The organism is Xanthomonas sp. F1, from assembly GCF_014199855.1.
Genome location: NZ_JACHOK010000003.1, coordinates 341,849 through 397,024, shown reverse-complemented (window position 1 = coordinate 397,024; position 55,176 = coordinate 341,849). Strand labels below are relative to the sequence as shown.

Sequence of the window (55,176 nt, the reverse complement as noted above, 5' to 3'; positions counted from 1 at the left end):
GCTGGGCCGGCTCCGGCAGCGCCGGCACCGTCTCGCCGGCAGGCGGCTCCGGCGTTTCGACGCTGGTCACGGGCGCCGCGGCCTGCAGCGGCCGCGCATGCGCCAGATCGTCCAGCGCCGTATGCAGGGACTGCCAGGCAGCCTCGGCCGCCGCCGCGTCCAGGCCGACACTGGTCCACAGCCGGGTCAGCTCGGCGTGTTGCGGCCGCAACCAGCCTTCTGCCGGCGCCGCGCCGGTCTGGGCCTGGCGGCACTGCGCCAGCACCGCGTCACCCAGCGCCAGCGCCGCGGCGAGCGCACTGCCCTGGCCATCGTCGCGCAGGGCCGACTGCTGCACGTACTGGCACCAGGACTGGCGCAGGAAGGCCTCGATCGGCGGCGGCAGGGTCAAGTCGTCGCCGGCCTGCTGCAGCAGTTCGTGCACGGCCTGCGCGGCGCGCTGGCGGGCGACCTCGCGGCGCTCTTCGGCCCGCTGCAATTCGGCCGCGCGGCGTTCGGCGATCTCCACCCGGCGCCGGTACTGCTCGTAGGCGCTGCCGAATTCGGCTTCCAGCGCCAGGAACACGGCCAGGTGCTCGTCGAAATCGCGCACCACCCGCTCCACCACCGCCTGTGCCTGCGCCAGCAGCGCCTGCTCCGGGCCGGTGCTGCCGGCATTGCCGTCGCAGGCGTCGGCCAGCAGGTTGAGCAGGCGCCGCGCCGGATGTCCGTCGCGCACGAACAGGCGCCCGTCGATCAGGGCCACCTTGGCCATCGGCACCAGCATCTGGCCCAGCAGTTCGCGCTGCGCCGGCTGCAGCACGCACTCCTCGAGCATCACATCGAACAGCAGGCCGACCAGGTCCAGCGTGTCCGCATCGGCCGGGTCCAGGCAGGTGCTCGCCGGGTCCAGACCGAGCGAGGCGCCGACGCCGGCGATCTGTCGGCGCAGACCCTGCGCCGATGGGCCGCCGTGCTCGCAGACGGCGGCGAATCCGGCCAGCGGCATGGTCTGCAGCAGCGACAGCACCGACAGCAGCTCGCGTGGCGACAGGCAGCGCCGGCCATCGCCGGGCGCCGGGTCCGGCTGCGCCTCGTGCAGCAGCGCGCGCAACGCCGGCGGCAGCACCTCCTGCTCGTTGCGCGCATGCGCGTCCAGTGCGCGCGCGGCACGGCGTTGCGCCGCCGACAGCGGTGCGGCGGTTTCCCAGTTCTCGAAGAAGCGGCTGATCCAGTCCGGCGCCGCCTCGTCCTCGCTCGCGCCCAGGCGCGGGATGGCCCGGCGGCGCGGGCGTCCGCTCGGCAGCGCGCGGGCGCGCGCGACCTCGTTCAGGCGCTGCTCCAGTTGCGCATACAGTTCGCCGACGCGCTCCTGCAGTTCCTGCTCGCAGATCTTGACGATCGCCAGCTGCACCTGCGGCGCCAGCACCAGCCCGTGCAGCGCCGCGTACACCGCCGCACCCACGTGCTCGGGGCCGAACGGATTGTTGTCGGCATCGATGCGCTGGCCGCCGGCGATGAAGCCGAGGAAACGGTTCAGCCGCATCAGCTCGGGCCGCCAGCGGTGCTGGATCGCCCCGGCCAGGTTGCGCACCGCCAGGCGCACGTCCAGTTCCTGTTCCGAGACCAGGCTGAGGTCGCCGCGCTCGCGCGCCAGGCTGCGCTCCACCGACAGCGGGCGGCCGGCTTCCAGCGCCTGCCAGGCCTGGGCCAGGTGCGCACGGAAACGCGCGGCGATCGGTTCGCGCTGCTGGCGCAGCAGCTGGATCGCCTCGAAATAGTCGTTCTGGGTCGGGCCGGCGCGCTCGGCCATGCGGAACAGCGCCTCGGCGAGCACGTCCAGCACCTCGCCAAACGCGCCGGCGAGCGGAACCGACACCACATCCCGGACCTGCTCGAGCAGATCCGCGTTGCGGCTGGGCGACAACTCTTCAGCGTATTCAGCAAGGGTCATGGCAGTGTGATACGCAGGCAGCAGTGAGACCGACGTCAATTCGGAAGCTAGCGGCAGATCAGCAACGCAAGGTGATTGTCCGTGTAACCGCGGCATCCGCTGCCGCCTGCGAGCGCCCGACTATAATTTCGCGCCCGTCCCACGGAATCGAGACTATGCGCACAATTCATTCGCTGCAAGCGTTGGATGCACGCCGTTCGGTGCCATCCAAGCAGCTCGGCGAGCCCGGACCGGATGCGGACACGCTGTTGGCCATGCTGCAATCGGCCGTGCGTGTCCCCGATCACGGAAAGCTGGTGCCGTTCCGCTTCCTGCGCATCGCCGGCCCGGCGCGCCTGGCGCTGGGCGACATCCTCGCCGCGCGCACCCTGCAGCGCGACCCCGGTGCCGCGCCGGCGGCGGTGGAGAAGGACCGCGAACGCTTCGCGCATGCGCCGGTGGTGATCGCGGTGATCGCCTGCCTGCAGCGCGGGCACAAGGTGCCGGAAATCGAACAGTGGCTGACCGCCGGTTCGGTGTGCTTCGCGCTGCTGCAGGCAGCGCAGGCCTACGGCTTCGGCGCGCAGTGGCTGACCGGCTGGATGGCGTATGACGAAACGGTGACCGCACGACTGGGCCTGGCCGAGCACGAGCACGTCGCCGGCTTCATCCACATCGGCACCGCCCGCCTCGACGCGCCCGAGCGCGAGCGGCCGGATCCGCGTGCGTTGCTCAGCGACTGGACGCCGTGAACGCAGGGCTGCCCCTGTCGCGGCCGCTGTACCTGGTCGACGCCAGTCTGTATGTGTTCCGCGCCTGGCATTCGATCCCGGACGAGTTCCAGGACGCGCAAGGCTGGCCGACCAATGCGGTACATGGTTTCGCCCGCTTCCTGCTCGACCTGCTCGAGCGCGAACGCCCGCAACACATCGTGATCGCCTTCGACGAAGCGCTGGACAGCTGCTTCCGGCATCGCCTGTACGCCGCCTACAAGGCCAACCGCGCGCCGGCGCCGGATGCGCTGCGCCGCCAGTTCGCGCACTGCAAGGCGCTGTGCGCGGCCCTGGGCCTGAGCTTACTGGCGCACCACGATTACGAGGCCGACGACCTGATCGGCAGCGCCCTGCACCGTGCGCGCGGCGACGGCTTCCACGGCGTGATCGTCTCCGCCGACAAGGACCTGTCGCAGTTGCTGCTGGAGTTCGACGAACAGTGGGACTACGGCCGCGGCCAGCGCTGGGGTGCGGCCGGGGTCAAGGCGCGCCACGGCGTGCATGCGCACCAGATCGCCGACTACCTGGCGCTGACCGGCGATGCGATCGACAACATTCCCGGCGTCACCGGCATCGGCGCCAAGTCGGCGGCGATCCTGCTGGCGCATTTCGGCGACCTGGACACGCTGCTGGCGCGGGTCGACGAAGTGGCATTCCTGCGCCTGCGCGGCGCCGCGCAGATGGCGGTGCGCCTGCGCGAACAGCGCGAGCACGCGCTGCTGTGGCGACAGCTGACCACCATCGCCCTGGACGCGCCGCTGCACACCGCCGCGCCGGGGTTCGCCCGCGGCGTGGCCGATGCCGACATGCTGCACGGCCTGTGCGAGGCGCTGCGCTTCGGGCCGCTGACCCGGCGCCGGCTGCTGCAGGCCGCCGGCCTGGAGTTGGCGACCGGCTGAGCGCCGCCCTCGCCGCTGCGAGCCGGCAGCGCTGCCGGTCGCAACGGGTGCGCTCGTCGAGGCGCGATGCGTCGACTGTGCACGGCCTGCCGTGGCCGACGCCAGCGCAAACCGCGCGACGGCGCCCAGGCGTAGCGCCCACCCAAACCGCGGGCCGCCTGGCGCACATCAAAAGTACATCGCACGCTCTACACTGCACCGCATCGCCGGACCGCGCCGCGCGCGACCGCGCCTTCTTTCTCCGCTACCTGCGAGCTGCCCATGCCCCGCCACGATTCCCCGCCCCGCGTCGTCTACGAAGGCAAGTACCAGCGCATGGTCGTGCGCGGCACCTGGGAGTATTCCGAGCGCGTGCATGCCGGCGGCCTGGCCGCGATCATCGTCGCGGTCACGCCGGGCGACGAGGTGCTGTTCGTCGAACAGTTCCGCGTGCCGCTGCAGGCGCGCACCATCGAGATGCCGGCCGGGCTGGTCGGCGATATCGATGCCGGCGAATCGATCGAAGTGTCGGCGGTGCGCGAACTGGAAGAGGAAACCGGCTGGACCGCCGACCACGCCGAAGTGCTGCTGATCGGCCCGACCTCGGCCGGCGCCAGCAACGAGAAGATCGCTTTCGTCCGCGCCAGCGGGCTGCGCAAGGTCGGCAACGGCGGTGGCGACGCCAGCGAGGACATCACCGTGCATTCGGTGCCGCGCACGCGCGCCGCCGCGTGGCTGGTGCAGAAGATGGGCGAAGGCTACGCACTGGACGCAAAGCTGTGGGCGGGCCTGTGGATGATCGAACACCACTTGGACGGCACGCCACGTGTCTGAGCCGCACGCGTCCGACCTGCCGCCGCTGCTGGGAACGGACGATCCTGCGGTCTTCACTGTCCACAACGCGGACGGCACCTCGCCGTTCGTGCTGCTGGCCGACCACGCCGGGCAGGCGGTGCCACGCGCGCTGCACGGCCTGGGCCTGGCGCAGGCGGAACTGGACCGGCACATCGGCTGGGACATCGGTATCGCCGGCACCACCCGCGCGCTGTCCGCGCTGCTCGACGCCTGGGCGATCGAACAGACCTATTCGCGGCTGCTGATCGACTGCAACCGACCGCTGGCCTCGCCGACGCTGATCCCGTCCGTCAGCGACCGCACCGTGGTACCGGGCAACGCCGCTCTCACGGCGGCGCAGCGGCAGCAGCGCATCGATGCCGTGCATGCGCCCTACCACGCACGCATCGTCGCCGAACTGGACGCGCGCCGCGTCGCCGCCCGGCCCACCGTGCTGGTGATGATGCACAGCTTCACCCCGGCGATGGACGGCGTGCCGCGGCCCTGGCATGCCGGCGTGCTGTATCACCGCGACACCCGCTTCGCCCACGCCCTGCTGCAGGCGCTGCGCGCGGAAGACGACCTGCTGGTCGGCGACAACGCGCCATATGCGGTCAGCGACAGCAGCGACTACGCGGTGCCCGTGCATGGCGAAGGCCGCGGTCTGGCGCATGTGGAACTGGAGATCCGCCAGGACCTGATCGCCGACGCCGCCGGCCAGCAGGCCTGGGCGCAGCGGCTGGCGCGGATCTTCACCGCATTGCAGCCGCAGTTGCTGGCGCTGGGCTGAGCGCCAGGCGCAAGCGAGAAAGCCGGCGCGCGCCGCCAGCGGCGATGCCGGCGCAGTCCAGCGCCAATCTGGGCCGCCGCGCTGGAACGGCGCCCATCACCACGGCAAGCGCATCTGCAGGAGCGCTTCAGCCGCGACCGGGTCTTATAGGGAAAGCCGTCGCGGCTGAAGCCGCTCCTACCGATCTACGCAACGTGCCTCGCTCGGTCGTAAAAGACGAACAAGGGTGCGTCAGCGTTTTCGCAACGATCAGCGCGATGCGTTGCAGACACTGCGGCGCAGGGCCTGCCGCTCGTTGCACCGCGGTCCACACCGGCCGTCGTCACTGCGGCCATCCGGCATGCACCGGCCGTCGCGCCGCTCAGCATGCTGAATCGGCTGCCGCCTGCCTTCACGCCAAGCTGAGCGCGGCCTGCGCACGCTCGGGCTGGACCGGTCCGCGCCGGAAACCCTCCCCGCACCGGACGCCCCATGCTCATCCGCCTCGGCTACGAGATCCGCTACCGCTTCGCGCAGGCGACACCGATGCTGGCGATGCTGGACATCCACGACAGCCGCCGCGACGACATCGTCGCCGCCACCGCCTTGCACAGCGTGCCGGCGACCCCGTTGCACACCTATCGCGATGGCTTCGGCAACCGCTGCACGCGCCTGCACGCGCCCGCCGGCGGCCTGACCCTGCACGCCGATGCGGTGGTGCGCGACAGCGGCCTGCCGGACGCGTGGCACCCCGGCGCTGCGCAGTTGCCGGTGGAGCAGTTGCCCGACGCTGCCCTGGTGTACCTGCTCGGCAGCCGCTACTGCGAGACCGACCTGCTCAGCGGCATGGCCTGGGAGCTGTTCGGCGGCACGCCGCCCGGCTGGGCGCGGGTGCAGGCGATCTGCGACTACGTGCATGCGCAGATCGAATTCGGCTACGCCCACGCCTGCGCCACCAAGAGTGCCGCGCAGGCGTTGCAGGAAGGGCGTGGCGTGTGCCGCGACTTCGCACATGCGGCCATCGCGCTATGCCGCTGCATGAACATTCCGGCGCGCTACTGCACCGGCTATCTGGGCGACATCGGCGTGCCGGTCTCGGACGCACCGATGGACTTTTCCGGCTGGTTCGAGGCCTTCCTCGACGGGCGCTGGTACACCTTCGATGCGCGCCACAACGTGCCGCGCATCGGCCGCGTGCTGATCGCGCGCGGCCGCGACGCCGCCGACGTGGCGATCAGCACCACCTTCGGCGACAACGTCCTCGAATCGTTCGTGGTGTGGACCGAGCAGACCACGCAGGACCAGCTCGGCGCGCGGCCCGCGCCGACCGGAGACGTCGCGGCCGCCGGATGCGAACCCGGCAGCGCCTTGGCCTGCTGAGGCGAAACCACGACGCGCCGCGGACGGCGCCACCGTGCCTAGCGTCGCCCCGGCATGAACGCGCTACACAGACGCGCGGCTCAGGCGAAACCGTCGGTGGCGCGCACCAGCGCATCGACGTTCTCTGGCTCGAACGCGGAATGGCCGGAGGCCGGCGTGATCTGCAGCGTCGCCTTCGGCCAGGCCTTGGCCAGGTCCCAGGCGTTAGCCAGCGGGCAGACCACGTCGTAGCGGCCGTGCACGATCACCCCGGGGATGTCGGCGATGCGGTGCGCGTCGCGCAGCAACTGATCCTCGACTTCGAAGAAGCCGCCGTTGACGAAGTAGTGGTTCTCGATGCGGGCGAAGGCCAGCGCGAAGTGCGGGTCCTCATGGCTGTCGACGAAGTCGGGATCCACGTGCAGGAAGCTGGTCGCCCCTTCCCACACGCTCCAGGCCTTGGCCGCGGCCAGGCGGGTGGCCTCGTCGTCGCTGGTCAGGCGCCGGTGGAAGGCGGAGATCAGGTCGGCGCGCTCCACCGGTGGGATCGCGGAGACGTAATGCTCCCAGGCATCGGGGAACAGGCGGCTGGCGCCCTCCTGGTAGAACCACTCCAGTTCCCAACGGCGCAGCATGAAGATGCCGCGCAGCACCAGTTCGGTCACACGCTCCGGATGCGTCTGCGCGTAGGCCAGCGCCAGGGTCGACCCCCAACTGCCGCCGAACACCTGCCAACGGTCGATGCCCAGGTGGGCGCGCAGCCGCTCGATGTCGGCAACCAGGTCCCAGGTGGTGTTGTCGACCAGGTCGGCATGCGGCGTGGAGCGGCCGGAGCCGCGCTGATCGAACAGCACGATGCGGTACTTGGCAGGGTCGTGGAAGCGGCGCATCTTGGCGTTGCAGCCGCCGCCCGGGCCGCCATGCAGCAGCACCACCGGCTTTCCCTGCGGGTTGCCGCACTGTTCGTAGGACAGAGTATGGCGTGCGTCCACCGGCAACATGCCGCTGTCGAACGGCTCGATCTCGGGATACAGCGTGCGCATGGCGACTCCTGCAGGAAAACCGCGATTCTACCCAGCGCCGGCGCCGCGGCGGGGTCGCGGGCCGCGGCATGCCGGTGCAGATGCGTGCCGACGCGGGCCGCGGCATCGCGCGACAGGTGCGCCAGGACGGCCGCGCGCGCTCAATCCTGCGGCCACTGCCCCAGCGTGACCCGGTCGCGCGCTTCCAGGTCCTGATGGGTCGCCACCTCCACGAAGCCGGCCGCATCCAGCAGCGCGCGGACCGCCGGGCCCTGGTCCCAGCCGTGTTCCAGCAGCAGCCAGCCGCCGGGCAGCAGATGCGCCGGTGCGTCGGCGACGATCCGGCGCAGGTCGTCCAGGCCATCGGGGCCGGAGGCCAGCGCGCTGGCCGGTTCGTAGCGCAGGTCGCCCTGCTGCAGATGCGGGTCGTCGGCGGCGATGTATGGCGGGTTGCTGGCGATCAGATCGAAGCGCTGGCCGGCCAGCGGCGCCAGCCAGGGGCCGTGAGCGAAGGTGACGTTGCCCAGGCCGTGCGCGTGCGCATTGGCCTGCGCCACCGCCAGGGCGGCCGCACTGAGGTCGGTGGCCGTCACCTGCGCCTGCGGCCGCTCGCTGGCCAGGGCCAGGGCGATCGCGCCGCTGCCGGTGCCGAGGTCGGCGACGCGGCGGTCCGGCGCCCCATCCAGCCGCTCCAGCGCCAGTTCCACCAGCCACTCGGTGTCCGCGCGCGGGATCAGCGTGGCCGGTCCGACCGCCAGGTCCAGGGTCCAGAAGCCACGCCGGCCGGTCAGGTAGGCCACCGGCTCGCCCTGGACACGCCGGGCCAGCAGCGCCTGGAAGCCATCCACCACATCCTCGGCCAGCGGCTCGCGGGCATGCGCGAATAGCCACGCGCGGTCGCGCTGCAAGGCATGGAGCAACAGGATTTCGGCATCGGCACGCTCGACCTGGGTGCAGGCCGTGCGCAGCAGGGACTCGGGAGTAGGCGCATTCATCGGTGTCACGATGACGCAGCGAGTACGGAAAAGCCAACGTGGTAGAACGGACCGACGCCCATGCGCCAAGGGCGGCTGACGCCATCGCGCGGCAGTGCAGCAAAGAGCCAGGCTTGGGAAACGATAGAAGAAACCTATCTATTCAATTCCATCAATCGATTTGAGGAATCTATCGGCGCCCCCTATCATGAGTCTCGTTCCATCCCCCGACCCCTATTGCAACCACGAGGAAACTCCATGTCGTCTTTGATCAACACCCAGGTCCAGCCGTTCAAGGCCAACGCCTATCGCAACGGCGAATTCATCGAAGTCACCGACGCGGATCTGAAGGGCAAGTGGTCGGTGCTGATCTTCATGCCGGCCGCCTTCACCTTCAACTGCCCGACCGAAGTGGAAGACGCCGCCGAGCATTACGCCGAGTTCCAGAAGATCGGCGCCGAGGTCTACATCGTCACCACCGACACCCATTTCTCGCACAAGGTGTGGCACGAGACCTCGCCGGCGGTGGGCAAGGCCCAGTTCCCGCTGGTCGGCGACCCGACCCACCAGCTGACCCGCGCCTTCGGCGTGCACATCGAGGAAGAAGGCCTGGCCCTGCGTGGCACCTTCGTGATCAACCCGGAAGGCGTGATCAAGACCCTCGAGATCCACGACAACGCGATCGCCCGCGACGTCACCGAGACCCTGCGCAAGCTCAAGGCCGCGCAGTTCGTCGCCTCCCACCCGGGCGAGGTGTGCCCGGCCAAGTGGAAGGAAGGCGAGAAGACCCTGAAGCCGTCGCTGGACCTGGTCGGCAAGATCTAAGCCGCCCTCGCTCCCATCTCCGCCTCGCGGCGGGGGTGGGGGTGAACCGCAGCCGGCATCGTCCGCCGGCGCCGGCTGCGGTTCATCCCTCCTCCCCTCTTCGCAGCGCGCTGTCTTGGCAGCTCGCTTTCCCCTCGCTTTGCCCAACGTCAGGAGTCCGCCATGTTGGATGCCGATCTGAAAACCCAGTTGAAGGCCTACCTGGAGCGGGTCGTCCGGCCCATCCACATCACCGCATCGGTGGACGATGGCGCCAAGTCGCGCGAGATGCTCGACCTGCTCGAAGACCTGGTGCTGCTGTCGGACAAGATCACCCTGGACGTGCACCGCGACAGCGGCGAGCGCGCGCCCTCGTTCGCGCTGAACAGCCCCGGCCACGACATCCACCTGCGTTTCGCCGGCCTGCCGATGGGCCACGAGTTCACCTCGCTGGTGCTGGCGCTGCTGCAGGTCGGCGGCCACCCGTCCAAGGCCACCGCCGAGCTGATCGAGCAGGTGCGCAACCTGCCCGGCGAGTACCGCTTCGAAACCTATTTCTCGCTGTCCTGCCAGAACTGCCCGGACGTGGTGCAGGCGCTGAACCTGGCCGCGGTGCTGAACCCGAACATCCAGCACGTGGCGATCGACGGCGCACTGTTCCAGGACGAGGTCGAGGCGCGGCAGATCATGTCGGTGCCCACCGTCTACCTCAACGGCGAAGTGTTCGACCAGGGCCGCATGACCCTGGAGCAGATCGTGGCCAAGCTCGACACCGGCGCGGCCAAGCGCGATGCGGCGGCGATCGCGGCCAAGGCGCCGTTCGACGTGCTGGTGGTCGGCGGTGGCCCGGCCGGCGCGGCGGCGGCGATCTACGCCGCGCGCAAGGGCATCCGCACCGGCGTGGCGGCCGAGCGCTTCGGCGGCCAGGTGCTGGACACCATGGCGATCGAGAACTTCATCTCCGTGCAGGAGACCGAAGGCCCGAAGATGGCCGCGGCACTCGAGCAGCACGTGCGCCAGTACGACGTGGACATCATGAACCTGCAGCGCGCCGAACAGCTGGTGCCGGCCGGGGCCGACGGCCTGGTCGAGGTCAGGCTGGCCAACGGCGCCTCGCTGAAGAGCCGCACGGTGATCCTGTCCACCGGCGCGCGCTGGCGGCAGATGAACGTGCCCGGCGAAGATCAGTACCGCAACAAGGGCGTGGCCTACTGCCCGCACTGCGACGGCCCGCTGTTCAAGGGCAAGCGCGTGGCGGTGATCGGCGGCGGCAACTCCGGCGTGGAAGCGGCGATCGACCTGGCCGGCATCGTCAGCCACGTCACCCTGGTCGAGTTCGACAGCAAGCTGCGCGCCGACGAAGTGCTGCAGCGCAAGCTGCGCAGCCTGGGCAACGTCGACATCCTGGTCAACGCGCAGAGCACCGAGGTGCTGGGCGACGGTCAGAAGGTCACCGGCCTGGTGTACAAGGACCGCGTCGGCGGCGATGTGCATCGCCTGGCCCTGGAAGGCATCTTCGTGCAGATCGGGCTGTTGCCGAACACCGAATGGCTGCAGGGCACGGTGGCGCTGTCGCCGCGCGGCGAGATCGTGGTCGACGACCGTGGCCAGACCTCGCTGCCGGGCGTGTTCGCCGCCGGCGACGTGACCACGGTGCCGTACAAGCAGATCATCATCGCCATGGGCGAAGGCTCCAAGGCGGCGCTGAGCGCGTTCGACCACCTGATCCGCCACAGCGCACCGGTCGCCAGCGGCAGCGTGGCCGAAGCGGCCTGACCTGTCCCGCGCCGCGCTGCCGGCGCGGGACCAGGGCGTGCGGCCCGCACCGCGCACGCCCCATCTGTCTCGCCGTCATGTGCGTCACACGCTCTATGCTGTGACTCCGCGTCACCTCCCGCCACTGCGTCTCAAGGAATCCGCCGATGAACCTGCGTGATCTGAAGTACCTGGTGGCGCTGGCCGATCACAAGCATTTCGGGCGCGCCGCCGCGGCATGCTTCGTCAGCCAGCCGACGCTGTCCACGCAGATCAAGAAGCTCGAGGACGAACTGGGCGTGCCGCTGGTCGAACGCGCCCCGCGCAAGGTCATGCTGACCCCGGCCGGGCGCGAGGCGGCCAGCCGCGCGCGCGGCATCGTCGCCGAGATCGAGCAGATGAAGGAGGCGGCGCGGCGCAGCCAGGATCCGGAAGCCGGCACCGTGCGCCTGGGCATCTTTCCCACGCTCGGCCCGTACCTGCTGCCGCACGTGATTCCGCGCATCCGCGAGCGCTTCCCACAGTTGGAACTGCTGCTGATCGAGGAGAAGAGCGACGTGCTGCTGACCCGCCTGCGCGAAGGCCGGCTGGACGCGGCGCTGCTGGCGTTGCCGCTGCACGACGAGCAATTGCACGCCGAATTCCTGTTCGAGGAACCGTTCGTGCTGGCGGTGCCCGAGCAGCATCCGCTGGCGCGGCGGCCGACGCCGCTGACCATGGACGAACTGCACGCGCAGCGCCTGCTGCTGCTCGAGGACGGGCACTGCCTGCGCGACCAGGCGCTGGACGTCTGCCACCTGTCCGGCGCGCTGGAGAAAGCCGAGTTCCAGGCCACCAGCCTGGAAACGCTGCGGCAGATGGTCGCCGCCAACGTCGGCGTGACCCTGTTGCCGCTGCTGGCGGTGCAGCCGCCGGTGGCCAATCCGCCGAACCTGCGCCTGCTGCCGTTCGCACCCGACGGCGGGCCGAGCCGACGCATCGCCATGCTGTGGCGGCGCAGCTCGGCGATGGGCGCCTTCCTGCAGCAACTGGCGCACCTGTTCGGCGCGCTGCCCGAAGAGCTGTTCGCGCTGCCGGCGCAGGCCTCGCTGCCGAGCCCGGTGCCGCGCCAGGTGGCCTGATGAGCCGGGCCGACACCGGCCGCGGCGTCGCATCGGCGCCGGCTTGCTTGCACAATGGGAACGGGGGGCGGCGCGGTGCCGCCCCCCGTTCGTTGTGCCATCCAACCGGAGCCTGTCCATGACCTCGCAACACCACAGCGGCCTGCCGCCCTCGTTGATCGTCTCCAGCCGCGACCTCGCGCGCCTGGAAGCCCTGCTCGACTCTCCTGCCTTGCACCAGCACCCGGCCGCGCTCGCGCTGGGCGCAGAACTGGACCGCGCCGCCGTCGTGGCCCCGGACCAACTTCCTCCCGGCATCGTCGCCATGCATTCCCGCGTGGAATGCGAAGACGAACTGCACGGCGAACGCCACCAACTGACCCTGGTCTACCCGCACGAAGCCGATGCCGCGCATGCGCGCATCTCGGTGCTGGCCCCGGTCGGCAGCGCCCTGCTCGGCCTGGCCGTGGGCCAGTCCATCGACTGGCAGGCGCCCGGCGGACGCCCGCTGCGCCTGCGCGTGACCGCGGTGCAGCGCGCCGACGACGACAACGCGCGCGCAGCGCGTTAACGTGCGCGGCCCTATCCTTGTTTCCACGCGTTTTCCCACTCGTTTCCGAGAGATACCGATGACCTCTTCCGCCCCCTCCAAGCTCGCCCAGTTGCGCGAGTTGTCCGTGGTCGTGGCCGATACCGGCGACTACGACGCGATCAAGCGGCTCAAGCCGGTGGACTGCACCACCAACCCAACCCTGGTGAAGAAGGCGCTGGACCTGCCGGTCTACGCCGACCTGATCGACGAGGCGCTGGCCTGGGCGCGCGGCCAGGACGGCGACCACGCCGCCCTGGTCGACGAGATCGCCGACCGCCTGACCATCGGCGTGGGCGCCAAGCTCAGCGCGCTGGTGCCCGGCCGCGTGTCCACCGAAGTGGACGCCGATCTGGCCCACGACACCGCCGCCACCATCGCCAAGGCGCACAAGTTCATCGCCATGTACGCCGAACATGGCATCGCCAAGGACCGCATCCTGATCAAGGTCGCCGCGACCTGGGAAGGCATCGAGGCGGCGCGGCAGCTGCAGCAGGACGGCATCGACTGCAACCTGACCCTGATCTTCAACCGCACCCAGGCGCTGGCCTGCGCCGAGGCCGGGGTGTTCCTGATCTCGCCGTTCGTCGGCCGCATCCTCGACTGGTACGTGGCCAAGGGCCAGACCCCGGCGACCATCGACGAGGACCCGGGCGTGCAGTTCGTGCGCGGCGTCTACGACGAATTCAAGCGCCGCGGCTCGCCAACCGTGGTGATGGGCGCCTCGTTCCGTTCCACCGCGCAGATCGAGGCGCTGGCCGGCTGCGACCGCCTGACCATCTCGCCGGACCTGCTGGAGAAGCTCGACGCCGACCACGGCCCGCTGCCGCGCAAGCTCTCGCCCGGCCAGGCCGACGGCGCCAAGATCGAGCCGATCGACGCCAAGCGCTTCGCCGACGACCTGGCCGCCGATCCGATGGCCACCGAGAAGCTGGCCGGCGGCATCGACACCTTCGCCAAGGACCTGCAGGCCCTGCGCGACACGATCCGGCACAAGCTGGTCGGCTGAGCGTTGTGCGGCACCCCAAGCGCGGTGACGCTGCGCTTGGGTGCCGGGAATAGGGAAACGGGAATCGGGGAAAGCGAGTACCCGTTTCTCTGCCGTCTCCCGATCGATTCGATGACGTCTGCACGCGGTTGCGCCGCGCGAGCGCGAAGGCAAACGCCCCCACGACCGCCGAAAACAGGCGCAGGTGCGGCGCACATCACCTGCGGCACTTTCGACACGGCGTTGGCACGGCCGCAACTTTTCCCGGGCTATGCTGCGCGCCCGAGTGCAGAGGCAAGGCAATGGCGACAATCGCAGTGGTGATGGTGGATGGCGTGGCGGATTGGGAGATCGGCACCATCCTGCCGGCGGCGCGGGCCTGGTTCGGCGACACGATCCAGATCGCCAGCATCGACGGCAAGCCGGTCGGCTCGATCGGCGGACTGGAGCTGCACCCCGCCTATGCACTGTCGGATCTGGCGCCGCTGGACGCCGACCTATGGCTGCTGCCCGGCAGCGACCGCTGGCAGGCCGGCGAGATCCCGGGCCTGAGCGGTTTGTTGCAGCAGCGCCTGGAGGCTGGCCGCGGCGTCGCGGCGATCTGCGGCGCGACCCTGGCGCTGGCCTACGCCGGCCTGCTCGATACCCGCCCGCACACCAGCAATTCCGAAGCCTTCCTGCGCGAGCACGCTGGCGTCTATGCCGGCAGCGCGCACTACCAGGACCGCCGCGTGGTCAGCGCCGGCGGCCTCATCACCGCCCCCGGCACCAGCCCGGTCAGCTTCGCCGAGGCATGCCTGCGCCTGCTGCATCCCGAACGCGAAGAGCAGATCGCGCAGATGCGGCAGATGTTCGCGGCCGAGTTCGTGTAATCGACGCGCACGCCCGGTCAGGGCGCGCGTCGGTTCAGGCCTCCAGCCCGATCGGGCAACTCACCCCGGTGCCGCCGAGGCCGCAGTAGCCGCCTGGATTCTTCGCCAGGTACTGCTGATGCTCGTCCTCGGCGTAGTAGAACGGCGGCGCCGGGAAGCGGATCTCGGTGGTGATGGCGCCGTAGCCGGCAGCGTCCAGGCGCTGCTGGTAGGCGTCGCGGCTGGCCAGCGCCGCGTCGTACTGCGCCTGGGTGGTGCAGTAGATCGCCGAGCGGTACTGGGTGCCGGTGTCGTTACCCTGGCGCATGCCCTGGGTCGGGTCGTGGCTTTCCCAGAAGGTCTGCAGCAGTTGACCGAAGCGCACGGTCTGCGGGTCGAACGCCACCAGCACCGCCTCGGTGTGGCCGGTCTGCCCGGAGCAGACCTCGCGATAGGTGGCGTTGGGCGTCTCGCCGCCGGCGTAGCCCACCGCGGTGCTGAACACGCCCGGCAGCGACCAAAACTTGCGCTCGGCGCCCCAGAAGCAGCCCAGGCCGAACTGCACCTGCTCCAGGCCGGCGAAGGCGTCGCGCAACGGATGGCCGTTGACGAAGTGACGGTTGTGCAGCGGCAGCGGCTGCGCGCGTCCGGGCAGGCTTTCGCCCGGACGCGGCAGGCGCTGCTTGAAGGCACCGATTCCCAACATGGCACGGACTCCTGGCAGCGACGGCGATGTCTTTGTGGATGGCGCTGCCGGCGTCCGCTTTCAAGTGCGCCCGGCCACCGCGGCGGCGGTGACAGGCACGACGCTCACTTCGCTGCGGCGTTGGCCGTGGCCACGGCGACCGGCTCCGGCATCGCCGAGCTGTGGTGGTTGATGATCAGCCAGCGCCCGTCGCGCTTTTCGTAGACGAAGGTGTAGCGCGCCTGCACCTGGCGGGTGCTGCCGTCGGGATTGTTCAGGGTGAAGGTATAGACGCCGGCGTCGACCGCGCTGTCGTCGTCGAGCAGCCGCACCTGGCGGTAGTTGATGGCACCGCGCGGCTTGGCGGCGAGGAAGTGGCTGAAGTAGTCCTCGATCTCGGCGCGGCTGGCACGGACCTGGTTGGACACGGTGGGCAGCAGCACGCCGTCGCGGGCGTACAGGTCGGCCACGCGCTGCGGGTTGCCGGTGGCCAGCGCCGCGTTCCAGCGGTCGAACAGGCCGGCGATCTCGCGTTCGGCGCTGCTGGCTGGTGCCGCTGGCGTGCCGTCGTAGTGGATCGCCGGCGCGGCCAGCGCGGTGGAGGTGGTGGTCAGGCCCAGTGCCAGGGCGAACAGGATGCGACGCATGGGAAGTCTCCGTTTGCTGAGGGGATGCCGTCTCGGGGCGAAGCGAGTATCGGCAGCCGCGGCTTGCGGAAAATCCGCCGGGCGGCATATCCTCGAATATGCCGTTCGGCATACCGGAGACGCGTCCGTGCACCCTCCCTCCAATGCAGGCCAGTGGCGTGAGGCGCTGCGCCGCGACGCCGCCGACGCCGCGCGCTGGCAGGCCGTGGCCGCCGCCGCGGCGGCACTGCGCGAGGCCGGCGACGGCGCGCAGGCCGCCGCGCACGCACTCGTGCCGGCCAGTGCCCTGGTGGCGGCACCGCACGCCGCGGTGCTGGCCCTGCGCGGCGCGCGCCGCCTGGTGCTGGCCAGCCAGGGCGATGCGCTGCCACCCGGCGCCAGCGTCGCCGTCGAGGCACCGGCGCATGCCTGGCGCCTGCGCGGCCATGCCGCCGCCGAGGCCGACGAACTGTGCCTGCCGATCGCTGTGCTCGGCGTGCCGCTGGGCACGCTGTGCCTGGGCTGGGATGTGCGCACCGTGCCGGCGCCGGAGGACGTGCAGGCCCTGTCCGCGATCGCCGGGTTGCTGGCGCCGCTGGCGACCGAACCGCCGCGTGCGCCGCGGCGGCGCAAACCGGCGCAGGTCGACCGCCTGGCCGTGCTCAGCGCGCGCGAGCGACAGGTGCTGGCGCTGCTGTCGCGTGGGCTCACCAATGCCGCGCTCGGCGCCGAACTGGGCATCAGCGCCGGCACCGCCAAGGTCCACGTCGAGCGCATCCTGCACAAGCTGCAGGTGGCCGACCGCACCCAGGCCGCGGTGGTCGCGGTGCAGGCCGGGGCGGCGCTGTGAGGGCGCTGGCGCGGCGCTGGAACGACTGGCCGCTGACCCGCAAGAGCCTGGCGCTGGTGGCGCTGCCGCTGTTGCTGCTGGTGGCGGCGCTGGTGGCGATCTACAGCGTCGAGCGGCAGAACATCGCCGCCGAGAACGACGTGCGCCGCACCCTGCAGCTGCTCAGCGACCTGCACGAGGCACATGCCTTGCTGGCCGAGACCGCCGCCGGCGTGCGCGGCTACCGGCTGGTGCGCCAGGACGCCTTCCTGACCCCGTACCGCGACGCCGAGCCGCGGCTGAAGACTGTGGTGCAGCGCCTGTCGCAGCGCATCACCGACCCGCGTCAGGCACAGCGCTTCGCCCGCATCCAGCCGCTGTTCGAGGAGAAGATGCAGGGCTGGCGGCGGCTGCTGGCGCCGGACCTGAGCCGCGAGGAAGAGATCCGCCAGTTGCGCGAGGGCAAGGTCACCCTCGACATCCTGCGCGCGGAACTGCGCGAGCTGCGCAACTACGAGACCGCGCAGTTGCAGGTACGCACCGCCAAGGCGCAGGCGCTGCGCCAGCGCAACCTGCTGATCACCCTGTGCGCGGCGATGCTGGGCGGGCTCGGCGCAGTGCTGGCGGTGGCCTGGTTCGCCTCGTCGCTGTCCTGGCGCCTGCGCCAGCTCTCGGCCAATGCCGACCGCCTCGGCGACGGCCGGCCACTGATGCCGCAGCCACCGGCCGGCGACGAACTGGGCCAGGTCGCGCAACGCCTGCAGCAGGCCAGCACCCTGCTCGCCGCACGCGCCGAGGAAGCGCAGTCGGCGCGCCGCGAGGCCGAGAGCGCCAACCGCGCCAAGACCGAATTCCTCTCGCGCAGCAGCCACGAACTGCGCACTCCGCTCAACGCCATCCTCGGCTATGCGCAGGTGCTGGAGATGGACCTGCCGGGCGCGGCGCAACGCGACCACCTGCAGCACATCCTCGGCGCCGGCCGGCACCTGCTGGGGCTGATCACCGAGTTGCTGGACATCGCCCGCATCGAGGCCGACCAGCTCGACCTGAGCCCGCGCCCGGTGCCGGTGCGCACCGCCCTGGAGGAAGCGCTGGGCCTGGTCGCGCCGGAGGCGCAGGCGCGCGGCATCGTGCTGCGGCCGCCGCAGTTGCCGCCGGAGTGGACCGTGCGCGCCGATCCGCAGCGGCTGCGCCAGGTGCTGATCAACCTGCTGTCCAACGCGATCAAGTTCAACCGCCCGAGTGGCGCGGTGTGGGTAAGCGCGGTGCCCGAAGGCCAGTCCCTGGCCCTGACCGTGCACGACCAGGGCCACGGCCTGTCGCCGGCGCAGGTGCAGCGGTTGTTCACCCCGTTCGAGCGGCTCGGCGCCGAGCGCTCGGCGATCGAGGGCACCGGCCTGGGCCTGGCGCTGAGCAAGCGCCTGACCGAGGCGATGGGCGGGCGCATCGCCGTGGACAGCGGCCCGGAGGGATCGCGCTTCACGATCGCGCTCCCGCTGGACCGGCCGCAAACGGCGGCACTGCCGGATGCGGTCGTGGCGACGACGACGGCAGGCGGGGGACATCGCCAGTTGCTGAGCGTCGAGGACAACCCCTCCAACCAGGCGCTGATCCGCACCCTGGTCGAGCGCCGCCCGCACTGGCGCCTGCACGAGGCCGCCAGCCTGGCGCAGGCGCACGCGCATCTGCAGCAGGCCACGCCCGACCTGATCCTGCTCGACCTGCACCTGAGCGACGGCAACGGCGAGGAGTTGCTGCAGGCGCTGCGCGCGCAGCCGCACACCGCGGCGATCCCGGTGGTGGTGATCAGCGCCGATGCCACCGCGACCACGCTGGCCCGCGTGCAGGGCGCACCGGTGCGCGCCTACCTGACCAAGCCACTGGACGTGGCCGACTTCTTCTCCGTTCTGGACCGGCACCTCGCATGACCCGCAACGATGTCCTCGCCGCGCGCATCCTGATCGTCGACGACGAACCGGCCAACGTCCGCCTGCTGGAGGAACTGCTGCAGCGCGAGGGCTTCCGCCAGGTGGTGGCGACCACCGACCCGCAACGGGTGCTGGGCCTGGTGGCGGCGTTCGCGCCGGACCTGATCCTGCTCGACCTGATGATGCCGGAGCTGGACGGCTACGCGATCCTGGAGCAACTGGCGCGGCTGGCGGACCCGTCCAGCTTCCTGCCGGTGATCGTGCTCACCGCCGACCCCAGCCGCAGCGCCCGCCACCGCGCTCTCGGCCTGGGCGCCAAGGACTTCCTGACCAAGCCGCTGGACACCTTCGAAGTCGCCCTGCGGGTCTGGAACGTGGCCGAGACCGTGGTGCTGTTCAAGCGCCTGCGTGCGCTGGCCGTGGCGGATGCCGCGCCACCGGGGTGGTCGACGAGAGGCGGAGATTCGGGATTGGGGATTGGGGATTCGTAGAAGCGGGAGTGCTTGCCGTTACGAATCCCCAATCCCGACTCCCCAATCCCGGCAACCAACCTACATCGCCCGTGTCACCTGCCCGCCCAGGCCCAGCGTCATCAGCACTTCCTGGGCCTTTTCCAGCAGTTCGTCGGCCACGCAGACCTGGACCACGCCGAACGGCAGTTCGCCGGCGCCGCCGAGCAGGGCCTCGCCGAACACGAAGGCGGTGATCCCGGCGTCCTCCAGCGCGTGCTTGGCCAGGTGCGCATCGATCAGGTGCTGGGCGCGGTAGGCGATCTGCATGATCGGCTCCTCAGCCGTGTACGGCGACGTTGGCGACGTCAAGCGAGGCGCACCGCATGCCCGGGGACGGGCGCTTGGCGCCGATGGCGAGGCAGGGCAAGGGCATGGCGCGTTCTCGCAGTGGGAGATCGGCAGAGTACGCCGTGGACGCGGGTCGCAGCCAGCCGACGGGAGCCCCTGTGCGTCGACAAACATCGACATAGGGTCAACGATTGTTGACCCGAGTAGACTGTTGCGCACCCAATTTGTTGACGCGCGCATGTCCGACACCCCCGCCACCGACGCCTCCGCCCCGGCCGAGAAGAAAGACTTCATCCGCCAGATCGTCCGCGAGGACCTGGCCAGCGGCAAGCACACGGCCATCCGCACCCGCTTCCCGCCCGAGCCCAACGGCTACCTGCACATCGGCCACGCCAAGGCGATCTGCCTGGATTTCGGCATCGCCGCCGAGTTCGCCGGGCGCTGCAACCTGCGCTTCGACGACACCAATCCGGCCAAGGAAGACCCCGAATTCGTCGCCGCGATCCAGGACGACGTGCGCTGGCTGGGCTTCGACTGGGCCGAACTGCGCCACGCCTCGGACTATTTCGAGGTGTACTACCTGGCCGCCGAGAAGCTGATCCGCGACGGCCACGCCTTCGTCTGCGATCTCTCCGCCGAGCAGGTGCGCGAGTACCGCGGCACGCTCACCGAGCCGGGCCGCGACTCGCCGTACCGCACCCGTAGCGTCGAGGAAAACCTGGACCTGTTCCGGCGCATGCGCGCCGGCGAGTTCCCGGATGGCGCACGCACCCTGCGCGCCAAGATCGACATGGGCAGCGGCAACATCAACCTGCGCGATCCGGCGCTGTACCGGATCAAGCACGTCGAGCACCAGAACACCGGCAATGCCTGGCCGATCTACCCGATGTACGACTTCGCGCATTCGCTCGGCGATTCGGTGGAAGGCATCACCCATTCGCTGTGCACGCTGGAGTTCGAGGACCACCGTCCGCTGTACGACTGGTGCGTGGACAAGGTCGACCTGGCCGGCCACCCGGAGCTGCTGCAGCCACTGCTGGACAAGGGCCTGCCGCGCGAGGCGGCCAAGCCGCGGCAGATCGAGTTCTCGCGGCTCAACATCAACTACACGGTGATGAGCAAGCGCAAGCTGACCCAGCTCGTCGCCGAAGGCCTGGTCGACGGCTGGGACGATCCGCGCATGTATACCCTGCAGGGCCTGCGCCGCCGCGGCTACACGCCGGCCGCGCTGCGCCTGCTGGTCGACCGCGTCGGCATCAGCAAGCAGAACTCGGTGATCGATTTCTCGGTGCTGGAAGGCTGCCTGCGCGAAGATCTGGACGCGCACGCCGCGCGGCGCATGGCGGTGATCGAGCCGCTGAAGCTGGTGCTGAGCAACCTGCCGGAAGGCCACAGCGAGACGTTGACCTTCTCCAACCATCCCAAGGACGACAGCTTCGGCACGCGCGAGGTGCCGTTCTCGCGCGAACTGTGGATCGAGCGCGAGGACTTCGCCGAAGTCCCGCCCAAGGGCTGGAAGCGGCTGGTCCCGGGCGGCGAAGTGCGCCTGCGCGGCGCCGGCATCGCCCGCGTCGACGAGGTGATCAAGAACGCCGCCGGCGAGATCGTGGAACTGCGCGGCTGGCTGGACCCGGAATCGCGTCCGGGCATGGAAGGCGCCAACCGCAAGGTCAAGGGCACCATCCACTGGGTCAGCGCCGCGCACGCGGTGGGGGCGGAGATCCGCCTGTACGACCGCCTGTTCTCGGTGGAGAAGCCCGACGACGAGTCCGACGGCAAGACCTACCGCGATCACCTCAACCCCGACTCCAAGCGCAGCGTGCGTGGCTACGTCGAACCCGCCGCCGCCCAGGCCGCGCCGGAGCAAGCGTTCCAGTTCGAGCGCACCGGCTACTTCGTCGCCGACCGCTACGACCACCGCGCCGACGCGCCGGTGTTCAACCGCAGCGTGACCCTGCGCGACACCTGGAGCGGCGGCCAGGGCGGCGGCTGAGCAAGGGCGTATGCCATCCTCCGGTGACGTACCGGAGGAAGGCGGCGCATCGGCCGCGGGCGGCGTGCTCGGGACATCTGCCGCATGGTTCGGCGCTATCGCGTCGGGACTGAAGTCCCTCCCACAGGATCGCTGCGTGCGCGACCGCTTCTTGCAGGGGTCTGCTTTCGCCGTGCCGCTTTATCGGAAAGGCGTCGCGGCTGAAGCAACGGCTGTAAAAGCCGGGATTGGGGATTCCAGATTCGAGATTCGAGATTCGAGATTCGAGATTCGAGATTTTTTCACGGGTGCTGGGCGGTTGCGATTGCACTGTGGGAGGGGCTTCAGCCCCGACGGGCTTTACCGGTAAAGCCCGTCGGGGCTGAAGCCCCTCCCACAGTGCAGTCGCCGAGTGCGCCGAGTCCCGATTTTCTCGTCAGAAGCGCTACATAGGCCGCGCACTCGCGGAAAATCCCCAATCCCCAATCCCCAATCCCCACGCTTCCCCTCGTCACCACTCGCGCGCTAGCGTAATGGGCATGTCCCCCGACCCGTCCCTGAGCCTGCGCAGCTACGGCCGCGACGGCGCCGCCCATCAGCATGGCCACGTGCAACTGGTGCTGCCGCTGCACGGCACGCTGGAACTGGAAGTGGACGGCCGCGGTGGCTATCTCGACCGCTTCCGCGCCGCCGTGGTCGCACCGCACACCCGGCATGCGCAGTCCGCGCTGGACGCCAACCGCTTCCTGATCGTCGATTGCGCCACCGATGCCTTCGGCGACGACGCGCTTGAGCGCCTACGGCGGCAGCCCTTCCTCGACCTGCCCCCACCCTTGCAAGACCTGCTCGCCGCCCAGGCGCCGCGTCCTGGCCTCGATCGTGCACACGCCCACGCCGGCGCCGCCGTGCTGGCCTGGCTGCAGGCAGACACCGCGCCGCGCGGCTGGCAGCGGCTGCAGACGCTGTGCCGGCGTATCGAAGCCGCGCCCTGCCAGGACTGGCCGGTGCGGCGCATGGCGCAGCTGGCGCACCTGAGCCCAAGCCGCCTGCACGCGCTGTTTCGCGCCGCGCTGGGGCGTACGCCGCAGGAGTGGGTGGCGGCACGGCGGCTGGACTGGGTGCGCCGGCAACTGGCGCACGGCGACCGACCGATCTCATCGCTGGCCCAGGACAGCGGCTATGCCGACCAGAGCGCACTGACCCGCGCGCTCAAGCGCAGCACCGGACAGACGCCGGCGGCCTACCGCCGCCGCCATCGCCCGGCGCCAGGACAGGAGTCTGGGACAAGCCGACGCCCGCCACCGGCGGCATGCTGAGCGAAACGGCTGCAACGGAACCGGAACGCATGCGCGAACGTTTATGGGCAGGGGTGGGCAGCGGCATGGCTGCGGGCGCGCTGTGGGGCCTGGTGTTCCTGGTCCCGCAACTGCTGAGCGCCTTCTCGCCGCTGCAGCTGGCCATCTCGCGCTACCTGGCCTATGGCGCCATCGCCGCGCTGGTGCTGCTGCCGCGCTGGCGCGCCGCGACCACGCCGTTGGGTGCCGCCGAATGGTGGGCGCTGCTGCGGCTGAGCCTGCTCGGCAACATCGTCTACTACGTGCTGCTGGGCAGCGCCGTGCAGTGGGCCGGCGGCGCCGCCACCGCGCTGATCATCGGCTTGCTGCCGGCGGCGGTCACCGTGATCGGCTCGCGCGCGGCCGGCGCGGTGCGGTTGCGCCGGCTCGCCGCGCCCTGCGCGCTGTGCGTGCTCGGGGTGGCGCTGGTCGCGGCACAGACCCTGGCCGTGGCGCGTCCGCATATTCCCGCCAGCCTCGGCCTGCGCGCGGCCGGCCTGGCCTGTGCGGTCGGCGCGCTGGCGTGCTGGACCGCCTATTCGATCAAGAACGCGCGCTGGCTGCGGCGGCGCCCGGACCTGTCCGGCCGCGACTGGTCGCTGCTGACCGGCGTGGTCACCGGCGCGCTGGCCCTGACGCTGGCGCTGCCGGCCTTCGCCCTGACCGGCACGGTGCACGCCGGCGACGACTGGATGCGCTTCTGGGGCATGGCGCTGGTGCTGGCGCTGTTCGCCTCGGTGATCGGCAACGCCTGCTGGAACCACGCCAGCCGGTTGCTGCCGCTGACCCTGGTCGGGCAGATGATCGTGTTCGAGACCGTGTTCGCGCTGCTGTACGGCTTCCTCTGGGAACAACGCTGGCCGACCGCGCTGGAACTGTTGGCGATCGCCTGCCTGCTCGGCGGTGTGCTGTGGTGCACACTGGTGCATGCGCGGCCGCAGCCCGCTGCGCACGAAGCCAAGCCCGGTTAAGCCGCGCTGCCTAGACTGGCGCAGATCCTCCCACGGGAATCGCGCCATGCACACCGTCCTGCGCCGTTGCTGTCCCGCCCTCGCGCTGACCATCGCCCTCGCCGGCTGCGCGTCCTCCACCGCCCCATCCGGCACAACATCGGATTCGGCCGCCAGCGCCAACGCACCCACGGCGACCGGCAAGTGCGACGCCGTTCCCGACCATGCCTACGACCTGCCGGCCGGTCGCTTCGATGAGGTCTCACAGCAACTGGCGCACGCCACCGGCTGCATGGTCGTATACCGCGATCCCAGCCTCGCGTCGCTGCCGGTGAACGCAGTGAAGGGACAGGTCAGCATCCGCCAGGCGCTGCACCAGGCGCTGGACGGCACCGCGCTGCGGATCGCGGAAGAAAGCGCCGACGCGATGACCGTCGTGCGCCGCTGAGCCGGCGGCGCCGCGGGGGATTGCTACCATGGCCGCACTCCACCGCACGGAAGGTCGCCATGTCCCGCCATTTCGCGTCGTTGCTGTGCTCCCTGTGCCTGCTCGCGGGCATGCTGCTGTCCAGCGCCTGCGCGCGCAGCGAAACCGCCAAGCCGGCGGAGCCGGCACCCGCACCGACGGCCTCCGCGCCGGGCCTGCCGGTCAAGGTCGACAGCAGTTGCCGCACCGATGCCGACTGCACGGTCAAGAACGTCGGCAACTGCTGCGGCGCGATGCCGGCCTGCGTCAACCGCGACAGCCCCACCGATCCGCAGGGGGTGATGGCGCAGTGCCAGGCCAGCGGGCGCATGAGCGTGTGCGGCTCGCGCGCCATCGCCGGCTGTTCCTGCGTGGCCGGGCAATGCAGCGCACGCCCCGCCCAAGCCGATACACTGCGCGCCCCCCCGCCTGCCGAACCCGTCCGCTGATGCTCTACGCGCAAGTCCACCTCACCCTGCCCGCCTGGATCCACGAGGCGGTCGATCCGCAGGCGGTCTACGCCAGCGACGCCGACAAGGTCGCGCTGGCCATCGCGCTGTCGCGGATGAATGTCGAGCACGGCAGCGGCGGTCCGTTCGGTGCGGTGGTGTTCGACGGCGACCGCATCGTCTCGGTCGGCGTCAATCGCGTGGTGCCGCACAACACTTCGCTGGCCCATGCCGAAAACATGGCCTACATGCTGGCCCAGCAGCGCGTCCAGAACTTCCGCCTCAACGCGGCCCTGCCCGGCCCGGTCACCCTGGCCACCTCGTCCCAGCCCTGTTGCCAGTGCTTCGGCGCCACGGTGTGGGCCGGCATCGACCGGCTGCTGATCGGCGCACGCGCCGAGGACGTCGAATCGCTGACCGAATTCGACGAAGGCCCGCTGCCGGCCGACTGGGTCGGCGAACTCAACAAGCGCGGCATCGATGTGGTGCGCGACCTGCACCGCGACGACGCACGCGCGGTGCTGGCCCACTACGGCCAGCACGGCCCGCAGTACTGACGGCCGCCGCTTCGATGCCCGCGAACACGACGCCAGCCGTCCTCTCCCCGGACGTGACGCTCCGGCGCTTGGCCCTCGCCGATGCATCCGCACTGAAGGCCTGCCGTCTGGCCGGGTTGCAGGAAGCGCCCGAGGCCTTCATGACGACCGCGGCCGAGGTCGACGCGACGCCGCTGGCGCAGTTCGAGGCCGAACTGACCGACGCCGACATCCACTATATCGGCGCGTTCGATGGCCAACGGCTGGTGGGCTTCATGCGCGGCGTGCGGTTGTCGAGGCGCACGCGGCGCCACGTCGCCGAAGTGCGCAGCGTGGTCGTGATGGCCTCGCATCGCCGGCAAGGCATCGCCGGCCGCCTGCTGTCGCAGCTGATCGAGCAGGCGCGCAGCGCCGGCATCGACGCCTTGCTGCTGACCGTGGTCGCCACAATCTGCCGGCCCGTGGCCTGTACGAGATGGCCGGCTTCCGCGTCTATGGGGTCGAGCCGCGCGCCATCCGCCGGGATGGCCGATACGAGGATCAGATCCTCATGCGCCTGGCACTGCAGGCGCCCGACCGATGAGCGGGCACACTCCGACCGGATCGCGCCGCTTCGTGGGCGGGCGCCCATGAAGACCATCGGCCTGTTGTGCTATTGCCGCCAGGGCTTCGAGCCGGAGCTGGCGGCCGAACTGACCCAGCGCGCGGCCGACGCCGGGCTGGCCGGCTATGCCCGCACCCAGCGCAACGAAGCCTACGCGGTCTTCGCCTGCGAGGACGCGGGGGTGGCCGAGGCGCTGCCTTGGCGCTCGCTGGTGTTCGCCCGCCAGACGTTGGCGCTGATCGCCGAGTTGCGCGGGCTGGACCCGGCCGATCGCATCGCGCCGATGCTGGAGGCATTGCAGGGCCTGCCCAGGCTCGGCGATGTGTGGGTGGAGCATCCGGATTCGGACACGGCCAAGCCCTTGGCCGGACTCGCGCGCAGCTTCGGCAACGCGCTGCGTCCGGCGCTGCGCAAGGCCGGCCTGCTCACGCCAAAGGACGACCCGCGGCTGCCGCGGCTGCACGTCCTGTTCGTCGCCGGCGACCACGCGCTGCTGGGCGTGGCCCAGCCCGGCGAGGCCGCGCCGTGGCCACTGGGCATCCCGCGCCTGCGCCTGCTGCCCGAGGCGCCCTCGCGCTCGGCTCTGAAACTGGAGGAAGCGCTGCTGGCGCTGCTGACCCCGCACGAGCGCGAGACGCTGCTGCGCCCGGGCATGCGCGCCGCCGACCTCGGCGCCGCCCCCGGCGGCTGGACCTGGGTCCTGACCCGCCAGCATCTGCACGTGACCAGTGTGGACAACGGCCCGCTGCGCCAGCACGTGCTCGACAGCGGCCTGGTCGACCACCTGCGTGCCGACGGCTTCCACTGGAAACCGCCGCAGCCGCTGGACTGGATGGTCTGCGACATGGTCGAGCAACCGCGCCGCGTCGCCGAGCGCATGGCCACCTGGTTCCGCGAGGGCTGGTGCCGGCACGCGATCTTCAACCTGAAGCTGCCGATGAAGAAGCGCTGGGACGAGACCCGGCTGTGCCTGGACCTGTTCGCCGAGCGCGCCGAACGCCCGCTGCAGCTGCGCGCCAAGCAGCTCTACCACGACCGCGAAGAGATCACGGTGCTGGCGATCCCGGGCTGAGCGGATCGCCGCGCCCGCCCTTGCGGGAGTCAACTGTCATGCAGCCGCGACAAGCGAAGCCGAAAGCCGACTGACACTCTCGGTCGTCGGGACTGAAGTCCCTCCCACAAGGATGGTCCAGCCCACTCCCTGTGGGAGCGGCTTCTGGGCACCTCTGACAACCTGGACTTCAAAACTTGCGGGCGAGACAAATCCGTCGCTTGCGAATGATCCGGGTCGGGTTTCGGGGCTTGTCAGAAGCGTCCTTCCGTCGCGACGGGGCTACACCGGCAACGCCCGTCGCGACTGGAGTCTCTCCCACAAGCAATGGGCTGGGGCCTCTTGTGGGAGGGACTTCAGTCCCGACGACGGAAGGTGCCAGGCGGCATTGGGCTTGGCTCCTCGCGACGGAAGCCTGCAGGCACACGTTCCTGCGCTGGCGCAACGCCATCGCACACGACCGCGCCCCTTACGCGCCTCCTGCCATCGCCGCTGCATGACAGTTGACTCCGCCAAAGACTCACGCAGACGCGACGACGTCACCGCGCTACAGCACGATCCGCGCCCCATCCGCACGCGCCGAGCGCTGGATCGCCTCGACGATGCGGATGTCGCGCAGGCCTTCTTCGCCGGGCACCCGCAGCGGCGTGCCCTGCAGGATCGCCAGCGCGTCCTCGTCCATCTGCAGCGCCTGCTGGTGCCGCACCCGCGCATCGAACAGACGGCCATCGCTGGTCCGGCCGCGCACGCCGTCGTAGGCCTGGAACGGCGCCAGTTCGTACCAGCCGTTCGCGCACTCGGCGCGCAACAGGTTCATGGTGCGGCCGAAGCTGGCAGCGCAGATGGCGGTCACCTCGTGCGGGAATTCCAGGGTGAAGTGCATGTGCTCGTCGACCTCGTCGAACAGCGCCGGCCGCTGCGTGGAACGCCGCGCACTGACCGCCAGCGGCTCGGCGCCGGTCGTGTAGCGCGCCGCGTTGAGCGGATACACGCCCATGTCGTACATCGCGCCGCCGCCGTACTCCGAGCGCAACCGCCATGGCCGCTGCGCCGGGTCGGTGTCGCCATAGCCGGTGTAGCCCGCCTCCGCGCGCACGCTGCGCACCGCCCCGAACGGGCGTTCGCCGGCCAGGGCGATGACGCGCCGGGTATTGGGCTCGTGCTGCATGCGGTAGCCGATGCTCAGCCGCACCTTGTTGCGCGCGCAGGCCGCGATCATCGCCTGCGCCTGCTCGGCGTGCAGCGCCATCGGCTTCTCGCACCACACGTGCTTGCCGGCGGCGGCGGCGCGGATGCTCAGCGGCGCGTGCAGGTGCGGCGGCGTGACCACGTAGACGACGTCGATGTCCGGGTTGTCGGCGATGCGCTCCAGGTCGTCGTAGCTGTAGACGTTGCGATCCGGGATGCGGTAGCGCGCCTGCCACGGCGGGATCTTCTGCGGCGAGCCGGTGACGATGCCGGCCAGGCGGCAGTGCCTGGTCAGGGTGAGGCCCGGTGCCAGACGGCTGCTGGCGTACTCGCCCAGCCCGACCAGGGCCACGCCCAGCGGCTTGCGCCGTCGTGCCGGCGTGTCGCCCCACGCCGGCGACCCCAACAGGCCAGCGGCACCGGCGGACAGGCCGGCCAGCAACAGGCGGCGGCGATTCGGCGAGGACGGCTCCATGCGCAACTCCGACCGGAAGGATTCTCCACCCTAACCGCTTGCGCGGCATCGGCACTGTGAGCGCCATCGCGCGATGCGCCGAGGCCTCTGGCACACTGCCGCCTCCGCTTTTCCCGGAGACGCCGATGCGCTGCCGCCCACTGCTCGCCGCCCTCGCCCTGCTGCTGGCTGCCCCGGCCGGCGCGCAGGAGACGCTGTTCCAGGCCCGCGACCTGGTCGGCGATGGCGTGTTCACCGACAAGATCGAAGGCCCGGCCACCGGCCCGGACGGTGCGCTGTACGTGGTCAACTTCGCCCACGACGGCAGCATCGGCCGGGTCCAGCGCGATGCCGACGGCCACGCGCAGGCGAGCCTGTTCGTGGATCTTCCCGACGGCAGCATCGGCAACGGTATCCGCTTCGATCGCCGCGGGCGCATGCTCGTGGCCGACTACGGCCGGCACCGCATCCTGCGCATCGCCCTGCGCAGCAAGCGCATCGAGGTCTACGCCGCGCTACCGGGCGCGTTCCAGCCCAACGACATCGCGATGGCGCCGGACGGCACCCTGTACGCCAGCGACCCCGACTGGAAGCACGACGGCGGCCAGCTGTGGCGCATCGACCGCGACCGCAGCGCGCACCTGATCGAGACCGGCATGGGCACCACCAACGGCATCGAGGTCAGCCCCGACGGCAAGCGCCTGTACGTCAACGAGAGCGTGCAGCGGCGGATCTGGGTCTACGACCGTGCGGCCGACGGCGCCGTATCCAACAAGCGGCTGTTCGCCAGCTTCGCCGACGCCGGCCTGGACGGCATGCGCTGCGACGTCGACGGCAACCTGTACGTGGCCCGCTACGACGCCGGCAAGGTGATCGTGCTGGCGCCGGACGGCACGCTGCTGCACGAGGTCGCGACCAAGGGCCGCAAGCCCACCAACCTGGCCTTCGGCGGCGCCGACGGACGCGATGTCGACGTGACCCTGCAGGACCGCGGCGCGATCGAAACCTTCCGCAGCGATCGCCCCGGGCGCGAGCACGGACGCTGATGGGATGCGTATCGCAGCGGCGTCTCAGCCCGCGCAATGGCCACCTGGCATCCTGGCTGCACTGACTGGAGGGCCGCGCACATGCAGCCGATCGAACTGAACAACCCGGCCGGCTTCGCCGACGAATTCCTGCGCCTGACCCTGCTGCAGGGTTTCCAGTCGCTGACCAAGCGCGACCTGGAACTGCTGATCTTCGTGTTGCTGGAACGCGACGGCGCGATCTCGCGCAGCGATTCCAACAACGCGGTGGCGATGCGCCTGCGGGTGACCCCTGCCAAGGTCAAGGGCCTGCGCCGCGACGGCTACGCGCGCTGGCGCGCGCTGGTGCCCGAGGACAACGAGGCGGCACTGCAGCGCATCGTCGCCACCGTGCTCACCGAGGACAACCTGCGCGCCGGGGCCAAGCACGTCAGCGAGCGCAGCAAGAAGGACGGCTTCCTGGCGATCCGCATCGAACACCCCGACGACCAGCAGCGCTTCGAACAGGCCATCGTCGACGTCGGCGCCATGCCCGTGTACGAGCGCAACCGCGACGTGATGGCGGTGCGCTTCGATACCCTGCTGAAGATCGCCGAACGCTGGGGCTACCTGCAGCCGGAGCCGGAGAAGGTGACGCACGAACTGCAGAAGCTGGCACCCACCGCCGAGGAAGTCGCCGATCTGTTGAAGAAGGACGTGAGCAAGCTACGCTGGGAGGACGTGCGCCGCGCGCTCAACAGCCTCGGCGCCAAGGCCGTCGCCAGCACCGCCGAGGGCGGGCTGAAGGGCCTGTTGAAGCTCGCGTTTCCGTTCATCCCCGGCTGAGCGCCGGGGCCATCATTCCATCGTCGTCCCGGAGTCCGTCGTGTCCATGCCCTGCCGTTCCCTCGTCCTGCTCTGCTGCCTGTGCGCCTGCGCCGCGCCGGCCGCGGCGCAGAACCTCAACACCACCTCCAGCGCCACCACCGAGCCGCTGCGCGACGTGCCGGTCAACGTGCGCGCGCAGCCGCTCAGCAACGGCGTGGTGACCCACCAGGTGCAGTTGCCGGCCACGCCCGGCGAAGCGCAGGTGACCGTGCGCAGCATCCAGCCCGACCGCGTCGCCGGCAGCTATCGCATCGACTTCGAGGCGCTGGACACCGACCACGACGGCTCCATCAGCCGCAGCGAAGCGCAGGCCAATCCGTCGCTGGCCGACGAGTTCGACGCGTTGGACACCTCCCACAGTGGCCGTCTCAGCCGCGCGCAGCTGGCCGGCTGGCTGTAGGGCGTCTCGCATCACGCCGGTATGCATTCTGTAGGAGCGGCTTCAGCCGCGACGGGGCGTTACCGGTAAACCCGTCGCGACTGAAGCCGCTCCTACAGGCAGGCTGCATCCGGCTTGCGTGTCGCGTAAGCAGATCATGCGAAGCGTGCTGTAGCCGCGCCGACGTGCGTCCGGCACCGCCATGGCGGACGCCGTGGCGGCGTGAGCCGCGTTGGAGCACGCATTGGAAACGCTTGCTAAATGGCGCCTGCGCGCACGTGCGAATGCCCGATTTTTTTAGTGTCGATTAATTTGGCCGGGCCTATGTTCTTGACTCCTTCCCAGCAACAGGAGTCGTGCCATGAACCGCATCGTTCCTCGTCTCGTCCCGTTTGCGCTTGCGCTGCTTGCCGCGCCGGCGCTGGCCATGGCGCAGTCGGCGCCGGACGAAGTGACGCTCCACCAGAACGGCCAGATCATCAACGTCACCTCGGTCGAACCCAACTCGATCGTCGGCGACTACCACATCGATTTCGCCAAGCTCGACCGCAACCATGACGGCTACATCAGCCGCGCCGAGGCCAAGGCCGATCCGACGCTGTACGCCGAGTTCGACGCCGTCGACGTGCATCACCACGGCCGCCTGAGCAAGGCCGACCTGCAAGGCTGGATGTCCACGTGACGCGAGCCACGCGTCGACCGACCCGCATCCTTTCCACCACACGCGCCGCCTGCGGCCTTTCTGCCGCACGCGGCGCGATTGTTTTCTGGCGCAGCAACATCGCAAACACCGGCAATGCGAGCGCCGCAGCATCGCGCAACCGCCTCACCCAAGCGGCCACCGCCAGCGCCGCTGCATCGGCCCGATCTCCTCGCAGCGCGTGTGGTCTACCAAGCCGCGCCGCTCCGCCGCCCGGCCTCGCCCACCGCGCTGACGATGGCTACAGCATTCCTTCCTGCAATGGCGCATCCTGTGCCCCGCCCCAGGGATCGTCCAGCAGATAGCACGCCGTCACCGGCTGCGTCGCCGGTACCAGGGTGAGCCGGTAATACACCTCTTCGTCGCCTTCGCACACTTCGTAGTACAGCGCGTAGTCGCCGGGCGGCAGCGCCAGCGTCACGTCGAAGGCCTCGGCGGCAGACGCCACCTGCACCCGTGCGTCCGCATTCACCCGGAACGGCACCTGCATGCGCCGCTGCGCACGCGGGTCGGGCGCGAACGCCGTGGCCAGGGTCAGGTACACGTGTGCGCCGAACGCGTCCTCCGGCAACGGATCGAACACCACGTAGTCGCGATGCAGGATCGCCCCCTGCTCCAGATTGCGCGGCCCCCAGCGGCAGGCGGCGGCGTCGAAGGCGCGGGCGCGCAGCTGCAGCTGGCTGTGGGAAATCAACAGATCCACGGCCTGTGTCGCGTCTTGCATCGTCATCCTCCATGGCAGGGCGCGGCCTGCGTGCGGCGCTTCGCGCCCTACCCTCACCCCAACCCCTCTCCCGAGGGGAGAGGGGCTCAAGCAAACCAGCCGAAGCTGGCTCTTCCTTCTCCCTCCGGGAGAAGGTGCCCCGAAGGGGCGGATGAGGGTACGGGCGCCGCTCGGCGCGTGGTCAAATCCTGCGGCTGCCGCGTCCGGCCGGCCCGTGCGCCTACACGCCGGACGCGCGCTTCCAGAAACCGTGCATCAACAACGGCAGCTTGCCGGCCAGGCCCAGCAGCGGCCCGCGCAGCAAAGTCAGGTGCAGCTCGTCGTTGGAGAACAGGCGGTTGATCGCATCGAAGCCATAGGCGGCCACGGTGTTGTCGCTGCGGCGGCCGCGCGCCCAGCGCGCCAGCCGCTGCGGCGCGGCCCAGTCGACCCGCTGCGCCTGCGCCTGCCGCACCAGCGCCGCCAGTGCGGCGACGTCGCGCAGGCCCAGGTTGACGCCCTGCCCGGCCAGCGGATGCACCACGTGCGCGGCATCGCCCAGCACCAGCAGGCGGCCGCGCTGGTAGGCCTCCACCAGTTGCCGGCGCAGCGGGAATCCCAGCCGCGGCGACAGCGCGCGCACCGCGCCCAGGCGGGCGCCGAAGGCCTGGGTCAGTTCGGCGCCGAACGCCGCATCGTCCAGCGCCAGCACCCGCGCCACCTCGGCCTCGGGCAGGGTCCACACGATCGAACTGCGGCCGTCGGCGAACGGCAGGAACGCCAGCGGCCCGCCCGGCAGGAAACGCTGCCAGGCCGTGTCCTGGTGCGGTTGTTCGGTCTGCACGAAGGCGACCACGCCGCGCTGGCCGTAGTCGTGCGCCGGCGCGTCCAGTCCGGCCAGCCCGCGCAGCGTGGAATCGGCGCCGTCGGCGGCGATCGCCAGGCGCGCGTCCAGGCGGCTGCCGTCGTCCAGGCGCAGGCGCGCGCGCTCGGCCGAGGGCTCCAGCGCCTCGACCCGCGCCGGGCAATGCACCTGCACGCCGGCCGCCGGCAGCGCCGCCCACAGCTGTTCGACCAGCAGGTTGTGTTCGACGATCCAGCCGAGCTGGTCGCGGCCCAGGGCGTCGGCGTCGAAGGCCAGCTCGCCACCGCCGCCGGCATCCCACACGCGCATGCGCCGGTACGCGCTAGCGCGCTGCGCCAGCACCTGCGGCCAAACGCCCAGACCCTGCAGCAGCGCCACGTTGTCCGGGGCAAAGGCGTACACGCGCAGGTCCGGCGTGTCGGCCGACCAGCGTGGCGGCTCGCGGCCCTCGACCAGGGCCACCGCCAGGCCTTCCCCAGCCAGGGCCAGCGCGCAGGCCGCGCCGACCACGCCGCCGCCGACCACCACCACATCCAGCACGCCGCGCCGGCTCATGCGCGCGCCTCCCGGCACAGTTGCGGCACGTCGCCGCGGAAGCCCATCGCGCCGCCGACCAGGAACGACTGCAGCGGCGCGGCCTGCGCCGCCGCCAGCAGGCCCAGGCTGCGCAGCGGGCGCAGCAGCGGGGTCGGATTGGCGGTCAGTCGCGCCAGCCCGCCGGAGAACGTCACCGTGCGCTGGCGATCCTGCTCGCGGCGCTGCGCGTACTGCTGCAGCAGCGCCGGCGCGCCCGGGTCGGTGCCGTCGCGCTCGATCAATTCGGCCAGGGTCAGCGCATCGCGCAGGCCCAGGTTGAAGCCCTGCGCGCCCAGCGGGTGCAAGGTTTGCGCGGCATTGCCCAGCAGCACCGCGCGCGCGTCGGTCAGCCGCTCGGCCAGCACCTGCACGATCGGGTAGGCGCTGCGCTCGCCGCTGCCCAGCAGGCGGCCGACGCGCCAGCCCAGCGCATCCTGCAGGCGCTGCAGCCAGGCGCCCTCGTCCAGCGCCGCCACCGCCGCGGCGTCTTCGGCGGCCACCGCGTGGATCGCGCCGTAGTGGCGGTCGCCGCGCGGCAACAACGCGGTCGGGCCGTCGTCGCGAAACCGCTCGTAGGCGGTGCCGTCGGGCTGGCGGCTGCCACGCACCCGCGCCACGAACAGGGTCTGCTGGAAATCGTGCCGCGTCGCGGCGATGCCCAAGGCCTCGCGCACCGCGCTGGCGCTGCCATCGGCACCCACCAGCAGGCGCGTGTGCAGGACCTGCTCGCTGCCATCGCGCACGATGCGCAGGCGGCGCACGCCCTCTTCGATGTCGGCCTCCAGCGCCACGAACTGCGCCGGGCGGTAGCGGGTCAGTCGCACCGTTGCCGCCAGGCTGGCCTCCAACGCCTCGCCGAAGTCGCGCGCCACCACCACCTGGCCGAAGGCCTCGCGTCCGTAGTCGGCCGCCTCCAGCCGCACCCGACCGAAATCACCGGCACGGCTGACGTGGATGCGGCGGATCGGCCCGGTCGGCGCGCGCAGCCGCTGCATCACCCCGAGCGCGCCCAGCGCGTTGACGGTGGCGGCGGCGAAGCTGAGGTTGCGCTGGTCGAACACCGGCGGCAACGCGCCCGGCGGTGCGGCCTCGACCAGGCCCACGTCGATCCCCAGCCAGTCCAGGGCGATGGCCAGGCTGGCACCGACCAGGCCGCCGCCGACGATCACTACGTCATGTCGTTTGCTCATCCGGCCATGATACGGCCCGCACCCGTCTGCCCGGTGAGCGCGACCGCCCAGCTCGCGCTGCGCAGGCCGCCCGGTGCGCGGCACTCGCGCACGCCGCGCTTCCAGTAGAATCCAGGGTCTTACGTGCCCCGGTGCCCGCCGCCATGACGCCTTCCGCCCACCGCCTCCCCGCCCTGCTGCTGTTGACCGCGCTGCTGGCCGCTACCCGCATCAACCACTTCGGGGCGATCCCGGACGCGTCGTGGGCGGTCTTCTTCGTCGGCGGCTTCTACCTGCGCAGTTGGACCCGCTGGGCGTTCCCGCTGCTGATGGCGCTGGCGGTGCTGGTCGACTACCTGGTCATCCGCGGCCAGGGCCTGGATTTCTGGCAGCACTACTGCGTGTCGCCAGCCTACTGGTGCCTGATCCCGGCCTACTTCGTGCTGTGGGCGGGCGGCGCCTGGCTGGCGCGGCGCTACCGCGGCGCCGACTGGCGCACGCTGGGCCTGGCCGCCGCCAGCCTGCTGGTAGCGGTGGCGCTGTGCCACCTGCTGGCGCAGGGCAGTTTCTACTGGGTCAGCCGCAGCGTGCCGAACCCGACCCTGGCCGGCTGGTGGCAGAACTACAGCGACTGGCTGCTGCCCTACCTGGGCAGCGCCAGCCTGTACGTGGCGCTGGCCGCGGCGATCCAGGTCGGCGTCGAGCAGCTGGCGCGGCTGGGCCAGCGCGGCCAGCCGGTCGGTCACTGACCGGGATGGGCAACCGCCTCTCCAAGATCTACACCCGCACCGGCGACGACGGCAGCACCGGCCTGGGCGACGGCAACCGGGTCGGCAAGGACTCGGCGCGGGTCGCCGCCTACGGCACCGTGGACGAGGCCAACTCGGCGATCGGCGTGGTCCTGGCCTGCCCGCTGGCCGAAGACGTGCGGCACCTGCTGACCGCCATCCAGCACCAGTTGTTCGATCTCGGCGGGGAGCTGTGCATCCCCGGCCATGCCGCGATCCATGCCGCCGACATCGACGCACTGGAACGGCACCTGGACCGCTACAACGACACCCTGCCGCCGCTGCAGGATTTCATCCTGCCCGCCGGCGGCGAGGCCGCGGCGCGCTGCCACCTGGCCCGCACCATCGTGCGCCGCGCCGAGCGCGAGACCGTGGCCCTGTCGCGCCAGGACGCGGTGCGCCCGGAAGCGGTGCGCTACCTCAACCGGCTCTCCGACCTGCTGTTCGTGCTGGCGCGGGTGCTGGCGCGGGCCGACGGCCACGGCGAAGTGCTGTGGCGCCACGACCGGCGCCAGGCCTGAGCGACGCCCGGGCCGCGGCCACGCATGCTGATCTACACCCATCCTGCCTGCCTGGGTCACGCGCCGGGACTGGAGCATCCGGAACGGCCGCAGCGCCTGGAGGCAGTCACCACTGCGCTGCGCGAGGCCTTTCCCACGCTGGAATGGCGCGAGGCGCCGCTGGCCAAGCTCGGCGACCTGGCCCGGGTCCATGAGCGCGACCTGATCGATCGCGTCCTGGCCGACCTCGACGGCCCGCAGATGCTCGACGTGGACACGGTGCTCTCGCCCGGTTCGCGCGCCGCCGCGCTGCGCGCCGCCGGCGCCGGCGTGGCCGCGGTGGACGCGGTGATGCACGGTGTCACGGACACCGCATTCTGCGCGGTCCGCCCCCCCGGCCACCACGCCACCGCCGACACCGCGATGGGTTTCTGCCTGTTCAACAACGTGGCCGTGGCTGCCGCCCACGCCCGCGACGCGCATGGGCTGGAGCGGATCGCCATCGTCGATTTCGACGTGCACCACGGCAACGGCACCCAGGCGATCTTCGAGCGCGAACCCAAGGTGCAGTACCTCAGCACCCACCAGTCCGGGCTGTTCCCGCACACCGGCGGGGTCCACGACCGCGGCGTCGGCAATCTGCACAACGCATTGCTGCCGCCGGGCAGCGGTGGCTTCCGCTTCCGCAACACCTGGGCCGACCAGATGCTGCCGCTGCTGGACGCGTTCAAGCCGCAGCTGCTGCTGATCTCGGCCGGCTTCGACGCGCACATGCGCGACCCGCTGGCCGATCTGATGCTGGAAACCGAAGACTTCGGCTGGATCACTGCCGAACTGCGCACGGTGGCGCAACGGCATGCGCGCGGCCGGGTGGTGTCCCTGCTGGAAGGCGGCTACGACCTGCAGGCCCTGCGCGAGGGCAGCGTCGCCCACGTCGACGCGCTGCGCTGAGGGCGCGTCATCCAGCCCAGGTAATGCCACGCCGTGGCTGGGCGCCGTCGGCCAGGCCACACGGCGTGCTCGGGAATCGATGGCACACCCTGGACACCGATGAACCCCGTCCCTCGGCCCCGGGACGCCTTCATTGCCCCTATGCACGGGATGGGGCAAGCTAGCGACCGTTTTCGCCCGATACCTGACGCGCGTGCGCCGAACCCTTCGCCTGCTCCCTCTTCCGTTCAGTATCGCCCTCTGCCTGCCGGCCGTGGCGGCTGAAAAGCCGCCGAACTGGGGCCTGTGCCCGACCCCGGACGTGCTGCCCAAGTTCGACGACGCGCAGCAGCCGGACCCCAAGCTCGCGCAGAACCGCGACCAGCAGCCGACCAATATCGAAGGCGACCAGCTGTCGGGCACCACCACCATCCCGAACTACACCGGCAACGTCGCGCTCAAGCGCGGCGACCAGTTCATGGGGACGGACAGCCTGCGGGTGGACACCGAGACCGGCAACTACATTGCCGAGGGCCATGTGCGCTACCAGGATTCGTCGATCCGCATGATCGCCGACCGGGCCGAAGGCAATCAGGACACCGATACCCACAAGATCACCAACATCCGCTACCAGCTGCTGGCCCGACGCGGCAACGGCAAGGCCGACTCGGTCGACCTGCAGGGCGCGCTGGGGCAGATGCACCGCTCCACCTACACCACCTGCGACCCTTCGCAGCGGGTATGGGAACTGCACGCGCCGGAAATCGACGTCGACAACGACGAAGGGTTCGGCACCGCGCGCAACGCGATCCTGAAGATCTACAACTTCCCGATCCTGTATGCGCCCTGGTTCAAGTTCCCGATCGACGATCGCCGCACCAGCGGCTTCCTGTTCCCGGCGATCGGCATGTCCAGCCGCAACGGCTTCGACTACACCCAGCCGTACTACCTGAACCTGGCGCCCAACTACGACGCCACGCTGTATCCGCGCTTCATGGCCCGGCGCGGCCTGATGCTGGGCAGCGAATTCCGCTATCTCTACGAAGGCGGCAAGGGCGAACTGCAGGCGGCCTACCTGCCTGACGACAAGCTGCGCGACAAGGATCGCGGCCGCTTCAGCTACCAGGGCTACCACAACATCAATTCCCAGTGGCAGGCGCGCGCCTCGGTGGCCTGGGTCAGCGACGAGCGCTATACCGAAGACTTCTCCAACCGCCTGCTCGGCAATGCGGTGTCCAACATCCAGAGCACGATCGGCGTCTACGGTACAGGCGAGACCTGGACTGCCGGCCTGATGGCCGACCGCTGGCAGCTGACCGACTACACCCTGACCGAGGACGCGCTGCCGTACAACCGCCAGCCGCGCGCCTTCTTCAACTGGGACCAGTCGTTCGGCAACTACTTCGAAGCCGGCCTGTACAGCGAAGCCGTGCGCTTCGTGCACGACGACATCCACCAGAAGACCACCGACGGCACCTACGAACGCACCGGCGTGGTCACCCCACGCCCTGGCGGCAGCCGCCTGGACCTCAAGCCCTACATCTCGATGCCGCTGGCCGGCGCCGCGTGGTTCCTCAAGCCGACCCTGGCCTGGCGCTATACCGCCTACCAGTTGGACAAGGACCTGGCGGCCACGCTCGGCGGCGACACCACGCCCTCGCGCAGCCTGCCGATCGCTACCGTCGACGCGGGCCTGTACTTCGACCGCGATACCAAATGGGGCAACACCAACTATCTGCAGACCCTGGAACCGCGGCTGTTCTATCTGTACACGCCGTACCGCGACCAGAACGACCTGCCGATCTTCGATACCCGCGAGTTCACCTTCAGCTGGGGCCAGCTGTTCCGCGACTCGCGCTACACCGGCGCCGACCGCCAGAACGACGCCAACCAGCTGACCATGGCGCTGAGCTCGCGCCTGCTGCGCCAGGACGACGGCAAGGAGAAGCTGTCGGTCAGCCTCGGCCAGATCCTGTATTTCAGCGATTCGCGGGTCAGCCTGCCGGACAGCGACACCACCATCGAGCAGGGCAAGTCGGCCTGGGTGGCCGATGCCAACTACATGATCAACGACCGCTGGAACCTGGGCGCCACCTATCAGTGGGATCCCAAGTACCACCGCAAGGACCTGGCCAGCTTCCGCACCCGCTACCTGCTGCCCGGCGACGGCATCATCAACCTCAGCTACCGCTACCGCCGCGACCTGCTGGAACAGGCCGATGTGTCGTTCCTGTACCCGATCAATCCGACCTGGAGCCTGGTCGGGCGGCATTACTACTCGCTGATGGACAAGAAGCCGCTGGAGAGCATCCTCGGCGTGCAGTGGGACAGTTGCTGCCTGGCCGTGCGGGCGCTGGCGCGGCGCTATGTGCGCAACCGCACCGGCGCGCTGGATACCGCGTTCCAGATCGAGTTCGTGCTCAAGGGCCTGTCGTCCCTGGGCCAGGACACGGACCGTGTTCTGCGCCGTGCTATTCTCGGCTACAACCGCGACGACCTGTACTTGGTCCCGCCCAGCAACACCACGACCGATCCGGACGCTTACGATCCGAACCAGATTCCATGACCAAGACCCTTTCTGTTTTTCTCGCCGCTCTGATGGCGATCGCTGGCGTGTCCGTTCCGGCCGCCGCGCAACAAACCCAACCGCTGGACCGCATCGCCGCGGTGGTCGACGAGGATGTCGTGCTGCAGAGCGAGCTGGATCGTGCCGTGCGCAACGTGAAGGCGCAGTATGCCGGCCGCGAGGCGCAGCTGCCGCCGGATAACGTGCTGCAACGGCAGGTGCTCGAGCGCCTGGTCCTGGTCAAGCTGCAGGTCGCGCGCGCCAACAGCACCGGCATCCGCGTCGGCGACGACGAGCTGAATCGTGCCATCGCCAGCATCGCCCAGCAGAACGGCACCGACGTGGACGGCCTGCGCAAGAAGCTGGCCGCCGACGGCATGTCCTACACCGACTTCCGCAACTCGGTGCGCGACGAGATCACCGTGCAGCGCCTGCGCCAGAGCTTCGCGCAGAGCCGCATCAACGTCAGCGAGGCCGAAGTCGACGCGGCGCTGGCACAGCAGGCCACCACCGGCACCCAGTATCACCTGGCGCACATCCTGGTCGGCCTGCCGGAAGGCGCCACCGCCGAGCAGATCAAGACCGCGCAGGGCAAGATCGACGGGGTCAAGAACCTGATCGACAAGGGCGAGATCGACTTCAACGCCGCCGCGGTGCGCTATTCCGACAGCCCCAACGCGCTGGAAGGCGGCGATCTGGGCTGGCGCAGCCTGGACGAGATCCCCAACGCGTTCGCGCAGTTGATCCGCGACATGAAGCCGGGCCAGGTCGCCGGCCCGCTGCGCGGCCCCAGCGGCTTCCAGTTGCTGAAGCTGGTCGAAGTGCGCGACGCCTCGGCCAATCCGGAAAAGAAGACCGTCACCGAGTACCACGCCCGCCACATCCTGATCCGGGTCAACGACGCGCAGCCCGATGCGGCCGCCAAGGCCAAGATCGAGACCCTGCGTGCGCGCATCGCCGGCGGCGCCGACTTCCAGGCCGTGGCCAAGGAAGCCTCGGAAGACACCAACAGCCGCAGCCAGGGCGGCGATCTGGGCTGGTTCCCGGCCGACGCGTTCGGTCCGGACTTCGGCCACCAGGTCGCGGGCCTGCAGGATGGCCAGGTGTCGCAGCCGTTCCGCACCGAGGCCGGCTGGCACATCGTGCAGCGCGTCGGCGAGCGCCAGACCGACGTGACCAGCGACACCCAGCGCGCCCAGGTCCGCGAGACCATCGGCCGCCGCAAGCTGGAAGAGGAATACAACCGCTTCCTGCAGGAAATGCGCGGCGAAGCCTACGTCGACCTGCGCGTGGGCAACACCGACGCCGCCACTACGCCGGCGGCCACGCCAGCGCCGGCGCCCGCCGCCAAGCCCTGATCCATGCGCCCCTCGCTCGCGCTGGTGCCGGGCGAGCCGGGCGGGATCGGCCCGGAGCTGTGCGTGCGGCTGGCGCAACAGCCGCGTCACGATTGCCAGCTCCTGGCCTTCGCCGATCCCGACACCTTGCGCGCCGCCGCGGCGGCGCTGTCGCTGCCGCTGCAGCTGCTGCCCGAATCCAGCCCCGCCCTCGCCCCTGGCGACCTGCGCCTGCGCACGGTCGCCAATGCCGTGCCCAGCCGCTTCGGCGCGACCGAACCGGCTAACGCGGCCGCGGTGATCGCTGCGCTGACCCAGGCCGCCGATGCCTGCCTGCACGGCGAACTGGACGGCGTGGTCACCGGCCCGGTGCACAAGGCCGCGATCAATGCCGGCGGCATCGCCTACACCGGCACCACCGAACTGCTGGCCCAGCACGCCGGCCGCGAGGTGGTGATGATGCTGGCCAATGCCATCGTGCGCGTGGCCCTGGTCACCACCCACCTGCCGCTGCGCGCGGTCGCCGATGCGCTGACGCCAGTCCTGCTGGAACGCAGCCTGCGCATTACCGAAGCCGCGCTGCGCCACGAATTCGGCATCGCCGCGCCGACCATCGCGGTGCTGGGGCTGAATCCGCATGCCGGCGAGGATGGGCACCTGGGCCACGAAGAAATCCAGGTGATGCAGCCGGTGCTGGACACCTTGCGTGCTGAAGGCATGCGTCTGCTCGGCCCGCTGCCAGCCGATACCGCGTTCCTGCCGCAGAAGCTGGCGACCGTGGACGCGGTGCTGGCGATGTACCACGACCAGGGCCTGCCGGTGCTCAAGTACAGCGGGTTCGAGCAGGCGGTCAACCTGACCCTGGGCCTGCCCTACCCGCGCGTAGCGGTCGACCACGGCACCGCGCTGGAACTGGCCGGCCGCGGTGTGGCCGACCCATCCAGCCTGTTCGCCGCCACTGCGCTGTGTGCGCAGCTGGCTGCGCGAAAAGGGTCTGCGTAGGAGCGGCTTCAGCCGCGACCGGGCATTCCCGATAGCGTCCTGTCGCGGCTGAAGCCGCTCCTGCAGGTACAGCGCGCGCCATCGCGGCGCATGCCGATAAAATGCCCGCCATGACTTCCTCTTCCGGCTTCGGCGCCCCGGCCAAGAAATCTCTCGGCCAACACTTCCTCAGCGACCGCCACTACATCGACAGCATCGTGCGCGCGGTCGACCCCAAGCCGGGCGACCGGCTGGTCGAGATCGGTCCCGGCCAGGGCGCGATCACGTTCCCGCTGCTGCGCCGGCACGGCCGGCTGACCGTGATCGAGTTCGACCGCGACCTGATCGCGCCGCTGACCGCGGCAGCGGCCGACATCGGCGAACTGACCATCCTCAACCGCGACGTGCTGTCGGTGGATTTCGCCGCCCTGGCCGAGGGCGCGCGCATCCGCCTGGTCGGCAACCTGCCCTACAACATCTCCTCGCCGATCCTGTTCCATGCGCTGGACCACGCCGCTGCGATCGCCGACATGCACTTCATGCTGCAGAAGGAAGTGGTCGACCGCATGGCCGCCGGTCCCGGCAGCAAGGTCTACGGCCGGCTCAGCGTGATGCTGCAGGCCTACTGCGAGGTGACCTCGCTGTTCGTGGTGCCGCCGGGCGCATTCCGGCCGCCGCCGAAGGTGGATTCGGCGGTGGTGCGGCTGGTGCCGCGCCCGCCGCAGACGGTGGGCATCGCCGATCCGAAGCGCTTCGCCGATGTGGTCCGTGCCGCGTTCGGGCAGCGCCGCAAGACCCTGCGCAACGCCTTGAACGGCGTCTGCGATGCCGCGCAGTTCGAGGCCGCGGGCGTGCGCCCGGATGCGCGTGCCGAGCAGCTCGAGGTCGCCGACTTCGTGCGTCTGGCCAACCTCGCGCACGCCTGAGCGGACGTCCCGCGCAGCGCAGCCTGCGCGCTGCGAACGCCTCCGCGAGCGTCGCGCGCCGCACCTTGCATCCCGGCGCAGGCATCGCGCTGGCCTGCGTCGCAGGCATGGCGGCGACGGCACCGCCTCGACGCCGCAGCGCGGCCATCCGCACGACACGAGCCACCCCGCTAACGGCGGTCCTGCTGGACGCTGTCCGCGTAACAAGAAGCCCACCCAGGCGGCTCGCCCACGCGGCAGCCAGGGCCACTGCCACGCGCCAGCGGCTTGGCAGTGGCAACCGTTGACGCATCTCGCCTCAAACGGCAAAACACGCTCTAAACTGTGGGGATGAACGATGACGCCCCTTATCGAATCGAGGTCGAAGTGTCGCCCCGATTCCTCGACGACCAATCGGCGCCGGAGGACGGACGCTACACGTTCGCCTACACGATCCGCATCCACAACCGCGGCCGCGTCGCCGCGCGGCTGATCGCCCGGCACTGGGAGATCACCGACGGCAACGGCCGCATCGAACGCGTGGACGGCGACGGCGTGGTCGGCGAACAGCCGCGGCTGCGCCCGGGCGAGGATTTCCGCTACACCTCCGGGCTGGTGCTGGAAACCGAGCACGGCACGATGCGCGGCCACTACGACATGGAGGCCGACGACGGCACCCACTTCATCGCCGCGATCGCGCCGTTCGTACTGTCCGTGCCACGGACCCTGCACTGATGGCGGTCTGGGCCATCGGCGACCTGCAGGGTTGCTACGACATCACCCAGCAGTTGCTGGAAAAGATCCGCTTCGATCCGGCGGTGGACCGGCTGTGGTTCTGCGGCGACCTGGTCAACCGCGGCGGACAGTCGCTGGAGACCCTGCGCCTGGTCCACTCGCTGCGCGAACACAGCGTGGTGGTGCTGGGCAACCACGACCTGTCGCTGCTGGCGATCGGCGAGCGCAGCCCGGACGAACAGCGCAAGGTCAATCCGGACCTGCAGCGCATCGTGCTGGCCGAGGACCGCGACGAACTGCTGACCTGGCTGCGCATGCAGAAGCTGCTGCACGCCGACCGCGAGCTCGGCTGGATGATGATCCACGCCGGCCTGGCGCCGAAGTGGACCACCGCGCTGGCCGAGAAGCATGCACGCGAGGTCGAGCAGCAACTGCATGGCAACGGCTATCGCAAACTGTTCCGCAACATGTACGGCGACCGCCCGGCGTGGTCGCCGGGGCTGACCGGCTACGACCGCTCGCGCGCGATCATCAACCTGTTCACCCGCGCCCGCTACTGCACCCCGCGCGGGCGCATCGCGATCGAGGAAAAGGGCACGCCCGGCACCCAGGCGCAGGGCCTGTACCCGTGGTTCGAGGTGCCGGGACGGGTCGAGCGCGACCTGAAGATTGTCTGCGGGCACTGGTCGACGCTGGGCCTGACCATCACCCAGGGTGTGCACGCGATCGACACCGGCGCGGTCTGGGGCGGCAAGCTCACTGCGTTGCGCCTGGACAGCGAGGACCTGCAGGTGGTGCAGGTCCCGGGCCGACCGGTGCAGGGACCGCCGCCGGCGGCGCGCAGCGGCACCCCGCGGCGGCGTGGCGCGCCGCACCGTGGCCCGGCCCCCGCTGCGCCTGCGCCAGAACAGGATTGATTCCCCAGATCGCCATACGAACGTGTGGGAGTCGCCTGTCATGCAGTCGCGACAAGCGAAGCCGAAAGCCGACTGACACCTTCATCGTCGGGACTGAAGTCCCAGTACAGTCCTCCGACAAGGCTAGCGCCGCACCTGTGGGAGCGGCTTCAGCCGCGACGAGCGAAGTACAAAACGACTTGGAACCTTCATGCGTCAGGACTGAAGTCCCTCCCACAGTGCACCCGGCAAGCTCGCCGCAAGACCCTGTGGGCGGCTTTAGCCGCGACGGGCTTTCCCTGTGTAACGTCCGTTGCGGCTAAGTCGCCCCAACACGCTCCTGGCTCTATGGCGTCAACGCCGCGAGCGGGCCTTTACACCGCGCCAGGCCGGCGCCGGTAATCCACGAACTCGAAGGCCAGCGCATGCCGCGCGTCGGCCGGATGCGCCTGCCGCGCCACTACGTCCCACTGCGCCGGATCGAACGCGGGGAAATGCGCATCGGCGCCGTCGACCACGGTGTCGACATGGGTCAGGTACAGCACCTCGGCCAACGGCAGCGCCAGGGCGAAGATGTCGCCGCCGCCGATCACCGCCAGCTCCGAGGCGCCGGCTGCACGCGCCGCGTCGAGCGCCGCCTGCAGCGACGCCACCGGCTGCATGTCCGCGAACGGCACCTGCCCCGAACGCGTCATCACCAGGTTCAAGCGCCCGGGCAGCGCGCGCCCCAGCGACTGCGCGGTCTTGCGCCCCATCAGCACGGGCTTGCCGAGCGTGAGTGCCTTGAACCGCTTCAGGTCGTCCGGCAAGCGCCACGGCAAATCATTGTCGCGACCAATCGCATTGGCCCGATCCAGCGCCGCGATCAGGGAAATCCGGGTCCCGGGACCCGGGACCCGGGACTCGTCGCTCCGCATCTGCCCCGATATCGCTGCTTGTGCTTTTGCCGGGTCCCGGGGCCCGGGTCCCGAGTCCCGGCTACTCATACCGCCACCGGCGCCTTGATCGCCGGATGCGGGTCGTAGCCCTCGATGGCGATGTCGTCGTAGGTGAAGGCGAACAGATCGGTGACCGCCGGGTTCAGCCGCAACTGCGGCAACGGCCGCGGCGTACGCGCCAGTTGCTCGCGTGCCTGCGCGAAGTGATTGGAATACAGGTGCGCGTCGCCCAGCGTGTGCACGAAATCGCCCACGCCCAGGCCGGTGGCCTGCGCCACCATGTGGGTCAACAGCGCGTAGCTGGCGATGTTGAACGGCACGCCCAGGAAGATGTCGCCGCTGCGCTGGTACAGCTGGCAGCTGAGCTTGCCGTCGACCACGTAGAACTGGAACAGGCTGTGGCACGGCATCAGCGCCATCTGCGGCAACTCGGCCACGTTCCAGGCGCTGATCACCAGCCGCCGCGAATCCGGGTTGCGCTTGATCTCGTCCACCAGCCACTGCATCTGGTCGATCTCGCGGCCGTCGGCGCCGGTCCAGCGCCGCCACTGCTTGCCGTACACCGGGCCAAGTTCGCCCTGCGCATCGGCCCACTCGTCCCAGATGCTGACCTTGTTGTCCTTCAGATAGGCGATGTTGGTCTCGCCCTTCAGGAACCACAGCAGCTCGTGCACGATCGAGCGCAGGTGCAGCTTCTTGGTGGTGACCAGGGGGAAGCCATCGTTGAGATCGAAGCGCATCTGCCAGCCGAACACGCTGCGCGTGCCGGTGCCGGTGCGGTCGGCTTTCTCCGCGCCGCGCTCCAGCACGTGCTGCAGCAATTCCAGGTACGGCTTCACTTGGCCACCTCCGGCGGCGGCACCGGCTGCAGCACCGGCGCGCTGCGCGAGCGCCACAGCAGGAACAGGCCGAGCAGGATCAGCGGGATGCTCAACTGCTGGCCGCGCGTCAGCCAATGGAACGCCAGGTAGCCGAGCTGCGCATCCGGCACCCGCACGAACTCCACCGCGAAACGGAACACGCCGTACAGCAACGCGAACAGGCCGGACACCGCATAACGCGCACGCGGCTTCATCGAGAACGTCCACAGCACCACGAACATCACCAGCCCTTCCAGCACTGCTTCGTACAGCTGCGACGGATGGCGGGCATAGCGGTCGAGCAGGCCTGCGGCGTACTGCTGCTGCAGTTGTGCGGTGCTCATCAGACTCTCCAGCGCGGGTGCGTTGGCCACCCCGTCCGTCGCTGGCGCGTGCGGAAAGATCACGCCCCAGCCGGCGTGGGTCAACTTGCCCCACAACTCGCCGCCGACGAAATTGCCGATGCGGCCGAAGCCCAGGCCCAGCGGCACCAGCGGCGCGATGAAATCGACGGTGTCGAAGAAATGCAGGCGCGCCTTGCGCGTCCACCACAGGCAGGCCGCCAGCACGCCCAGCAGGCCACCGTGGAAGCTCATGCCGCCGTCCCACACCTTGAAGATCAGCAGCGGGTCGGCCAGGAAATCGGACAACGCGTAGAACAGCATGTAGCCGATGCGCCCGCCCAGCACCACGCCGAGCATCGCGTAGAACAGCAGGTCGGAGAAGCCGTCCTCGTTCACCCCGGGCAGGCGCCCGGCGCGGATGCGGCGACGGCCCAGCCACCAGGCCGAGATGAAGCCGGCCAGATACATCAGCCCGTACCAATGCACCTTCACCGGCCCGAACGAGAAGGCGATGGGATCGATCTGGTGGAGATAGGTCATGCGCAAGCGTCGGCCGGGGGCAAAGAGTGCCTATTCTGCCACTGACTCCGCTGGTTGCCGCGACTTGCGGACGGCACAGCGGGGTGGCGCTTCATCTGCCGGCAGGCGCACGCGTCTGCCGCTGACTCCGCTGGTTGCCGCGATTGCGGACGGCACAGCGGGGGTGGCGTCTCATCTGCTGGCAGGTGCACACGTCTGCCACTGACTCCGCTGGTTGCCGCGATTGCGGACGGCACAGCGGGGGTGGCGTCTCATCTGCTGGCAGGTGCACGAACCTGCCACCGACCGACCTCAAGACACATGCGCAGCCTGGATACCACGTGCCCCTACTTCCTTGTGGAAGCGGCGCATGTGACCTCCGAGCCACCGGCCTCGACGAGCAGAGCCATCGGGTTCACTCCGGCACTCTCGCGTCGGGACTGAAGTCCCTCCCACACCACTACCGCTCGCGCAAATGCAGGAGTGGCATTACCCCCATGTAGGAGCGGCCTCAGCCGCGACGAGCACAACCATCAGGCCCCAGCCCGGCGCTATCGCAGCGGGACTGAAGTCTCTCCCACAACACCGCTGCCTCCCGCCGATGTAGGAGCGACCATTGCCGCAATGTGGGAGCGGCTTCAGCCGCGACGAGCAGAGCCATCAGGCTCCAACCCGCCACTCTCGCGTCGGGACTGAAGTCCCTCCCACAACACCGGCGGATCGCACACAGGCAGGAGCAGTGCCCCCGATGTCCACGGCTCGGCCAGGACGGGACGCCGCATGTCATCTGCTGGCCGGGCAAGCCCAGCGCCGCAGCACACTCAATCCAGCACCTGCGGCAGGTTCGGCAATTCGTTATCGCCCTGCTGGCCCGGCTGTGCGGGGAAGTGCGCGGCCAGCAGTGCCGAGACCGCGCCGACGCCGGCGATCACAGCCTGCTCGGGCTGGCCCGCGCGCATGTCGCGCTCGATCAGTGCACAGACCTGGCGCCACTGTGCGGCATCCACACGCCCGTGCAGGCCGCGGTCGGCGACGATCTCGATGTGGTGATCGGCCAGCAGCAGGTAGATCAGTACGCCGTTGTTGGCGTCGGTATCCCAGGTACGCAACTGCGCAAAAGCCTGCTCGGCGCGCAGCCGTGGGGTCATGCCGCGCAGCACCTGCGCCGGCGCCAGACCCGATTCCACCGCGAACATCACCTGCCCGCGATGCAGGCGCTCGCCCTCGGCGATCGCCGCGCCGATGCGCTCCAGGCTGGCCGCCGGGAACAGGCGCTGTGCGGACGGCGCGAACAGGTGCCGGAGCAGGCGCATCACCAGCTCCCCGAGGCGCCACCGCCTCCGGAACTGCCGCCACCACCGCCCCAGCCGCCTCCGCCGCCGCCCCAACTGCCGCCACCGCCACCCCAGCCTCCGCCGAAGCCGCCGCCTCCCCAGCCGCCCCATCCGCCACCGCCGGCCGAGCAGCCCGGCGCGATCCCGACGAACAGGCCCAGCAGCAGGCCGATCGCGCCGGTCAGCGCAGCGACGAACAGCGACAGGCTCAGCAACAGGCCGACGCCGCCACCGACCACGCCGCTCAGCACGCCGCGCATGGGGCGCGACAGCCGCGCGAACAGCACCTGCGCGACCAGCGCCGCGAACAGTCCTGCGAAGAACCCGAATCCCAGGCCGCCGCCGCGCGAGGCCGAGGCGTGCGCGCTGACCGGCGCAGGCAACGCTTCGCCGTCGATCAGCTTGACCAGCATCGCGGTCGCTTCGGAAATCCCGCCGCTGTAGTCGCCGGCGCGGAAACGCGGCACTAGGTATTCCTGGATGATGCGATTGGCGGTGGCATCGGGAATCGCGCCTTCCAGGCCATAGCCGGGCTGGATGCGCACGCGCCGGTCGTTCTTGGCCACCACCAGCAGGACGCCGTCGTCCACGCCCTTGCGGCCGAGCTTCCACTGGTCGAACACGCGCTGGGTGTATTGCTCGATGTTCTCCGGCGCGGTACTGGGCACCACCAGCACCTGCAACTGGCTGCCCTTGCGCTGCTGCAGCTGCACCGCCTGCCGGTCCAGCTCCAGGCGCTGGTTCGGCGTCAGCGTGCCGGTGGTGTCGACCACCGGCGCATCCAGCGGCGGGATCGGCGCCTCCGCCTGCGCCCAGGCCAGCCAGGGCAGCAGCGCCAACAGCAGCACAAGCCAGACGCCGGCGTGCCGGCGAGATACACGGCGAGCCGCACTGCGCGACGCCGCCGATGCGGCAGCGCGCTCAGCCGTCACGGATGTGGAACGCACGGCCCGACCCGCCCGCGGCGGCGCTTAGTGCGCCGGCGCCGGCTGTTGCGGCTGCTGCGGCGCGGACGCCGGCTGGCCGCCGAAGTTCACTGCCGGCGCTTCGGAAATCTGCGCTTCGTTCTCCACCGAGAAGTTGGGCTTCTCCTTGTAGCCGAACAGCTTGGCGGTAAGTACCTGCGGGAAGGACAGGATGTAGGTGTTGTAGTCCTGCACCGCCTGGATGTAGCGGCCGCGGGCCACGGTGATGCGGTTCTCGGTGCCTTCCAGCTGCGCCTGCAGGTCGCGGAAGGCCTGGTCGGATTTGAGGTTCGGGTAGTTCTCGCTGACCACCAGCAGCCGCGACAGCGCGCTGGACAGCTGACCCTGCGCCTGCTGGAACTGCTGCAGCGAGGCGGCGTCGTCGGCGTTGACCTGCACCTGGCCGACGCGGGCGCGGGCGTTGGTCACGTCGGTCAGCACCTGCCGCTCCTGGTCGGCATAGCCCTTGACCGTGTTGACCAGGTTCGGCACCAGATCGGCGCGGCGCTTGTACTGGTTCAACACTTCCGACCAGCCGGCCTTGACCGCCTGGTCCTTCTGCTGGATCGCGTTGTAGCCGCAGCCGGACAGCAACACCGCCAGCGCGGCCAGGAACAGGGGGCGGGACAACAGGCGCATGCGAGAACTCCGGCAGGTGAATGCGCGCAGCTTGCCACGCGCCCGGTGAAAACGCAGCCTGCGCCGCTTAGCGGCTCAGCCGCTCACCACTTCCCGGCGCCAGGCACCTGGTGCGCAGCGGCGCGCCGGCGCATCAGCAGGTTCAGCCACTCCACCAGCACCGAGAAGCCCATCGCCGCGTAGATGTAGGGCTTGGGCACGTGCACGTCCAGGCCATCCAGGATCAGCACCACGCCGATCATCAGGATGAAGGCCAGCGCCAGCATCTTCACCGTCGGGTTGGCATCGATGAAACGTCCCAGCGGATTGGCCGCCAGCAGCATCACCGCCACCGCCAGCAGCACCGCGGCGATCATCACCGGAATGTGCTGGGCCATGCCCACCGCGGTGATCACCGAGTCCAGCGAGAACACGATGTCGATCACCGCGATCTGCGCGATCACCATCCAGAACACGCCCGAGGCCTTGCTGGTGGTGGGGTCTTCATCCTCGCCGCCGGTGATCAGCTCGCGGATCTCCATGGTGCCCTTCACCAGCAGGAACAGGCCGCCGACGATCAGCACCAGGTCGCGGATCGAGATGCCCATGCCGGCGACACTGAACAGCTCGCCCTGCATGCGCGCCAGGAACGCCAGCGACACCAGCAGCGCGATGCGGGTCAGGCACGCCACCGCGATGCCGAACTTGCGCGCGGCCGGGCGCTGCGCTTCCGGCAGCTTGCCCACCGCAATCGAGATGAACACCAGGTTGTCGATGCCCAGCACGATCTCCAACGCACTCAGCGTCAACAGCGTCAGCCAGGTGTTGGGGTCGGCGAGAAACTCGAGGGCCATGACGTCGGGTCCTTTAACGGAAGAAGAAACGGGCGGCGATCACAGCAGGCGCGGCAGCAGGATCAGGCCCCAGCACAGCACCACGTTGGCCAGCATCACGAACACGGCGGCCGAGCCCATGTCCTTGGCGCGGCCGGCCAGCTCGTGGTGCTCGGGGCCGTAGCGCTCGATCACCGCTTCGATCGCCGAATTGAGCAGTTCCACCGCCAGCACCAGCAGCAGCGAGCCGATCATCAGCACCTGCTGCACCGGCCCCTGCCCCAGCCACAGCGCCAGCGGCGCCAGGATCAGGAACAGGCACACCTCCAGGCGGAACGAGGACTCGTGCAGCCAGGCCGCGCGCAGCCCCTGCCACGACCAGCGTGCCGCCATCAGCATGCGGCGCGGCCCGCGCGGCAGATGTCCGAACTGATCGGCCACGGCTCAGCCCCGTCCCAGGCAACAGGGACGCGACGACGACGGCCGGAAGGAATCGGTCATGGGCAAGAGCGCAGCGGGATAGGCCGCAATTTTGCCACAAGCCCCGCGGCGGCGCCGGCATCGCCGTGGATTTGCCTGACATGCCGCGCCTGCGGCACCATCGCCGATCCCCCTGCTTCGAGGAGGCGTCATGTCCCGTTCGCCGCTGCGCGCACCGCTGCTCGCCCTGAGTCTGTTCAGTCTGTCCCTGCTGGGCCTGTCGCCGGCACTGGCGCTCACCCCACCCCCGCCGCCCAACGTGCCCGCGCAGGTCTCCAATGCCGCCTGGGAAGAAGACATGGCGCGCTTCGCCAAGGACGATGCCGCGCATCCGGTCAAACCCGGCGGCGTGCTGTTCGTCGGCAGTTCCTCGATCCGCTTCTGGACCTCGCTGGCCACCGATTTCCCCGGTGTGCCGACGCTCAACCGCGGCTTCGGCGGCTCGGAGATCCGCGACAGCACCTGGTACGCCGACCGCATCGTGGTGCCGTACAAGCCGCGCTTGATCGTGTTCTACGCCGGCGACAACGATCTCAACAGCGGTCGCAGCCCGCAGCAGGTGCGCGACGACTTCGTGGCCTTCGTGACCCGCGTGCACCGCGACCTGCCCAAGACCCGCATCGTCTACCTGTCGATCAAGCCCAGCCCTTCGCGCGCGGCGCTGATGCCGAAGATGGCCGAGGCCAATGCGCTGATCCGCAAGGCCGCGGCCGGCCTGAAGCAGGTCCAGTTCGTCGACGTGTACACGCCGATGCTGGGCGCCGACGGACAGCCGCGCGCCGAGCTGTTCGGCCCGGACAAGCTGCACATGAACGCCGCCGGCTACGCGCTGTGGCGCGACACCCTGCGGCCGTACTTGAGCCCCTGATACGACGATGAGCGGCATTGCGCGCCTGCATGAAGGCCGGAGGCGTGCCAGCGCGGCCAGCACGCGTCGGCGGTCGCGCTTCGCCGTCTCCGGCCTGGAGTAAGTCGGGATGCCCAGGGCCCTGGTCATCGAAGACGATGAAGTGACCGCCCGCGACATCGTCGCGGAACTCGGCGCGCACGGCTTCAGCGCCGACTGGATCGCCGACGGACGTGACGGCCTGCAGCGCGCGCTGGCCGATGGCTACGACATCATCACCCTCGACCGCATGCTGCCCGGCATGGACGGCATCGACGTGGTGTCCGAACTGCGCAAGCACGCGGTGCACACGCCGGTGCTGATGATCAGCGCACTCTCCGAGGTGGACGAGCGCGTGCGCGGCCTGCGCGCGGGCGGCGACGATTACCTGACCAAGCCGTTCTCGCCCGACGAACTGGTCGCGCGCGCCGAAGTGCTGGTGCGCCGCCACCGCAGCGCGACCGCGCCGGAAACCCGCCTGCGCGTGGCGGACCTGGAACTCGACCTGGTCCGCCACAACGCCTTGCGCAACGGCCAGCCGCTGACCCTGCTGCCCACCGAGTTCCGCCTGCTCGAATTCCTGATGCGCAGCGCCGGCCAGGTGGTGACGCGACAGATGATCTTCGAGCATGTCTGGGGTTTCCATTTCGATCCGGGCACCAACGTGATCGACGTCCACATCGGCCGCCTTCGCCGCAAGATCGACGGCAACGGCCAGCCGCCGCTCATCCGCACAATGCGCGGCTCGGGGTATGTCCTTGGTCCCGCTGAGTGACGCCTGGCGGTCGGCGACCTCGCGGCTGATCCTGATCTACGGGTCGCTGTTCGCGATCTGGTGCATCGTGCTGCTGGGCATCGTGCAGTGGGAGTCCACCCGCTATCTCTCGCACGTGATCGACCAGATGCTGGTCGCGCGCATCCACTACCTGGAACACACCGACCCCAGGCGCCTGGCCGACACGGTGGGCCAGGCCAACGCCATCGACATCCAGGGCTTCATGTGGGTCGGCCTGTTCGACCCGCAGGGACGCCGCATCGCCGGCAACATCGCCGAAGTGCCCAAGGACATGGCCGCCGATGGCAGCGTCGGCGTGGTCAACGCCAGGCTGATCGGCAGCGGGCGCAGCGGCCAGATCCGGGCGCGCGGCATCGCCCGGCAACTCCCGGACGGCCGTCGCCTGGTCGTGGCGAAGGCCAGTACCGTCATCGACGGACTGACCGCGATCATCTACCGCGGACTGTTGTGGGGACTGTCGTTGACCCTGCTGCCCGGCGTGCTCGGCGGCCTGCTGATCGCGCGTGGCCCGGCCCGACGCATCCGCGCCATCCAGCAGGCCATGCAACCCATCCACCGTGGCGATCTCAGCGTGCGCCTGCCGGTGTCCCGGCGCGGCGACGAGGTGGATCTGCTGGCGGCCACGGTGAACCGGACGCTGGGCGAGGTCGAGCGCCTGCTCGGCGAGGTGAAGGGCGTCACCGACAACATCGCCCACGACTTGCGCACCCCGCTGACGCGCATGCGCACCCGCCTGCACCGGCTGCAGCAGCAGTTCGCCGGCCGCCCGGAAGGCGCGCAGCTGGACGAATGCGTGAGCGAGATCGACACCGTGCTGACCCGCTTCCGCGCGCTTCTGCGCGTGTCGGAACTGGAAGACCGCCAGCGCAGCGCCTGCTTCTCGACGATCGACCTCGCCCCGCTGCTGCACGAGGTCCACGCGTTCTACGCGCCCTTGGCCGAGGACCGCGGCCAGACCTTCGACCTCGCCCTGGAGCCGCTGCCGGCCGTGCACGGTGACCGGCACCTGCTGTTCGAGGCGCTGGCCAACCTGGTCAGCAATGCCATCAAGTTCACGCCCGACGGCGGGACGATCCGCCTGCGCGCAGGCACCGACCAGGATGGCAACGCCCGTGTCGAGATCGCCGACAGCGGGCCCGGCATCGCCCCCGACGAGCGCCAGACGATCTTCCGCCGGTTCTACCGCGTCGACCAAACGCGCGCCAAGCCCGGCTGCGGGCTGGGCTTGGCGATCGTCAGCGCCATCGTGCGCCTGCACGGCTACACCCTGCAGGTGGGCGGCGACGCGCGCGGGGCGGTGTTCTCGCTGCTCTGCCCGCCCGCCGCGGTCGCGCCATCCGCGGGCCGCGCGCCCCGCCCTGCCTGAAACGGGCCAGACCCGGTACGCGGGTCGCACGCATCTCTCCAGGTGCCGCCACGCGCGGCTTGGCGGGGCCGGCCATGCGGCTCGCGGCGTACACCCCGGCCGGCGCACAAGTCGTTGAACCATCGAGCGTTTGCCGCCCCGGGACGGATGTCTAAATAAATCTTAATGCGGCCAGGAAGCGCGCCGCAGGCAGAATCCGCCGCGACGCAACATTCGCGCACGGAACCGCTTCTCCATGATTGGCCTTGTCCGGATCGCACTGACGCGACCGTATACCTTCGTCGTCCTGGCCCTGCTGATCCTGATCGTGGGTCCGCTCGCCGCATTGCGCACGCCCACCGACATCTTCCCGGACATCAAGATCCCGGTGATCGCCGTGGTCTGGCAGTACAACGGCCTGCCGCCCGAGCAGATGGCCGGCCGCGTCAGCTCGCCGTTCGAACGCGTGCTCACCACCACCGTGAACGACGTCGAGCACACCGAGGCCACGTCGATCCAGGGCTTCGGCATCATCAAGATCTTCTTCCAGCCCAACGTCGACATCCGCACCGCCAACGCGCAGGTCACCGCCGTCGCGCAGACCATGCTGCGGCAGCTGCCGCAAGGCACCACGCCGCCGCTGATCCTCAACTACAACGCCTCCACGGTGCCGATCATCCAGTTGGCGTTGTCCGGCAAGGGGCTCACCGAGCAGAACCTGGCCGACCTCGGCCTCAACATCATCCGCCCGCAGCTCACCTCGGTGGCCGGCGCGGCGATCCCGTATCCGTTCGGCGGCAAGACCCGCCAGGTGCAGATCGACATCGATCCGCCGGCGCTGCAGGCACGCGGCCTC

General features: G+C 70.1%; 56 protein-coding genes and 1 pseudogene (2 of these 57 only partly in view). 39 read left to right on the top strand and 18 right to left on the bottom strand.

What is annotated here, in order from left to right; translation table 11 throughout:
- A protein-coding gene (locus tag GGR71_RS10585; protein ID WP_160959159.1) for a DUF1631 family protein crosses the window boundary here: on the bottom strand, positions 1-1,933 show its 5' portion. It extends 299 nt beyond the left edge of the window; the window shows 1,933 of its 2,232 coding nt (coding positions 1-1,933); the start codon lies at positions 1,931-1,933; its stop codon lies off the left edge, out of view.
- A gap of 155 nt (positions 1,934-2,088) precedes the next feature.
- Between GGR71_RS10585 and GGR71_RS10580 the strand changes: the two genes are divergently transcribed.
- The 5 genes from GGR71_RS10580 (at position 2,089) to GGR71_RS10560 (ending at position 6,546) form a co-directional block, all read left to right on the top strand.
- Positions 2,089-2,664, top strand: a complete 576-nt coding sequence (locus tag GGR71_RS10580) for a nitroreductase family protein (RefSeq protein WP_048490018.1) — start codon at positions 2,089-2,091, stop codon at positions 2,662-2,664.
- Entirely contained in the window at positions 2,661-3,584 is a 924-nt protein-coding gene (locus GGR71_RS10575; protein ID WP_160959157.1) for a 5'-3' exonuclease H3TH domain-containing protein, read from the top strand. The genes GGR71_RS10580 and GGR71_RS10575 overlap by 4 nt, the downstream gene beginning before the upstream one ends.
- A 261-nt stretch (positions 3,585-3,845) precedes the next feature.
- The gene (locus GGR71_RS10570; RefSeq protein ID WP_160959154.1) at positions 3,846-4,397 is read left to right on the top strand and encodes an NUDIX hydrolase; all 552 of its coding nucleotides are present in this window, start codon (positions 3,846-3,848) and stop codon (positions 4,395-4,397) included.
- A gap of 16 nt (positions 4,398-4,413) precedes the next feature.
- A complete protein-coding gene (locus GGR71_RS10565) occupies positions 4,414-5,187 on the top strand; it encodes an N-formylglutamate amidohydrolase (RefSeq protein ID WP_160959395.1) in 774 nt (257 codons plus the stop codon).
- A 471-nt stretch (positions 5,188-5,658) separates the two neighbouring features.
- Entirely contained in the window at positions 5,659-6,546 is an 888-nt protein-coding gene (locus tag GGR71_RS10560) for a transglutaminase-like domain-containing protein (protein ID WP_160959151.1), read from the top strand.
- Positions 6,547-6,626: 80 nt separating this feature from the next.
- Here the strand turns inward: GGR71_RS10560 and pip are convergent, their stop codons facing one another.
- Positions 6,627-7,568, bottom strand: a complete 942-nt coding sequence (pip, locus tag GGR71_RS10555; protein WP_160959148.1) for a prolyl aminopeptidase — start codon at positions 7,566-7,568, stop codon at positions 6,627-6,629.
- Positions 7,569-7,708: 140 nt separating this feature from the next.
- Positions 7,709-8,542: a peptide chain release factor N(5)-glutamine methyltransferase gene (gene prmC, locus GGR71_RS10550; RefSeq protein WP_184451902.1), complete on the bottom strand. Its 834-nt coding sequence runs from the start codon at positions 8,540-8,542 to the stop codon at positions 7,709-7,711.
- A gap of 237 nt (positions 8,543-8,779) precedes the next feature.
- Here prmC and ahpC point away from each other — a divergent pair, with 237 nt between their 5' ends.
- The 6 genes from ahpC to GGR71_RS10520 all read left to right on the top strand — a co-directional run bounded on the left by ahpC (position 8,780) and on the right by GGR71_RS10520 (position 14,629).
- Positions 8,780-9,346: an alkyl hydroperoxide reductase subunit C gene (gene ahpC / locus GGR71_RS10545; protein WP_010341941.1), complete on the top strand. Its 567-nt coding sequence runs from the start codon at positions 8,780-8,782 to the stop codon at positions 9,344-9,346.
- 162 nt (positions 9,347-9,508) lie between these two features.
- Positions 9,509-11,101, top strand: a complete 1,593-nt coding sequence (ahpF, locus tag GGR71_RS10540) for an alkyl hydroperoxide reductase subunit F (RefSeq protein WP_160959142.1) — start codon at positions 9,509-9,511, stop codon at positions 11,099-11,101.
- Between the two features lie 146 nt (positions 11,102-11,247).
- A complete protein-coding gene (locus GGR71_RS10535; RefSeq protein WP_160959140.1) occupies positions 11,248-12,201 on the top strand; it encodes a LysR substrate-binding domain-containing protein in 954 nt (317 codons plus the stop codon).
- 118 nt (positions 12,202-12,319) lie between these two features.
- Positions 12,320-12,751 carry a nucleoside diphosphate kinase regulator gene (rnk, locus tag GGR71_RS10530; RefSeq protein WP_160959137.1) on the top strand — a complete coding sequence of 144 codons (432 nt, stop codon included), beginning with the start codon at positions 12,320-12,322 and terminating at the stop codon, positions 12,749-12,751.
- Positions 12,752-12,809: 58 nt separating this feature from the next.
- A complete protein-coding gene (tal, locus tag GGR71_RS10525) occupies positions 12,810-13,778 on the top strand; it encodes a transaldolase (RefSeq protein ID WP_160959134.1) in 969 nt (322 codons plus the stop codon).
- A gap of 281 nt (positions 13,779-14,059) precedes the next feature.
- Positions 14,060-14,629 (top strand): type 1 glutamine amidotransferase family protein, encoded by a 570-nt coding sequence (locus tag GGR71_RS10520; protein ID WP_160959131.1) that lies wholly within the window; start codon positions 14,060-14,062, stop codon positions 14,627-14,629.
- Positions 14,630-14,663: 34 nt separating this feature from the next.
- Here GGR71_RS10520 and msrA read toward each other — a convergent pair whose 3' ends face one another.
- Both msrA and GGR71_RS10510 read right to left on the bottom strand, forming a co-directional pair.
- Positions 14,664-15,314, bottom strand: coding sequence for a peptide-methionine (S)-S-oxide reductase MsrA (gene msrA / locus GGR71_RS10515; protein WP_160959128.1), 651 nt, complete (start codon positions 15,312-15,314; stop codon positions 14,664-14,666).
- A gap of 104 nt (positions 15,315-15,418) precedes the next feature.
- Positions 15,419-15,940, bottom strand: coding sequence for an SgcJ/EcaC family oxidoreductase (locus GGR71_RS10510; RefSeq protein ID WP_160959126.1), 522 nt, complete (start codon positions 15,938-15,940; stop codon positions 15,419-15,421).
- Between the two features lie 127 nt (positions 15,941-16,067).
- Between GGR71_RS10510 and GGR71_RS10505 the strand changes: the two genes are divergently transcribed.
- From GGR71_RS10505 to GGR71_RS10495, 3 genes are read left to right on the top strand one after another with little or no spacing between them, the layout of a single operon-like run.
- Positions 16,068-16,769: a LuxR C-terminal-related transcriptional regulator gene (locus GGR71_RS10505; RefSeq protein ID WP_160959123.1), complete on the top strand. Its 702-nt coding sequence runs from the start codon at positions 16,068-16,070 to the stop codon at positions 16,767-16,769.
- Positions 16,766-18,676, top strand: a complete 1,911-nt coding sequence (locus GGR71_RS10500) for an ATP-binding protein (RefSeq protein WP_160959120.1) — start codon at positions 16,766-16,768, stop codon at positions 18,674-18,676. Before GGR71_RS10505 ends, GGR71_RS10500 begins: the two co-directional genes overlap by 4 nt.
- Complete coding sequence (locus GGR71_RS10495; RefSeq protein ID WP_160959117.1) at positions 18,673-19,167, top strand: response regulator; 495 nt, start codon at positions 18,673-18,675, stop codon at positions 19,165-19,167. The genes GGR71_RS10500 and GGR71_RS10495 overlap by 4 nt, the downstream gene beginning before the upstream one ends.
- A 60-nt stretch (positions 19,168-19,227) precedes the next feature.
- Here GGR71_RS10495 and GGR71_RS10490 read toward each other — a convergent pair whose 3' ends face one another.
- Positions 19,228-19,455, bottom strand: coding sequence for a putative signal transducing protein (locus GGR71_RS10490; protein ID WP_017912582.1), 228 nt, complete (start codon positions 19,453-19,455; stop codon positions 19,228-19,230).
- A gap of 259 nt (positions 19,456-19,714) precedes the next feature.
- On the opposite strand from GGR71_RS10490, the gene GGR71_RS10485 reads away from it, so the two are divergent.
- The 8 genes and pseudogenes from GGR71_RS10485 to rlmM all read left to right on the top strand — a co-directional run bounded on the left by GGR71_RS10485 (position 19,715) and on the right by rlmM (position 26,859).
- On the top strand, positions 19,715-21,469 hold the full coding sequence (locus GGR71_RS10485) for a glutamine--tRNA ligase/YqeY domain fusion protein (RefSeq protein ID WP_160959114.1): 1,755 nt from the start codon (positions 19,715-19,717) through the stop codon (positions 21,467-21,469).
- Positions 21,470-21,987: 518 nt separating this feature from the next.
- The gene (locus tag GGR71_RS10480) at positions 21,988-22,764 is read left to right on the top strand and encodes an AraC family transcriptional regulator (protein ID WP_160963806.1); all 777 of its coding nucleotides are present in this window, start codon (positions 21,988-21,990) and stop codon (positions 22,762-22,764) included.
- A gap of 29 nt (positions 22,765-22,793) precedes the next feature.
- On the top strand, positions 22,794-23,753 hold the full coding sequence (locus tag GGR71_RS10475; protein WP_160963802.1) for a DMT family transporter: 960 nt from the start codon (positions 22,794-22,796) through the stop codon (positions 23,751-23,753).
- Positions 23,754-23,799: 46 nt separating this feature from the next.
- Positions 23,800-24,180 carry an STN domain-containing protein gene (locus tag GGR71_RS10470; RefSeq protein WP_160963800.1) on the top strand — a complete coding sequence of 127 codons (381 nt, stop codon included), beginning with the start codon at positions 23,800-23,802 and terminating at the stop codon, positions 24,178-24,180.
- A gap of 59 nt (positions 24,181-24,239) precedes the next feature.
- Positions 24,240-24,647: a hypothetical protein gene (locus GGR71_RS10465; protein WP_160963798.1), complete on the top strand. Its 408-nt coding sequence runs from the start codon at positions 24,240-24,242 to the stop codon at positions 24,645-24,647.
- Positions 24,647-25,204, top strand: a complete 558-nt coding sequence (locus GGR71_RS10460) for a nucleoside deaminase (protein ID WP_184451900.1) — start codon at positions 24,647-24,649, stop codon at positions 25,202-25,204. Before GGR71_RS10465 ends, GGR71_RS10460 begins: the two co-directional genes overlap by 1 nt.
- 14 nt (positions 25,205-25,218) lie before the next feature.
- Positions 25,219-25,614 (top strand): annotated as a pseudogene (locus GGR71_RS21055) (N-acetyltransferase family protein); the annotation flags it as partial.
- Positions 25,615-25,812: 198 nt separating this feature from the next.
- Positions 25,813-26,859: a 23S rRNA (cytidine(2498)-2'-O)-methyltransferase RlmM gene (rlmM, locus tag GGR71_RS10455; protein WP_237474668.1), complete on the top strand. Its 1,047-nt coding sequence runs from the start codon at positions 25,813-25,815 to the stop codon at positions 26,857-26,859.
- A gap of 526 nt (positions 26,860-27,385) precedes the next feature.
- On the opposite strand, the gene GGR71_RS10450 is transcribed toward rlmM, so the two are convergent.
- Complete coding sequence (locus GGR71_RS10450) at positions 27,386-28,501, bottom strand: Gfo/Idh/MocA family protein (protein WP_160963792.1); 1,116 nt, start codon at positions 28,499-28,501, stop codon at positions 27,386-27,388.
- Positions 28,502-28,626: 125 nt separating this feature from the next.
- Between GGR71_RS10450 and GGR71_RS10445 the strand changes: the two genes are divergently transcribed.
- The 4 genes from GGR71_RS10445 to GGR71_RS10430 all read left to right on the top strand — a co-directional run bounded on the left by GGR71_RS10445 (position 28,627) and on the right by GGR71_RS10430 (position 31,433).
- Positions 28,627-29,526, top strand: coding sequence for an SMP-30/gluconolactonase/LRE family protein (locus GGR71_RS10445; RefSeq protein ID WP_160963790.1), 900 nt, complete (start codon positions 28,627-28,629; stop codon positions 29,524-29,526).
- Positions 29,527-29,607: 81 nt separating this feature from the next.
- Positions 29,608-30,330: a hypothetical protein gene (locus GGR71_RS10440; protein WP_017907756.1), complete on the top strand. Its 723-nt coding sequence runs from the start codon at positions 29,608-29,610 to the stop codon at positions 30,328-30,330.
- Positions 30,331-30,376: 46 nt separating this feature from the next.
- Positions 30,377-30,772, top strand: coding sequence for an EF-hand domain-containing protein (locus GGR71_RS10435; RefSeq protein ID WP_160963788.1), 396 nt, complete (start codon positions 30,377-30,379; stop codon positions 30,770-30,772).
- 340 nt (positions 30,773-31,112) lie between these two features.
- A complete protein-coding gene (locus GGR71_RS10430; protein ID WP_160963786.1) occupies positions 31,113-31,433 on the top strand; it encodes an EF-hand domain-containing protein in 321 nt (106 codons plus the stop codon).
- A 259-nt stretch (positions 31,434-31,692) separates the two neighbouring features.
- Here GGR71_RS10430 and comJ read toward each other — a convergent pair whose 3' ends face one another.
- The 3 genes from comJ to ubiH all read right to left on the bottom strand — a co-directional run bounded on the left by comJ (position 31,693) and on the right by ubiH (position 34,785).
- Positions 31,693-32,175 carry a competence protein ComJ gene (comJ, locus tag GGR71_RS10425; RefSeq protein ID WP_160963784.1) on the bottom strand — a complete coding sequence of 161 codons (483 nt, stop codon included), beginning with the start codon at positions 32,173-32,175 and terminating at the stop codon, positions 31,693-31,695.
- Between the two features lie 220 nt (positions 32,176-32,395).
- Entirely contained in the window at positions 32,396-33,574 is a 1,179-nt protein-coding gene (locus tag GGR71_RS10420) for a UbiH/UbiF family hydroxylase (RefSeq protein WP_160963782.1), read from the bottom strand.
- Positions 33,571-34,785 carry a 2-octaprenyl-6-methoxyphenyl hydroxylase gene (gene ubiH, locus GGR71_RS10415; protein WP_160963780.1) on the bottom strand — a complete coding sequence of 405 codons (1,215 nt, stop codon included), beginning with the start codon at positions 34,783-34,785 and terminating at the stop codon, positions 33,571-33,573. The genes GGR71_RS10420 and ubiH overlap by 4 nt, the downstream gene beginning before the upstream one ends.
- A 143-nt stretch (positions 34,786-34,928) precedes the next feature.
- On the opposite strand from ubiH, the gene GGR71_RS10410 reads away from it, so the two are divergent.
- From GGR71_RS10410 to GGR71_RS10370, 9 genes are all read left to right on the top strand, one after another.
- Entirely contained in the window at positions 34,929-35,513 is a 585-nt protein-coding gene (locus GGR71_RS10410; protein ID WP_160963778.1) for a hypothetical protein, read from the top strand.
- Positions 35,514-35,518: 5 nt separating this feature from the next.
- Positions 35,519-36,073 carry a cob(I)yrinic acid a,c-diamide adenosyltransferase gene (locus GGR71_RS10405; RefSeq protein ID WP_017913876.1) on the top strand — a complete coding sequence of 185 codons (555 nt, stop codon included), beginning with the start codon at positions 35,519-35,521 and terminating at the stop codon, positions 36,071-36,073.
- A gap of 24 nt (positions 36,074-36,097) precedes the next feature.
- Complete coding sequence (locus GGR71_RS10400) at positions 36,098-37,003, top strand: histone deacetylase family protein (RefSeq protein ID WP_160963776.1); 906 nt, start codon at positions 36,098-36,100, stop codon at positions 37,001-37,003.
- A gap of 193 nt (positions 37,004-37,196) precedes the next feature.
- Positions 37,197-39,548, top strand: a complete 2,352-nt coding sequence (gene lptD / locus GGR71_RS10395; protein WP_160963774.1) for an LPS-assembly protein LptD — start codon at positions 37,197-37,199, stop codon at positions 39,546-39,548.
- Positions 39,545-40,906 carry a peptidylprolyl isomerase gene (locus GGR71_RS10390; protein ID WP_160963772.1) on the top strand — a complete coding sequence of 454 codons (1,362 nt, stop codon included), beginning with the start codon at positions 39,545-39,547 and terminating at the stop codon, positions 40,904-40,906. Before lptD ends, GGR71_RS10390 begins: the two co-directional genes overlap by 4 nt.
- Positions 40,907-40,909: 3 nt before the next feature.
- Positions 40,910-41,887 (top strand): 4-hydroxythreonine-4-phosphate dehydrogenase PdxA, encoded by a 978-nt coding sequence (gene pdxA, locus GGR71_RS10385; protein ID WP_160963770.1) that lies wholly within the window; start codon positions 40,910-40,912, stop codon positions 41,885-41,887.
- A gap of 110 nt (positions 41,888-41,997) precedes the next feature.
- Positions 41,998-42,792, top strand: a complete 795-nt coding sequence (gene rsmA, locus GGR71_RS10380) for a 16S rRNA (adenine(1518)-N(6)/adenine(1519)-N(6))-dimethyltransferase RsmA (RefSeq protein ID WP_160963768.1) — start codon at positions 41,998-42,000, stop codon at positions 42,790-42,792.
- Between the two features lie 330 nt (positions 42,793-43,122).
- Positions 43,123-43,506, top strand: coding sequence for a Co2+/Mg2+ efflux protein ApaG (gene apaG, locus GGR71_RS10375; protein WP_010340000.1), 384 nt, complete (start codon positions 43,123-43,125; stop codon positions 43,504-43,506).
- Positions 43,506-44,423, top strand: coding sequence for a symmetrical bis(5'-nucleosyl)-tetraphosphatase (locus tag GGR71_RS10370; protein ID WP_160963766.1), 918 nt, complete (start codon positions 43,506-43,508; stop codon positions 44,421-44,423). Before apaG ends, GGR71_RS10370 begins: the two co-directional genes overlap by 1 nt.
- A gap of 353 nt (positions 44,424-44,776) precedes the next feature.
- On the opposite strand, the gene GGR71_RS10365 is transcribed toward GGR71_RS10370, so the two are convergent.
- From GGR71_RS10365 to GGR71_RS10330, 8 genes are all read right to left on the bottom strand, one after another.
- Positions 44,777-45,319 carry a dihydrofolate reductase gene (locus GGR71_RS10365; RefSeq protein ID WP_184451898.1) on the bottom strand — a complete coding sequence of 181 codons (543 nt, stop codon included), beginning with the start codon at positions 45,317-45,319 and terminating at the stop codon, positions 44,777-44,779.
- A gap of 65 nt (positions 45,320-45,384) precedes the next feature.
- The gene (locus tag GGR71_RS10360; protein ID WP_048490082.1) at positions 45,385-46,179 is read right to left on the bottom strand and encodes a thymidylate synthase; all 795 of its coding nucleotides are present in this window, start codon (positions 46,177-46,179) and stop codon (positions 45,385-45,387) included.
- Positions 46,176-47,084, bottom strand: coding sequence for a prolipoprotein diacylglyceryl transferase (gene lgt, locus GGR71_RS10355; RefSeq protein ID WP_160963764.1), 909 nt, complete (start codon positions 47,082-47,084; stop codon positions 46,176-46,178). The genes GGR71_RS10360 and lgt overlap by 4 nt, the downstream gene beginning before the upstream one ends.
- An 800-nt stretch (positions 47,085-47,884) precedes the next feature.
- A complete protein-coding gene (locus GGR71_RS10350) occupies positions 47,885-48,376 on the bottom strand; it encodes a TPM domain-containing protein (protein WP_160963762.1) in 492 nt (163 codons plus the stop codon).
- Positions 48,376-49,245 carry a TPM domain-containing protein gene (locus GGR71_RS10345; RefSeq protein WP_456362608.1) on the bottom strand — a complete coding sequence of 290 codons (870 nt, stop codon included), beginning with the start codon at positions 49,243-49,245 and terminating at the stop codon, positions 48,376-48,378. Before GGR71_RS10345 ends, GGR71_RS10350 begins: the two co-directional genes overlap by 1 nt.
- A gap of 123 nt (positions 49,246-49,368) precedes the next feature.
- Complete coding sequence (locus GGR71_RS10340) at positions 49,369-50,001, bottom strand: LemA family protein (RefSeq protein ID WP_160957398.1); 633 nt, start codon at positions 49,999-50,001, stop codon at positions 49,369-49,371.
- A gap of 83 nt (positions 50,002-50,084) precedes the next feature.
- Positions 50,085-50,834, bottom strand: a complete 750-nt coding sequence (locus GGR71_RS10335; protein WP_010342213.1) for a TerC family protein — start codon at positions 50,832-50,834, stop codon at positions 50,085-50,087.
- Positions 50,835-50,873: 39 nt separating this feature from the next.
- Complete coding sequence (locus tag GGR71_RS10330) at positions 50,874-51,254, bottom strand: diacylglycerol kinase (RefSeq protein WP_010342212.1); 381 nt, start codon at positions 51,252-51,254, stop codon at positions 50,874-50,876.
- 190 nt (positions 51,255-51,444) lie between these two features.
- Between GGR71_RS10330 and GGR71_RS10325 the strand changes: the two genes are divergently transcribed.
- The 4 genes from GGR71_RS10325 to GGR71_RS10310 all read left to right on the top strand — a co-directional run.
- Complete coding sequence (locus GGR71_RS10325) at positions 51,445-52,161, top strand: SGNH/GDSL hydrolase family protein (RefSeq protein WP_160957399.1); 717 nt, start codon at positions 51,445-51,447, stop codon at positions 52,159-52,161.
- A 109-nt stretch (positions 52,162-52,270) separates the two neighbouring features.
- The gene (locus GGR71_RS10320; RefSeq protein WP_160957400.1) at positions 52,271-52,954 is read left to right on the top strand and encodes a response regulator transcription factor; all 684 of its coding nucleotides are present in this window, start codon (positions 52,271-52,273) and stop codon (positions 52,952-52,954) included.
- On the top strand, positions 52,932-54,341 hold the full coding sequence (locus tag GGR71_RS10315) for a sensor histidine kinase (protein WP_160957401.1): 1,410 nt from the start codon (positions 52,932-52,934) through the stop codon (positions 54,339-54,341). Before GGR71_RS10320 ends, GGR71_RS10315 begins: the two co-directional genes overlap by 23 nt.
- 235 nt (positions 54,342-54,576) lie before the next feature.
- Positions 54,577-55,176, top strand: the beginning of a protein-coding gene (locus tag GGR71_RS10310; protein ID WP_160957402.1) for an efflux RND transporter permease subunit. It continues 2,613 nt past the right edge of the window; 600 of the gene's 3,213 nt are visible here — the first part of the coding sequence; the start codon lies at positions 54,577-54,579; its stop codon lies beyond the right edge, outside the window.

What these genes read in the sequence shown, in the direction of transcription:
- GGR71_RS10580 (WP_048490018.1), top strand. Translation starts at nt 2,089, where the DNA reads ATGCGCACAATTCATTCGCTGCAAGCGTTGGATGCACGCCGTTCGGTG.
- GGR71_RS10570 (WP_160959154.1), top strand. Translation starts at nt 3,846, where the DNA reads ATGCCCCGCCACGATTCCCCGCCCCGCGTCGTCTACGAAGGCAAGTAC.
- GGR71_RS10560 (WP_160959151.1), top strand. Translation starts at nt 5,659, where the DNA reads ATGCTCATCCGCCTCGGCTACGAGATCCGCTACCGCTTCGCGCAGGCG.
- pip (WP_160959148.1), bottom strand. Translation starts at nt 7,568, where the DNA reads ATGCGCACGCTGTATCCCGAGATCGAGCCGTTCGACAGCGGCATGTTG.
- prmC (WP_184451902.1), bottom strand. Translation starts at nt 8,542, where the DNA reads ATGAATGCGCCTACTCCCGAGTCCCTGCTGCGCACGGCCTGCACCCAG.
- ahpC (WP_010341941.1), top strand. Translation starts at nt 8,780, where the DNA reads ATGTCGTCTTTGATCAACACCCAGGTCCAGCCGTTCAAGGCCAACGCC.
- ahpF (WP_160959142.1), top strand. Translation starts at nt 9,509, where the DNA reads ATGTTGGATGCCGATCTGAAAACCCAGTTGAAGGCCTACCTGGAGCGG.
- GGR71_RS10535 (WP_160959140.1), top strand. Translation starts at nt 11,248, where the DNA reads ATGAACCTGCGTGATCTGAAGTACCTGGTGGCGCTGGCCGATCACAAG.
- rnk (WP_160959137.1), top strand. Translation starts at nt 12,320, where the DNA reads ATGACCTCGCAACACCACAGCGGCCTGCCGCCCTCGTTGATCGTCTCC.
- tal (WP_160959134.1), top strand. Translation starts at nt 12,810, where the DNA reads ATGACCTCTTCCGCCCCCTCCAAGCTCGCCCAGTTGCGCGAGTTGTCC.
- GGR71_RS10520 (WP_160959131.1), top strand. Translation starts at nt 14,060, where the DNA reads ATGGCGACAATCGCAGTGGTGATGGTGGATGGCGTGGCGGATTGGGAG.
- msrA (WP_160959128.1), bottom strand. Translation starts at nt 15,314, where the DNA reads ATGTTGGGAATCGGTGCCTTCAAGCAGCGCCTGCCGCGTCCGGGCGAA.
- GGR71_RS10510 (WP_160959126.1), bottom strand. Translation starts at nt 15,940, where the DNA reads ATGCGTCGCATCCTGTTCGCCCTGGCACTGGGCCTGACCACCACCTCC.
- GGR71_RS10495 (WP_160959117.1), top strand. Translation starts at nt 18,673, where the DNA reads ATGACCCGCAACGATGTCCTCGCCGCGCGCATCCTGATCGTCGACGAC.
- GGR71_RS10490 (WP_017912582.1), bottom strand. Translation starts at nt 19,455, where the DNA reads ATGCAGATCGCCTACCGCGCCCAGCACCTGATCGATGCGCACCTGGCC.
- GGR71_RS10485 (WP_160959114.1), top strand. Translation starts at nt 19,715, where the DNA reads ATGTCCGACACCCCCGCCACCGACGCCTCCGCCCCGGCCGAGAAGAAA.
- GGR71_RS10480 (WP_160963806.1), top strand. Translation starts at nt 21,988, where the DNA reads ATGTCCCCCGACCCGTCCCTGAGCCTGCGCAGCTACGGCCGCGACGGC.
- GGR71_RS10475 (WP_160963802.1), top strand. Translation starts at nt 22,794, where the DNA reads ATGCGCGAACGTTTATGGGCAGGGGTGGGCAGCGGCATGGCTGCGGGC.
- GGR71_RS10470 (WP_160963800.1), top strand. Translation starts at nt 23,800, where the DNA reads ATGCACACCGTCCTGCGCCGTTGCTGTCCCGCCCTCGCGCTGACCATC.
- GGR71_RS10465 (WP_160963798.1), top strand. Translation starts at nt 24,240, where the DNA reads ATGTCCCGCCATTTCGCGTCGTTGCTGTGCTCCCTGTGCCTGCTCGCG.
- GGR71_RS10460 (WP_184451900.1), top strand. Translation starts at nt 24,647, where the DNA reads ATGCTCTACGCGCAAGTCCACCTCACCCTGCCCGCCTGGATCCACGAG.
- rlmM (WP_237474668.1), top strand. Translation starts at nt 25,813, where the DNA reads ATGAAGACCATCGGCCTGTTGTGCTATTGCCGCCAGGGCTTCGAGCCG.
- GGR71_RS10450 (WP_160963792.1), bottom strand. Translation starts at nt 28,501, where the DNA reads ATGGAGCCGTCCTCGCCGAATCGCCGCCGCCTGTTGCTGGCCGGCCTG.
- GGR71_RS10445 (WP_160963790.1), top strand. Translation starts at nt 28,627, where the DNA reads ATGCGCTGCCGCCCACTGCTCGCCGCCCTCGCCCTGCTGCTGGCTGCC.
- GGR71_RS10440 (WP_017907756.1), top strand. Translation starts at nt 29,608, where the DNA reads ATGCAGCCGATCGAACTGAACAACCCGGCCGGCTTCGCCGACGAATTC.
- GGR71_RS10435 (WP_160963788.1), top strand. Translation starts at nt 30,377, where the DNA reads ATGCCCTGCCGTTCCCTCGTCCTGCTCTGCTGCCTGTGCGCCTGCGCC.
- GGR71_RS10430 (WP_160963786.1), top strand. Translation starts at nt 31,113, where the DNA reads ATGAACCGCATCGTTCCTCGTCTCGTCCCGTTTGCGCTTGCGCTGCTT.
- comJ (WP_160963784.1), bottom strand. Translation starts at nt 32,175, where the DNA reads ATGCAAGACGCGACACAGGCCGTGGATCTGTTGATTTCCCACAGCCAG.
- GGR71_RS10420 (WP_160963782.1), bottom strand. Translation starts at nt 33,574, where the DNA reads ATGAGCCGGCGCGGCGTGCTGGATGTGGTGGTGGTCGGCGGCGGCGTG.
- ubiH (WP_160963780.1), bottom strand. Translation starts at nt 34,785, where the DNA reads ATGAGCAAACGACATGACGTAGTGATCGTCGGCGGCGGCCTGGTCGGT.
- GGR71_RS10410 (WP_160963778.1), top strand. Translation starts at nt 34,929, where the DNA reads ATGACGCCTTCCGCCCACCGCCTCCCCGCCCTGCTGCTGTTGACCGCG.
- GGR71_RS10405 (WP_017913876.1), top strand. Translation starts at nt 35,519, where the DNA reads ATGGGCAACCGCCTCTCCAAGATCTACACCCGCACCGGCGACGACGGC.
- GGR71_RS10400 (WP_160963776.1), top strand. Translation starts at nt 36,098, where the DNA reads ATGCTGATCTACACCCATCCTGCCTGCCTGGGTCACGCGCCGGGACTG.
- GGR71_RS10390 (WP_160963772.1), top strand. Translation starts at nt 39,545, where the DNA reads ATGACCAAGACCCTTTCTGTTTTTCTCGCCGCTCTGATGGCGATCGCT.
- pdxA (WP_160963770.1), top strand. Translation starts at nt 40,910, where the DNA reads ATGCGCCCCTCGCTCGCGCTGGTGCCGGGCGAGCCGGGCGGGATCGGC.
- rsmA (WP_160963768.1), top strand. Translation starts at nt 41,998, where the DNA reads ATGACTTCCTCTTCCGGCTTCGGCGCCCCGGCCAAGAAATCTCTCGGC.
- apaG (WP_010340000.1), top strand. Translation starts at nt 43,123, where the DNA reads ATGAACGATGACGCCCCTTATCGAATCGAGGTCGAAGTGTCGCCCCGA.
- GGR71_RS10370 (WP_160963766.1), top strand. Translation starts at nt 43,506, where the DNA reads ATGGCGGTCTGGGCCATCGGCGACCTGCAGGGTTGCTACGACATCACC.
- GGR71_RS10365 (WP_184451898.1), bottom strand. Translation starts at nt 45,319, where the DNA reads ATGCGGAGCGACGAGTCCCGGGTCCCGGGTCCCGGGACCCGGATTTCC.
- lgt (WP_160963764.1), bottom strand. Translation starts at nt 47,084, where the DNA reads ATGACCTATCTCCACCAGATCGATCCCATCGCCTTCTCGTTCGGGCCG.
- GGR71_RS10350 (WP_160963762.1), bottom strand. Translation starts at nt 48,376, where the DNA reads ATGCGCCTGCTCCGGCACCTGTTCGCGCCGTCCGCACAGCGCCTGTTC.
- GGR71_RS10340 (WP_160957398.1), bottom strand. Translation starts at nt 50,001, where the DNA reads ATGCGCCTGTTGTCCCGCCCCCTGTTCCTGGCCGCGCTGGCGGTGTTG.
- GGR71_RS10335 (WP_010342213.1), bottom strand. Translation starts at nt 50,834, where the DNA reads ATGGCCCTCGAGTTTCTCGCCGACCCCAACACCTGGCTGACGCTGTTG.
- GGR71_RS10325 (WP_160957399.1), top strand. Translation starts at nt 51,445, where the DNA reads ATGTCCCGTTCGCCGCTGCGCGCACCGCTGCTCGCCCTGAGTCTGTTC.
- GGR71_RS10320 (WP_160957400.1), top strand. Translation starts at nt 52,271, where the DNA reads ATGCCCAGGGCCCTGGTCATCGAAGACGATGAAGTGACCGCCCGCGAC.
- GGR71_RS10315 (WP_160957401.1), top strand. Translation starts at nt 52,932, where the DNA reads ATGTCCTTGGTCCCGCTGAGTGACGCCTGGCGGTCGGCGACCTCGCGG.